This window comes from Pseudomonas sp. SDO5215_S409 (assembly GCF_054071325.1).
In genome coordinates this window covers 1-55978 of sequence record NZ_JBSVWN010000031.1, presented here as the reverse complement: position 1 = coordinate 55978, position 55978 = coordinate 1, and the positions used below count along the sequence as shown (strand labels likewise).

Genomic DNA, 55978 nt, shown 5'->3' with positions numbered 1-55978 from the left:
GTTTGAAGCCGGCGGTTTTATCCGCACCCGTGAAGAGTTCGATTGGCCGAACATCCAGTACCACTTCCTGCCGGTGGCAATTAACTACAACGGCAGCAACGGGGTGAAAGAGCACGGGTTCCAGGCGCACATGGGCTCCATGCGCTCGCCTAGCCGTGGCCGCGTGCAGTTGAAGTCCAAGAACCCACGGGACTACCCGAGCATCCTCTTCAACTACATGGCCACCGAGCAGGACTGGCAAGAGTTTCGCGATGGCATCCGCCTGACCCGCGAGATCATGGCCCAGCCTGCGCTGGACGCATACCGTGGCCGCGAAATCAGCCCGGGCATCGACGTGCAAACCGACGAGCAACTGGACAAGTTCATCCGCGAGCACGCCGAAACCGCGTTCCACCCTTCGTGCTCGTGCAAGATGGGCACCGACGACATGGCCGTGGTCGACAACGAAGGCCGCGTGCATGGCCTGCAAGGCCTGCGTGTGGTGGATGCCTCGATCATGCCGATCATCACCACCGGCAACCTCAACGCGCCGACGATCATGATCGCCGAGAAAATCGCCGACAAGATCCGTGGCCGCCAGCCACTGCCGCGCAGCACCGCCCAGTACTACGTGGCAGGCGATGCCCCGGTGCGCGGCAAGCCGCTGCGTGACGTGACGCAACCGGCCTGACCCGCCGCCAGCCCGCTCACGCTGGTGAGCGGGCTTACCCCAAAATCCCGTGCATGGCCCCAAGGCCGCCCGACACGGTCCTTGATCACCTCCCCGCCACACGCCTACTCTACGGGCCTGACCGCGACGCGCGGCCCATAAGGAAGGCCTCATGTTCGACCACCACGCCACATTGAAAAACCACTTCGCGCAGCTGCGCAGCAGCGCCGAGTTTTTCTCCCTGCGCTACGTGCGCGAATCCAGCCAGTACCTCAGCGTGCGTAAAAACGTGGCGGCCCCGCCGCACCTCAGTCACGACGAAGGCGCCATGCTCACCGTGCGGGTCAACGGGGTGGAAGCCTACGCCGCCACCCACGACATTTCCCTGCGCGGGCTGCAAGCGGCCCTTGAGCGCGCCGAGCAACAAGCGCGCCTGATCAAGCCCCACGCGTTGCTGGACCTGAGCGACCTGGCGTTGCCGACCGACGTCGCCGACTACCTGTCGCCCGATCTCGACCAACCCTTCCCGTCCTTGAGCGACTGCTACCAATTGCTCGGCGCCGAGTCCGCCGCCGTGCCAAAAGACGCGCGCCTGGTGAGCTGGGAAGTCAGCCTGGGCACCACCCAGGTCGAGCAGATCTACCTCAACAACGTCGGTGCCCAATTGCGTCAGGCCCAGCGTTTCGTGTACCCGGGCGTTGCCGTCACGGCCTACGACGGCAATGACAGCCAGACCCGCACCCTGGGTGGCAGCAACTTCGGCCAGCAAGGCGGCGTGGAGGTGATCAACCGCGCAGGCCTGGTGGGCGCCGCGCCCGGCATCGCCGACCAGGCCCTGCAATTGCTGCTGGCACCCAACACCCCGCAAGGCCCGCGCGACTTGCTGTTGATGCCCGACCAGATGATTTTGCAGATCCATGAATCCATCGGCCACCCGCTGGAACTGGACCGCATCCTGGGCGACGAGCGCAATTACGCCGGCACCAGCTTCGTCAAGCCCAGCGACTTCGGCCACCTGCAATACGGCTCGAAATTGCTCAACGTGACGTTCGACCCGGGCATTCCCGAACAGCTCGCCAGCTACGGGCATGACGACGACGGCACCGCCGCGAGCAAACAGTTCCTGATCCGCGAGGGCGTGTTGCTCAAGCCGTTGGGCGGGGCGCTGTCGCAATACCGCTCGGGCTTGAGCGGCGTCGCCAACAGCCGCGCCAGCAGCTGGAACCGCGCGCCCATCGACCGTATGGCCAACCTCAACATCGAGGCCGGGGACCAGTCGTTGCCGCAGATGATCGGCGCCATCGAGCACGGCATCCTGATGGCCACCAACCGCTCCTGGTCGATTGACGATGCACGCAACAAATTCCAGTTCGGTTGCGAATGGGGCCAGTTGATCGAAAACGGCGAACTCAAGGGCGTGGTGAAAAACCCCAACTACCGGGCGATCTCCGCGCAGTTCTGGCGCAACCTCAGCGCGGTGGGCGACGCCAGCACCTTTAAAGTGCTGGGCACGCCCAACTGCGGCAAAGGCGAGCCCAACCAGATCGTCCGCGTCGGCCACGCGTCACCGGCCTGCGTGTTCAGCCATGTCGATGTCTTTGGAGGAGCCGCCTGATGAATACGTTCAAGGCGCTGGTGGAGTGGCTCAAGCAGGCCATCACCGACACGGAACAGTTCCAACTGGGTTATGCCGCCGAAGCGTCGGAGTTTGTGCGCTTCAACCACGCCAAAGTGCGCCAGGCCGGGCACGTGAAGCAGGCCACCCTGCACCTCAAACTGATCCAGGCAGGGCGTCACGCCGACCTGGCCATCACCCTGGCGGGCGAACCGGCGCTGGATCGCGAACGCTTGGCCAGCGGCCTGCAACAGTTGCGCGACACCCTGCCCTTGCTGCCCCCCGATCCGTACCTGTTGCTCAACCACACCGCCTGGCAAAGCCAGAACCAGCAGGACGGCCCGCTGCCGGACCTGGCCCGCGTGCTCGGCGACATCCATGAGGCGGCAACGGGTGTCGATTGGGTCGGCATCTACGCCGCAGGCCCTATCAGCCGAGGGTTCGCCAGCTCCAACGGGGCGTTTGGCTGGCACCAGGCCAACAGCTTCAACGTTGATTTCAGCCTGTTCCACGCCAACGGTGAAGCGGTCAAGGGCAGCTACGCCGGGCACACCTGGGACAGCGCCGAGTTCGCCCGGCGCATCCAGCAGGCACGCGAGCAACTGGCATTCCTTGACCGCCCGCTGCATGCGCTGGCGCCGGGGCAGTACCGGGCGTACCTGGCGCCAGCGGCCATCGAAGAGATCCTCAGCATCATCACCTGGGGCGGGTTTTCCGCGCAGGCCATCGCCAGCAAAAGCAGCGCCCTGCAGCGGTTGTACGCGGGTGAGCAAGCGTTGAGCCCGCTGGTGACGCTGGACGAGCAGATCAGCGGCTCGCTGAGTTCGGCCTTTTCCGCCGAAGGCTACCCGCGCAGCGACGTCACGCTGATCAAGGCAGGCAAGGCCGAGGGCCAATTGGTGAACTCGCGCAGCGCCGCCGAATACGGCCTGAGCGCCAACGGCGGCAGCAGTGACGAGTCCCCCAGTGCGCTGCAATTGGCGCCGGGCACCCTGGCCCAGGCCGACATCCTCAAGCAGCTGGGCACCGGCCTGTACATCAGCAACCTGTGGTACTTGAACTACTCAGACCTGCCGGCTGCCCGCCTGACCGGCATGACGCGCTTCGCCACGTTCTGGGTGGAAGACGGCGAAATCAAGGCGCCGGTCAGCACCATGCGCTTTGATGACAGCGTCTACAGCCTGCTGGGCTCGCAGCTGGAAGCCCTGACCGCCGACCGGGAGTTGCTGCTGTCGGCGAGTACCTATGAACGGCGCAATACCGCGTCGAACTTGCTGCCCGGTGCGTTGGTCAAGCGTTTGACGCTCACGCTCTGAGGCCCCGTTTGCAGGAGCCGGTAAACGGCTCCTACAAACACCTTCCCGCCGCCCCCTAAGACCCTTCTCTTCCTGCGCTTCGCTCCCCCCATCCCCTGTTGTGACGGGCCTGAAACCTCGTTATAACGGTGATGGCATGTAGCCACCTCCGCGCAGTTGACACAACTCGAACAAATCTTCTGCGCGCCCCTCACCCACTTGAGCACAAGTGATGCATGACCTTGCCCAGGAACCGGCAAGTTGGAGCGTTTGACATGAACCATGGAAGTTTTGTCATTGAAAGGCTGTTCAAGCATTACAACGTTCACCTAGAGCAATTGGGTCACGACCCGCGACGCAAAACCGTGCTGATGGTCAACGGCGCGTTGTCGACCACCCGTTCATTTGCCCGGACCAGTCAATGCCTGGCCGAGCATTTCAATGTGCTGCTGTTCGACCTGCCCTTCTCGGGGTATTCACGCCCGCACAATACCGACCTGGGCCTGGTGACCAAGGACGATGAAGTGCAGATCCTGCGCGCGCTGGTGGAGCGCTTTGAAGTCAACCACCTGGTGTCTGCCTCATGGGGCGGCATTTCCACGCTGTTGACCCTGGCGCACAACCCGCCTTCCATCGAAAGCTCGGTGGTGATGGCCCTGGCGCCGCACCTCAACCCGGCGATGCTTGAATACGTGGAACGGGTGCGGGTGCTGATCGAGGCCGATGACAAGTCCGCCATTGGCCACCTGCTGAACGAAACCGTCGGCAAATACCTGTCGCCGGGCCTCAAGCGCAACAATTACCGGCACCTGTCGTGCATGGCCACCACCGAATATCACCAGGCGCGCTTTCACATCCATCAGGTGCTGGCCCTCGGGGACGGCAATTACCTGCCGCAACTGACCCAGATCAAAACCCCGGTGCACTTTCTCAATGGCGCTCTCGATGAATACACCCCGGCCGATGAGGCGCGGTTGTTCGGGCAGTACGTGAGCCAGAGCAGTTTCGCCACCGCCGCACACACCGGGCACCTGCTGGACCTGGAGTCACGCGAGGCCGCCCTGGCAGTGCACCGGGCGTTGATCGACTTCCTGGTGGGCGAGGACGTGATGCTGTCAGAAATTGGCGAACAGGCTGTGGGAAAGGGAGTCGCCTATAGCGCATAATCGCGAACACATAGCCTGCTAACAAAGGGATCCCATGCCCAATCGTGCCCCGCTCGACGCCAAGACCGCCCGCTGGCTACCCTGGGTGGTGGCGATTGCCTTCTTCATGCAGTCGCTGGACGGGACGATTCTGAACACGGCCTTGCCGGCCATGGCCCGGGACCTGGCGGAAAACCCGTTGCGCATGCAAGGCGTGGTCATTGCCTACATGCTCACCGTGGCCCTGCTGATCCCGGCGTCGGGCTGGATCGCCGACCGCTTCGGCACCAAGAAAATCTTTTTTGGCGCGATTCTGCTGTTCAGTATCGGCTCGCTCTTGTGCGCCCTGTCCAACAGTTTGAGCGTGCTGATCGGCGCCCGGGTCATCCAGGGCCTGGGCGGCGCATTGATGCTGCCCGTGGGCCGGTTGGTGGTGCTGCGCGCCTACCCCCGCTCGGAGCTGGTGCGCATCATGGGCTTTATCACCATTCCCGGCCTGCTCGGCCCGCTGCTCGGCCCGACCATGGGCGGCTGGATGGTGCAATACCTCACCTGGCACTGGATTTTCCTGATCAACCTGCCCGTGGGCCTCATCGGCTGTTATGCCGTGTGGAAATTCATCCCCGACCTGCGCGGCAGCGAACGCACCCGCTTTGACGGCACCGGTTTTGTGCTGTTCGGCGCGGCGATGGTGCTCATCACCATCGCCATGGAAGGCCTGGGCGAACTGCACCTGCCCCACCTGCGGGTGATGTTGCTGCTGTTTGGCGGCCTGGCGTGCCTGGCGGCCTACTGGCTGCGGGCCGGGCATATCGAAAACCCGCTGTTCTCGCCCGTGCTGTTCAAGACCCGCACCTTTGCCGTGGGCATCCTCGGCAACCTGTTTGCCCGCCTGGGCAGCGGCGCCCTGCCGTTTCTGGTGCCGCTGCTGTTGCAAGTGGCGCTGGGCTATTCACCGTCCGAAGCGGGCATGAGCATGTTGCCGCTGGCGGCGGCGGCGATGTTTGCCAAGTCCATCGCCCGCCCGCTCATCGAGCGCCTGGGCTACCGCGTGGTACTCACCGGCAACACCCTGGCGCTGGGCATCATGCTGGCCAGCATGGGCCTGGTCAGCGAACACACGCCCTACCCGCTGCTGTTGTGCCTGCTGGCGATCCTGGGCGGGATCAACTCGTTGCAGTTCACCGCGATGAACACGGTCACTTTGATCGACCTCGACGACACCCAGGCCAGCAGCGGCAACAGCCTGCTCTCGGTGGTGGCGCAGTTGTCGTTGAGCCTGGGCGTGGCCTGCGCCGGTGCGTTGCTGGGCGGGTTCACCGCCGAAGTGGGCAACGACGGCGTCAGCACCGTGCTGGGCGCCTTCCAGCTTACCTTTCTGACCGTGGGCATCATGGCGATGCTGGCGGCGGCGATCTTCCTGCAACTGTCGCCCAAGGACGGCAAACGCACCGTCAGCCGCGAGCACGATCTGGAACATTGAGCGGCAAGCCTGCCGCTCGGCGCCCCCTCATCTAAAGGTGCGATGAAAACCGGCGGGGGCCTGCTACACTGCGCGACATTTTGTTTTGCAGGCCCGCCCCGTGACCACCATCGCCACTGCTTTTAATACGTTGCCGCTGTCCGCCGCCATGCTGGCTAACCTTGACTCGCTGGGTTATGTCGAGATGACGCAGATCCAGGCGCAAAGCTTGCCGGTGATCCTCAAGGGGCTGGACCTCATCGCCCAGGCCAAGACCGGCAGCGGCAAGACCGCCGCCTTTGGCATCGGCCTGCTCAACCCGATCAACCCGCGCTACTTCGGCTGCCAGGCGCTGGTGATGTGCCCCACGCGCGAGCTGGCCGACCAGGTGGCCAAGGAAATCCGCCGCCTGGCCCGCGCCGAAGACAACATCAAGGTGCTGACCCTGTGTGGCGGCGTGTCCCTGGGCCCGCAGATTGCCTCGCTGGAGCACGGCGCGCACATCATCGTCGGCACCCCGGGCCGTATCCAGCAGCACCTGCGCAAGGGTTCGCTGGTACTCGACGGCTTGAACACCCTGGTGCTGGACGAAGCCGACCGCATGCTCGACATGGGCTTTTATGAAGCCATCGAAGACATCATCACCCAGACCCCTGCACGCCGGCAGACCCTGCTGTTTTCCGCCACCTACCCGGTGAGCATCAAGCAGATGGCCTCCAAGTTCATGCGCGCGCCGCAACAGGTGAAGGCCGAGGCGTTTCATTCCGACGAGCAGATCGAGCAGCGCTTCTACGAGATCTCGCCAGAAGAACGCATGGACGCGGTGTACAAAGTGCTCACCCACTTCCGCCCAGCCTCCTGCGTGGCGTTCTGCTTTACCAAGCAGCAGGTGCAGGAAACCGTCGACCACCTGACCGCCAAGGGCATCAGCGCCGTGGGCCTGCACGGCGACCTGGAACAGCGCGACCGCGACCAGGTACTGGCGATGTTCGCCAACCGCAGCACCTCGGTGCTGGTGGCCACCGACGTGGCGGCCCGTGGCCTGGACATTGATGCACTGGACATGGTGATCAACGTGGAACTGGCCCGCGACTCGGAAATCCACATCCACCGCGTGGGCCGTACCGGGCGCGCCGGTGAGACCGGCATTGCGATCAGCCTGGTGGCGCCGTCCGAAGCGCACCGCGCCCAGGCCATCGAACAACTGCAAAAGAGCGACCTGAACTGGGACCAGTTGAGCAACCTCAAGCCCCAGGCCGGTGGCCCGCTGCTGCCGGCCATGAGCACCCTGTGCATCGCCGCCGGGCGCAAAGACAAAGTGCGCCCGGGTGACATTCTCGGTGCGCTGACCGGCGACGCCGGGATTCCAGGGGCGCAGGTGGGCAAGATCGCCATTTTTGACTTCCAGGCCTACGTGGCCGTGGAACGCGGCATCGCCAAGCAGGCCTTGCAACGCCTCAACAGCGGCAAGATCAAGGGCCGCTCGTTGCGCGTGCGCATCCTGTAAAGGCATAGCTGGCCGTTTAGGCACAGGTTTGCAGAATCAAAGGCATTGCAACGCCGTTTTTGTGTGAGGACATGGTTGTGCGCTCTACCGAAGTCGTAATTATTGGCGCTGGCGCCGCAGGCTTGATGTGCGCACTGACCGCGGCCGGGCGCGGGCGCCAGGTCATGCTGCTGGACCACGCCAACAAGGCCGGCAAGAAAATCCTCATGTCCGGCGGCGGGCGCTGCAACTTCACCAACATGTACACGGAGCCGGGCAACTTCCTTTCGCACAACGCGCACTTCTGCAAGTCGGCCCTGGCGCGCTACACCCAGTGGGACTTCATCGCCCTGGTGGCCAAGCACGGCGTGCCGTACCACGAGAAAAAACTCGGCCAGCTGTTCTGCGACAACAAGTCCAGCGACATCCTCGGCATGCTGCTCGATGAGTGCGATCAGGCGGGCGTGCAGCTGCACCTGGACACCTCGATCGACACCATCGGCAAACTCGACAGCGGCTACCAGTTGCACACCACCCTGGGCGTGCTGCACTGCGAGTCGCTGGTGATCGCCACCGGCGGGCTGTCCATTCCCACGCTGGGCGCCACCGGCTTTGGCTACCAAGTGGCCAAGCAGTTCGGCCATCAACTGCTGCCCACCCGGGCGGGGCTGGTGCCGTTCACCATCACCGATCAGCTCAAGGCGCTGTGCGGCGAGTTGTCCGGCACGTCGGTGGACTGCCTGGTGAGCTGCAACGACCAGAGCTTTCGCGAAAACCTGCTGTTCACCCACCGTGGCCTGAGCGGCCCGGCGATTTTGCAGATTTCATCGTACTGGGAACCCGGCGACACCGTGGCGATCAACCTGCTGCCCGACCACGACGCCCACGCCTGGCTGCAACAGCAACAGGCCGAGCGCCCCAACAGCGAGCTGAAAACCCTGCTGGGCGAGATGTTCACCAAAAAAATGGCCACCTTGCTGGCAGAACAGTGGTTCGTGTCCAAACCCCTCAAGCAGTACACCCACGCCGAGGTGGCCGACATCGCCAACCAATTGGCGAACTGGCAATTGGTGCCTGCGGGCACCGAGGGCTACCGCACCGCCGAGGTCACGCTGGGCGGGGTAGACACGCGGGAAGTGTCCTCCAAGACCATGGAATCGCTGAAAAGCCCCGGGCTGTACTTTATCGGCGAAGTGCTGGATGTGACCGGCCACCTGGGCGGCTTCAACTTCCAGTGGGCCTGGGCCTCGGGCTACGCGGCGGCCCAATACGCCTAACCGTGCAGCGGCGCCGGAACAAAATTTGCTGTCAGATGTGATCGCCGCGCTTGCCGTGGCGTCATTACTGGCTCAATTTAGCGCCATCGTCCCGGAAAACCCCTGCCTTCATGTCATCGACCACGTTCAAGCAGTCCATGCGGCGCCTTTGGGCACTGGATAAGTTCAGTTACAGCGTACGGGTGTTCATCGCCCTTACCGGCAGCATGGCGCTGTGCTGGTATCAGGATGAAATGTCACTGCTGATCCCGCTGTTCCTGGGGATTGTCGCCAGTGCCCTGTCCGAAACCGATGACAACTGGCAAGGCCGCCTCAATGCGCTGGCCGTGACGCTGGTGTGTTTCAGCACCGCCGCGCTGTCGGTGGAGCTGCTGTTCCCTTACCCGTGGATCTTCGCCATCGCCCTGGCCCTGGCCAGTTTTTGCCTGACCATGCTCGGCGCCCTCGGCGAGCGCTACGGTGCGATTGCCTCGGCCACGTTGATTTTGTCGGTGTACACCATGATCGGCGTGGACCAGCGCGGCGGCGCGGTCACCGACTTCTGGCACGAACCCTTGCTGCTGGTGGCGGGCGCGGCGTGGTACGGCTCGCTGTCGGTGTTGTGGCAGGCGCTGTTTTCCAACCAGCCGGTGCAGCAGAGCCTGGCGCGGTTGTTTCGGGAGCTGGGGCGTTACCTCAAGCTCAAGTCGTCGCTGTTTGAACCCATTCGCCAGCTGGACGTGGAAGCCCGCCGCCTGGAACTGGCCCAGCAAAACGGCCGGGTGGTGGCGGCGCTGAATGCTGCGAAGGAAATCATCCTGCACCGCGTGGGCAATGGCCGACCGGGCTCGAAGGTCAGCCGCTACCTGAAGCTGTATTTCCTGGCCCAGGACATCCACGAACGCGCCAGTTCATCGCACTACCCCTACAACGCCCTGGCCGAAGCGTTCTTCCACAGTGACGTGCTGTTCCGCTGCCAGCGCCTGTTACGCCAGCAGGGCAAGGCCTGCCAGGGCCTGGCCGAGTCGATCCAGTTGCGCCAGCCGTTCGTGTACGACGCCAGCTTCGCCGAAGCCCTGGGCGACCTGAACGCCTCGCTGGAACACCTGCGCATCCAGAGCAACCCGGCCTGGCGCGGCCTGCTGCGCTCGTTGCGGGCGCTGGCCACCAACCTCTCGACCCTGGACCGCCTGCTCAGCGACGCCAGCAACCCCGACAGCCTGGCCGACGCCACCGACAGCAGCCTGCTCGACCGCTCGCCGCGCAATGCCCGGGAGATGTGGACACGCCTGCGCACCCAGCTCACGCCCACGTCGCTGCTGTTTCGCCACGCCCTGCGCCTGCCGCTGGCGCTGAGTGTCGGTTACGGCATGGTGCACTTGATCCACCCCTCGCAGGGTTACTGGATCATCCTCACCACATTGTTTGTGTGCCAGCCCAACTACGGCGCCACCCGCCGCAAACTGGGCCAGCGGATCGTCGGCACGGCCATCGGCCTCACCGTGGCCTGGGCGCTGTTCGACCTGTTCCCCAACCCCATCGTGCAGTCGTTGTTCGCCATCGCCGCAGGCCTGGTGTTCTTTATCAACCGCACCACCCGCTACACCCTGGCCACGGCCGCCATCACCTTGATGGTGCTGTTCTGCTTCAACCAGGTGGGCGACGGCTACGGGCTGTTCCTGCCGCGCCTGCTGGACACCCTGCTCGGCAGCCTGATCGCGGGCCTGGCGGTATTTTTGTTCCTGCCAGACTGGCAAGGCCGCCGCCTGAACAAGGTGTTGGCCAATACCCTGACCTGCAACAGCATCTACCTGCGCCAGATCATGCAGCAATACGCCCAGGGCAAAAGCGACGACCTGGCTTACCGCCTGGCCCGACGCAACGCCCACAACGCCGACGCAGCGCTGTCCACCACCCTGGCCAACATGCTGATGGAGCCCGGTCATTTCCGCAAAGAAGCCGACGTAGGCTTCCGCTTTCTGGTGCTGTCCCACACCCTGCTCAGCTATTTGTCGGGCCTGGGCGCCCACCGCGGCACCGAACTGCCCGCTGAAATGCGCGAACACCTGATCGACGGCGCCGGCCACACCCTGGCCAACAGCATCGATGAGATCGCCACGGCGCTGGCCAACAAACAGGCGATCGCGGTGCAGAGCGATGCCGAAGAAGCGCTGGCCGCAGACCTTGAGCAGATGCCGGACGAAATCGACGAGGGCCAGCGGTTGGTGCAAACGCAACTGGCGCTGATCTGTCGCCAACTGGGGCCGCTGCGCACGCTGGCGGCGCACCTGATAAGGGATGTATAGGGGCCTACATTCCGTGCTGCTTCAACAGGCGCCCATAGGTCCCATCGGCCTTCATCCGGGCAATCTCGCGGTCAAACCCGGCGACGATTTGTGCGTGTTGCGGGTTTTTCAGGCTCACCAGGATGTGCAGGCCGTTCTCGGCCAGCGGCTTGGGCAAGAACGCCAACGAACTGCGCACGCGGGGTGACTCGCGCGCCAGGTAGTAACGGGCCACGAATTCATCCTCTACGGTGAGCCGCACGCGCTTGGCCGCCACCATCCGCACCGCCATCGCGAAGTTGTGCACCGGGACTTTCTGTAGGTTTGCGTCATTGTCGAACGCAGGCGAATAGGCGTAACCGCGCACGATTGCGATGGAATCGTCGTACAGCTGCGTCAGATCCTGGTAGTCGATGGGGTCATCACGGTGCTTGAGAAACACCACCCGGTTGAGCAGGTACTCGGCGGAAAACTGTCCCAACCGGGTGCGCGGCTCGTCAAACCAGGCGTTGATCAACACGTCATAACGCCCGTCGCCCACGCCCATCAGCGCCCGGGCCCACGGCACTTGTTCAAATTCGCTGGCGTAACCGGCGCGGGCCAGGGCGGTGGTGACGAGGTCGGTGGCCAGGCCGCCATTGACCAGGGTCGCGTCGGTGAACGGCGGCCAGGCGTCCGCCACCAGGCGCAGGCGCTCGGCCGCCGCTGTCTGGGCCAGCAGGAGCAGAGCGAGCAAAGCAACGGCATGAGGCAAACGCGGCATGCGGGGGGTCCTTTCGCTGCAAGCAGATCCTTCCGAGCGATGGACCGGGTTCATCGCTCGCGCTGTATAGCAGAGTACACAAAGGAGGCGCGGTCGCCAGTGCGCAATGATGGCAAATTGACGCCACTCACAAAACCCACGACTTTTTATGCCATGGGCTTACTATCACCGGCACGTCTTTAGGGAGAAAACGCGATGACAATCGACTGGGTCTGCAAACACCACAATGATCTGGGCAAGGACCAGCTTTACGCCCTCCTGCGCCTGCGCGCCGAGGTGTTCGTGGTGGAGCAGAAATGCGTCTATCAGGACATCGACGGGCAGGACCTGGAAGGTGACACCCACCACCTGATGGCCTGGCACGATAACCAGTTGGTGGCCTACCTGCGCCTGCTGGACCCGGACACCCAAGGCGGTGACGTGGTGATTGGCCGCGTGATCGTGGCGCCCAGCGCGCGCGGGACAGGGCTGGGGCACGTAATGATGGAAGAAACCTTGCGCCAGATAGACAAGCTCTGGCCGCAAATGCCGATCTTTCTGTCGGCCCAGGCCCATTTGCAGGGGTACTACGGGCGATACGGGTTCGTGGTGGCGGGCGAGCAATACCTTGAGGACGACATTCCCCACATCGGCATGCGCCGCGACTGAAAACCCGGGCCTCGCGGTTCAAGGCCCCCTTGAGTCAGGGGTAGTCCAGCACCCGCTTGATCGAAGGCAGGTTCGCCTCGATCCAGCTGCGGTCGATGGCGCCCCACGCGTGGATCCGGTAGCAGCCCGCGTGATTGCGGGCGCCGGCTTGCTGCTCGAACACACAGACGATGTCCAGGTCGGCCAAGGCGGCAATGGTGTCCTGCGCCGTGCGCCGGGGCATGCCCGTCACCTCGGTCAGCGCCGGCACGCTGTTGGCCAGCCCGCTGTCGATCAGGTACGCCACGTACAGGCGGCGGTAGAAACTGCTTTTGGTCTTGCTGACATCCATGCTCGAGCGCCTTTGGAAGGTTAAGTCTTGCCCTGCAGATCCCGCCAGGTCAGGTACACCCGCAGGTCGAATTCCACCTGATGGTAGTCGGGCATCATGTATTGGCAGAGTTTGTAGAACGCCTTGTTGTGGTCCGATTCCTTGAAGTGCGCCAGCTCGTGCACCACGATCATGCGCAAAAACTCGGGCGCCGCGTCCTTGAACAACGCGGCGATGCGGATTTCTTTCTTGGCCTTGAGGTTGCCACCCTGCACCCGTGACACCGTGGTGTGCAGGCCGAGGGCACGGTGGGTCAGGTCCAGGCGGTTGTCGAACAGCACTTTGTCGATGGCCGGCGCGTTGCGCAGGTGTTCCTGCTTCAGGGCCTGGGCGTAGCCGTACAGCGCCTTGTCGCTCTGCACCCCGTGCCGCTCTGGGTAGCGCTGGGTCAGGTAGGCACCCAGTTGGTCTTTGGCGATCAACTGGCGCACTTGCTCCTGCAACGCAGCGGGATAGGCCTGGAGGTATTTCAACGCGGTCATGGCGGCCAACAACGGGATGTGAAGGCCGCCAGTGTAGCGAATTCAGCGCGGCGCTGCGCGCAGGTGCCAGTCCGTCACTTCCTGGGCGACCAGGGGCTGCGCCACCCAGGGCCCCTGTACAAAGTCGCAACCATTGGCCTTGAGCCAGTCGTATTGCTCGACCGTTTCGACACCTTCGGCGATCACCTGCAAGTCAAAATGCCGACACAGTTCGATCAGGCTGCGCACCACCGCCGCATCACGCGGCGAGTCGGGCAAGCGGGCGACCAGTTGCGGGTCGAGCTTGAGGGTGTCGAACACCAGGTCCCGCAGGTGGGCCAGGGAACAAAGCCCGGCGCCAAAGTCATCCAGGGCAATGCGCACCCCGGCCTGGCGCAGCAGCTTGAGCTGTTTGACCGACTCGTCCCGGTGGTGCATCAGGCTTTCTTCGCTGATTTCCACTTCCAGTTGCCGGCCCTGTAGCCCATGGCGCTCCAGCACTTGCTGCAACTGGTTGACCAGGTTGGGCATCTTGAACTGGCTGCTGCTCAAACTCATGCTCAGCACCAACTCGTCACCCAGCGCGGCCCAGGCCTGGCGCTGCTCGGCGGCCTGCTGGTAGATCCAGTTGCTCAGCTGGTTGATCAGCCGTGCTTCTTCCAGCAACGGCAAAAACAGCCCGGGCGGCACGTCCCCGACGCTGGGGTGCTGCCAGCGCAGCAGCGCCTCGACTCCGCGCAAATGCCCATCGTGCAGCGACACCTGCGGTTGGTACACCAGGGTGAAGTCCTTTTGTTCGATGGCGCTGCGCACGCTGTCTTCAAGCATCAGCCGCGAGCGGGCGCGGCCGTTCATTTCCTGGTCGTAATAGCGATATTGCTGACGGCCCGCACGCTTGGCTTCGTACATGGCCACGTCGGCTGCACGCAGCAGGCTGTTAATGTCCGAGCCGCAGTCGGGAAAGGTGGCGATGCCGATACTGACCCCGAGCAACACCTCAAGGCCCTCGACCTGTTGCGAGATCGACACCCGTTCGATCAGTTTTTCGGCAATTTTTGCGGCCTGCTCGGCGAACTCCAGTTCCAGCAACGCGGTGAATTCATCCCCGCCCATGCGCCCAAGCAAGTCATAGGAGCGCAGGCACGCCTTGAGCTGTTCCGACACCCAGCGCAACACCCGGTCACCCGCATCGTGGCCCAACGAATCGTTGACGCGCTTGAAGCCGTCCAGGTCCAGGTACAACAACACCAACGAGCGTCCGCTGCGCTCGTTGCGCCGCAGCACGTTTTCCACGGCCTGGTAAAAGCCGCGTCGGTTGAGCAGGCCGGTCAGCGGGTCGGTGACGGCCTGGAACTCCAACTGCTGATGCAGGTGGCGCACTTCAGACATATTCAACACCGTCACCACCATTGCCTGCTGCTCGGCGGGCAACGGCGCGCAAGACATGGCCACCGGTAATTGCTGGCCAACGGCCGTGCGCAGGATAGCGTCATGCAAGCGCCAGGTTTCGCGGCGTTTATAGCCTTCATACAACGCCGAACCGGACCAGTCGGGTACGTGAGGCTTTTGGAGAAAGTCCAGAAACTGGGCGCCGCACAACTCGGCCACCGGGGCGTTGAGCAACCGCGAAATCGCCGGGTTGGCGTAGCTGATCACGCCGTCTTCGCCCACCACCAGGATGCCTTCGGCGGCGTTGTCCAGCACCGAGGCATTAAACGCGCGGGCCGATTCCAGGTCGTGGCTCAGGCGCTGGAGCGCCCGGCGGTTGCGCTGGTGTTCCAGCAACGCCTGGACCTTGGGCTTGAGGATATTGGGGTCGAAGGGTTTGAGCAGGTAATCGATCGCGCCGCTGGCGTAGCCCTCCAGCACCGCCGCTGACGATTGGGCGTTGGCGCTCAGAAAGATGATCGGCGTCATCCGCGTCCGCTGGCTGCCGCGCATCAGCCGCGCCACTTCAAAACCGTCCATGCCGGGCATCATCACGTCCAGCAGGACCAGGTCGACTTCATGCCTGAGCAACAGCTCCAGGGCTTCGACACCGGAAGCGGCAGTGACCACCTGCCAGTCTTCGCGCTGCAAAAGCGCACGCATGCTGGTCAGGTTTTCGGGATAGTCATCGACCACCAAAAGAACTGAACCACCTTCACCAGCGGGGGTTGGAGCGCGTTCCATGCACAAATCTTCCTTTTCAAGCTAATCCGGTCATTTTTGCCACATAACCGGACGAATACTGAGGGATCACTCTAGCCGCGGATCCGGCAAAGCAGAAGCTATGACAATGCCATCATTGCGCCAAAGCGCAGGAAGCCGACTAACGGTCAATGCTCACAGCCCACGCCGTAAGGGAAACATGGCTTTTTGACAGTTACTTGGCGTCAATAAAGCATTAACAAGCGCGATATCGCGTTTTATAAAGGTGCCCATTTCTCCCGCCCAAAGGCCCTACCCATGATTGACCTGTCCACCTGGAACCTGACCATTCCCGTCGGCACGCCCCCCACCACCATCGACACGCCCAGGCTGGTGAGCGGTTTCAAGAACAGCTACTTCCATGCCGACTCCGGCACGCTGTTTTTCTGGGCCCCAGTCACCGGCAGCCGTACCGCCAACACCGAGTACCCGCGCAGCGAACTGCGCGAAACCTACGCCGACGGCCGCCTGCGCAACTGGACCTACGACCAGGCCGACAACTTCCTGCGCGCCACGCTTGCGATCAATCAGGTGCCGTCCTCGGGGCGCGTGGTCATTGGCCAGATCCACGCGTACCAGAGCACCAAGCCGCTGATAAAGCTGGAGTACCAGTACAAGGACAGCAAACAAACCGGCAGCGTCATCGCCAAAGTCCGCATGCGCCCGGACGACGGCGAGGGACGTACGGTTGTCGTCGCCGAAAACGTGCCGCTCAACCGCAACTTCACGTACGTCATCCACCTCAACAAGGCCGGCCTGCTGAGCATCAACGCGGCCAACGGGCAGTGGAACGAACGCATCGGTGCCGCCTGGGGCACCAAGCCGCTGTATTTCAAGGCCGGGGTGTATGTGCAGGACAACAGCGGCAACAGCCAGGAAGGCGGCAAGGTGACGTTTGCCAAGCTGGATATTGATCATCAGTAAACCCTGGCCGACCCGCATGGCGCCCACAAAAAAACCCGCATCGCTGCGGGTTTTTTCAGTAGCGCCTGAGGCTTAGTTCACCTTGGCGTTCAGCTCACCCTTGAGGTAACGCTGGTACATCGCTTCCAGCGAGATCGGCTTGATCTTCGACGCATTGCCGGCCGTACCGAACGCTTCATAACGTGCGATACACACGTCACGCATGGCGGTCACGGTGGCGCCGAAGAATTTACGCGGGTCGAACTCGCTCGGGTTGGTCGCCATCAGGCGGCGCATGGCGCCGGTGGACGCCAGGCGCAGGTCGGTGTCGATGTTGACCTTGCGCACGCCGTACTTGATGCCTTCGACGATTTCTTCAACCGGCACGCCGTAGGTTTCCTTGATGTCGCCGCCGTACTGGTTGATGATCGCCAGCCACTCTTGCGGCACCGAGGACGAACCGTGCATCACCAGGTGGGTGTTGGGGATGCGCTTGTGGATTTCCTTGATGCGGTCGATGGCCAGCACGTCGCCGGTAGGCGGCTTGGTGAACTTGTACGCGCCGTGGCTGGTGCCGATGGCGATGGCCAGGGCATCGACCTGGGTCTTTTTCACGAAATCGGCAGCTTCTTCCGGGTCGGTCAGCATCTGGCTGTGGTCCAGCACGCCTTCGGCGCCGATGCCGTCTTCTTCACCGGCCATGCCGGTTTCCAGCGAACCCAGGCAGCCCAGCTCGCCTTCTACCGAAACGCCGCAGGCGTGGGCCATGGCCACGGTCTGTTGGGTCACGCGCACGTTGTATTCGTAGTCGGTCGGGGTCTTGCCGTCTTCGCCGAGCGAGCCGTCCATCATCACCGAGCTGAAGCCCAGTTGGATGGAGCGCTGGCACACGTCAGGGCTGGTGCCGTGGTCCTGGTGCATGCACACCGGGATGTGCGGGAATTCTTCGATGGCGGCCAGGATCAGGTGACGCAGGAAGGGGGCACCGGCGTATTTGCGGGCACCGGCCGAAGCCTGGACGATCACGGGGGAGTCAGTCTTGTCAGCGGCTTCCATGATGGCGCGCATCTGCTCGAGGTTGTTGACGTTAAAGGCTGGGACGCCGTAGCCGAACTCGGCTGCGTGGTCCAGCATTTGACGCATGCTGATAAGTGCCATGGTGTATCTCTCCCGGTCGAGGGTCGTTAATCGTGCAAGCCTGCCGTAGCGGCGGCTGCTATTCAAGTTATTGCAGGTCAGGCTTTACGCATCCAACCTGCTGAATCGTTATTGCTGTCAGGCTTATTGGGCTTTGCAGCCACGCCCGATCAAATCATCGGTGGCGACCCAGTAAACCAGGCCTTCCTCACCTTTTGTGTGAAACGCCAACTGGCCATCGGTGTACAACACCCCCGAGGCAGCCACGTCTTGTTTAAGGCGGTACACCTGGGCAGAACCGCCCAGGCGCACGTCCACCTGGCTGCGGGCCGCGTCGGCAAAACGCCAGTTGACTTGCGCCTGGCTGTCGCACGTCCAGGTGGTCCACGTGTCCGAAGGCTGGGCCTTGTCGAACAGGTTCAAGCTGCTGCAACCACTCAACACAGCCAATGCGGCCAGGGCGATGACGCCTTTCATTATCATTCCTCGGTGCAGTCGGTTAATGGATCAGACCCGTCAAGGGCAACCCTGTTCCGACCCTTCGGACGGGGTGTCGTACTTTTCCAACCGCTGCGGCCCGATGCGCTTGCTGATCACCGGCAGGGTTTCAGCCTGCCAGTCCGCCTGGTAGCAGCGCTTGTGCGGCGGCCCGCCCGTGTCTGCTTCAGGCGCGGGCTTGGGCGCACTGCTGCAGCCGGCCAGCAGGCCGACTGCCACAACGAGCGCGATCGATTTGATCATGGGAAGGCTCCTTTTCCTGATCACCGGCCTCAGTCTTTGGCGCGGCTTTCCAGCACTTCAACGGCGGGCAGCACTTTGCCTTCGACGAACTCGAGGAATGCACCGCCACCGGTAGAAATGTAGGAGATTTGTTCAGCAACGCCATATTTGTCGATGGCCGCCAGGGTGTCACCGCCACCGGCGATGGAGAACGCAGCGCTGTCGGCGATGGCCTTGGCCAGCACTTGGGTGCCATGGCCGAACTGGTCGAACTCGAACACGCCCACCGGGCCGTTCCACAGGATGGTCTTGGACGACTTCAGCAGTTCGGCGAAGTGGGCTGCGGTTTGCGGGCCAATGTCCAGAATCATGTCGTCGGCCGCCACGTCAGCGATGGCCTTGACGGTGGCTTCGGCGCTCTGGGCGAACTCCTTGGCCACCACCACGTCCACCGGCAACGGCACGCTGACCTTGGCCGCGATGGCACGGGCGGTGTCCAGCAGGTCCGGCTCGTACAACGACTTGCCCACCGGGTGACCGGCAGCGGCCAGGAAGGTGTTGGCAATGCCGCCGCCGACGATCAACTGGTTGCAGATCTGGCTCAGGCTGTTGAGCACGTCCAGCTTGGTGGACACTTTGGAGCCAGCCACGATGGCGGCCATTGGCTGGGCCGGTGCGCCCAGCGCCTTGCCCAGTGCGTCCAGCTCAGCGGCCAGCAGCGGGCCCGCCGCGGCGACCTTGGCGAACTTGGCCACGCCATGGGTCGAACCTTCGGCGCGGTGCGCGGTGCCAAAGGCGTCCATCACGAACACGTCGCACAGGGCCGCGTATTGCTGGGCCAGTTCGTCGCTGTTCTTTTTCTCGCCTTTGTTGAAGCGCACGTTTTCGAACAACACGATGTCGCCCGCCTTGACGTCAACACCGCCCAGGTAATCGGCCACCAACGGCACTTCACGGCCCAGGGCCTTGCTCAGGTAATCGGCGACCGGCTTGAGGCTGTTTTCGGCCGAAAACTCACCCTCGGTCGGGCGTCCCAGGTGAGAACACACCATTACGGCCGCGCCTTTTTCCAGGGCCAGCTTAATGGTCGGCAGCGAGGCCAGGATTCGCGCATCGCTGGTGACAACACCGTCCTTGACCGGGACGTTGAGGTCTTCGCGGATCAATACGCGCTTACCTTGCAGATCGAGGTCGGTCATCTTCAACACGGTCATGGGTCGCAGTTCCTGAATTACTGTTGAGGTTGTGGTGAGGCGATGTGCAGGTAATGGCCTGCAACGTCGAGCATTCGGTTGGCAAAGCCCCATTCGTTGTCGAACCAGGCCAGGATGTTCACCAGCCGTGGGCCCGAAACGCGGGTCTGGCTGGCATCGACAATGGCCGAATGCGGGTCATGGTTGAAATCACAGCTGGCGTGCGGCAACTCGGTGTAGGCCAGCAGGCCTTTGAGCGGGCCACTCGTCGCGGCGTCGCGCAATATCCGGTTGATCTCGCCCGCGTCGGTGTCGCTGACGGTCTGCATGGTGATGTCCAGGCACGACACATTCACCGTCGGCACCCGTACGGCTTTGGCCTGGATTCGCCCGGCAAGTTCCGGCAACAGTCGCTCGATGCCGCGCGCAAGGCCGGTGGACACCGGAATCACCGACTGGAACGCCGAGCGTGTACGGCGCAGGTCTTCATGGTGGTAGGCATCGATGACCGGCTGGTCGTTCATTGCCGAGTGAATCGTGGTGATGGACACGTAGTCCAGGCCCACCGCCTGGTCCAGCAGGTGCAACAGCGGCACGCTGCAGTTGGTGGTGCAGGAGGCGTTGGACACCAGCAGTTCATCGCCGGTCAGGCAGTTCTGGTTGATGCCATAGACGATGGTGGCGTCCACATCCGCCTCGCTGGCCATCGGCTGGGAAAACAGCACACGCGGCGCGCCGGCATCCAGAAAGCGCTGGCCGTCGGCGCGGGTGTGATACACACCGGAACACTCCAGCACCAGGTCCACGCCCAGTGCGTGCCAGTCGATGCCTTCGGGGGTGGCACTGCGCAACACTTTCACGCAGTTGCCATTAATGTGCAGACAATCGTCCTCGACCCGCACTTCGCCGGGGAAGCGGCCGTGGGTGGAGTCAAAGCGTGTCAGGTATTCGATGCTGGCCATGTCGGCCAGGTCATTGATCGCCACAATTTCAAACCCGGCCGCCGCCCCTCGCTCGAACAGAGCACGCAAGACGCAACGACCAATGCGGCCGTAGCCGTTGAGTGCAACTTTGTAGCGACGCGGTGCAGGCATGGGGTTCTCGATCAATGTTCGTACGGTGTTGAATGTTCTGACGCCATTGCGGCGATGCGGCGACCCGACACACCCGCCGCCACATCAGACCGCAGTCCAAAGGTGGGAGCAAGCGTGTCGGGGCGCCGCATCGCCGCGATAGCGTCAGCACAGACAACGCAGACTGACTTAGTCTTCCAGCAGTTCTTGCGCCTGGCCCAGGATGTTTTCCAGGGTGAAACCAAACTCTTCAAACAACGCTGGCGCCGGCGCCGACTCACCGTAGGTGGTCATGCCGATCACGCGGCCTTCCAGGCCCACGTACTTGTACCAAAAGTCTGCATGAGCCGCTTCGATGGCAATGCGCGCGCCCACTTGCACCGGCAGTACCGACTGCTTGTAGCCTGCGTCCTGGGCATCGAACACGCTGGTGCACGGGATGGAAACCACGCGCACGTTCACGCCTTGCTCGGTCAGCTTGTCGTACGCCTGAACGGTCAGGCCCACTTCGGAACCGGTGGAGATCAGGATCAGTTGCGGCTCGCCCACGCAGTCCTTGAGCACGTAGCCACCGCGGCTGATGTCGGCGATCTGCGCGTCGGTGCGTACCTGGTGCTGCAGGTTCTGACGGGAGAAGATCAGCGCCGACGGGCCGTCCTTACGCTCGATGGCGTGTTTCCAGGCCACGGCCGATTCCACGGCGTCCGAAGGGCGCCAGGTGTCCAGGTTCGGCGTGGTGCGCAGGCTGGTCAGTTGCTCGACCGGCTGGTGCGTCGGGCCGTCTTCGCCCAGGCCGATGGAGTCGTGGGTGTAGACGTGAATCACGCGCTTCTTCATCAGCGCAGCCATACGCACGGCGTTGCGGGCGTATTCCATGAACATCAGGAAGGTCGCGCCGTAAGGCACCAGGCCACCGTGCAGCGACACGCCGTTCATGATGGCGCTCATGCCGAACTCGCGCACGCCGTAGTACATGTAGTTGCCGCTGGCGTCTTCAGCCGAGACACCTTTGCAGCCTTTCCACAGGGTCAGGTTGGAACCGGCCAGGTCCGCCGAACCGCCGAGGATCTCGGGCAGCAGCGGGCCAAAGGCGTTCAGGGTGTTCTGGCTGGCTTTGCGGCTGGCGATGGTTTCGCCCTTGGCCGCGACTTCGGCGATGTAGGCCGAGGCTTTTTCCGAGAAGTCGGCAGGCAAGTCACCGGCCAGGCGGCGGACCAGCTCGTTGGCCAGTTCCGGGAACTCGGCGGAGTAGGCCGCGAAACGCTGGTCCCACTCGGCTTCGGCGGCAAGACCGGCTTCCTTGGCGTCCCACTCGGCATAAATGTCGGCCGGGATTTCGAACGGACCGTGGGTCCACTTCAGCGCTTCACGGGTCAGGGCGATTTCCGCGTCACCCAGCGGGGCGCCGTGGCAGTCTTCTTTGCCTTGCTTGTTTGGCGAGCCGAAGCCAATGGTGGTCTTGCAGCAGATCAGGGTCGGCTGCTCGCTCTTGCGGGCGGTGTCGATGGCGGTCTTGATCTCTTCCGGATCGTGGCCGTCGACGTTGCGGATCACCTGCCAGTTGTAGGCTTCGAAACGCTTTGGCGTGTCGTCGGTGAACCAGCCTTCGACTTCGCCGTCGATGGAGATGCCGTTGTCATCGTAGAACGCGATCAGCTTGCCCAGGCCCAGGGTGCCGGCCAGGGAGGCCACTTCGTGGGAAATGCCTTCCATCATGCAACCATCACCCAGGAACACGTAGGTGTGGTGGTCGACGATGTTGTGGCCAGGACGGTTAAACTGCGCGCCCAGCACTTTTTCGGCCAGGGCAAAACCCACGGCGTTGGCCAGGCCTTGGCCCAGGGGGCCGGTGGTGGTTTCGACACCCGGGGTGTAGCCGAATTCCGGGTGGCCCGGGGTGCGGCTGTGCAGCTGGCGGAAGCTCTTGAGGTCATCGATGGTGACGTCGTAGCCGGTCAGGTGCAGCAGCGAGTAGATCAGCATCGAGCCGTGGCCGTTGGACAGGATGAACCGGTCACGGTCGGCGAACGACGGGTTGCTCGGGTTGTGTTTCAGATAATCGCGCCAAAGCACCTCGGCGATATCCGCCATGCCCATCGGGGCACCGGGATGGCCGCTGTTGGCTTTTTGCACGGCATCCATGCTGAGGGCACGAATAGCGTTGGCACGCTCACGACGGCTGGGCATCGCAGATCTCCTGGAGTTGAATAAAAGAAACGGAAAAAAGGATCGGCATTTTCCCAGAGCCACCGCCTGCGGGCAATGACAGATAGTCAGTTGAGGGATTTTTTCCTGTGCTTTGCCCGGCAAACCCCTGCAGAAGTGTTTCAACGCTTCGTCTATTGCTTATAGCCACGGCTTATAACCGCCGATTATCGACCAATATCAAAACTTTTTGATATTGGTCTTGCAGCGACCGCACCCCGTCTCTAGACTGCTGGACCTATGAACGCATCCGCCCCCTCCATTCGCCCCGACGATTGCGACGAGCTGGCCGCCCTGTGCAAGGCCGCTGGCGAGCCGTTGCGCCTGAATGTGCTGCGGGCGCTGACCAACGATTCCTTTGGGGTGCTGGAGCTGGCGCAGATCTTCGCCATCGGCCAGTCCGGCATGAGCCACCACTTGAAGGTGCTGGCCCAGGCCGACCTGGTCGCCACCCGCCGCGAAGGCAATGCGATTTTTTACCGCCGTGCCCTGCCCCACGCCGAACAGTTGGGCGGCAAGCTGCACGCGGCCTTGCTTGATGAAGTGGACAACCTGCCGCTGCCCGCCGATGTGCAGACGCGGATCAACCAGGTGCACGCCCAACGCGCCGCCGCCAGCCAGGACTTTTTCTCGCGGGTAGCGGAGAAGTTTCGCGCCCAGCAGGACTTGATCGCCGGGCTGTCGCAGTACCGCGAAAGCGTGTTGGCGCTGCTGGACAAGCTGAGTTTCAGTGACACCGCCACGGCGGTGGAAGTCGGGCCCGGCGACGGTGGTTTTCTGCCCGAGCTGGCGCGGCGTTTTCATCAGGTCACGGCGCTGGACAACAGCCCGGCCATGCTCGAACTGGCGCGCCAGCTGTGCGAACGCGAAGCGCTGGGCAATGTTCGCCTGCAGTTGGCGGACGCGCTGAACCCCACCAGCCTGCACGCCGATTGCGTGGTGCTGAACATGGTGCTGCACCATTTCGCCGCCCCCGCCGATGCCCTCAAGCAGATGGCGAACCTGCTGCAAGCGGGCGGCAGCTTGTTGGTCACCGATTTATGCAGCCACAACCAGAGTTGGGCCAAGGAGGCCTGCGGTGATCTCTGGTTGGGGTTTGAACAGGACGATCTGGCCCGTTGGGCCACCGCTGCGGGACTTGTGCCCGGGGAAAGTCTGTATGTAGGCCTACGTAACGGTTTCCAGATTCAGGTCCGCCACTTTCAGCGACCGGCTGGCGACACCCAACTTCGGTAAATATCAGGAAAACATCGATATGAGCGAGTACTCCCTTTTCACCTCCGAATCCGTGTCTGAAGGCCATCCGGACAAAATCGCCGACCAGATTTCGGACGCCGTGCTGGACGCCATCATTGCTGAAGACAAGTTCGCCCGCGTGGCGTGCGAAACGCTGGTAAAGACCGGCGTGGCGATCATCGCTGGCGAAGTCACCACCTCCGCCTGGGTGGACCTGGAACAGATCGTTCGTGACGTGATCACCGACATCGGCTACACCAGCTCCGACGTAGGCTTTGACGGCGCGACCTGCGGCGTGATGAACATCATCGGCAAGCAGTCGCCCGACATCAACCAGGGTGTGGACCGCGCCAAGCCTGAAGACCAGGGCGCCGGTGACCAGGGCCTGATGTTCGGCTACGCCAGCAACGAAACCGACGTGCTGATGCCCGCACCGATCACCTTCTCCCACCAGCTGGTGCAGCGCCAGGCCGAGGCCCGCAAGTCCGGCCAACTGCCGTGGCTGCGTCCGGACGCCAAGTCCCAGGTGACCTGCCGTTATGAAGGCGGCAAAGTCGTCGCCATCGACGCCGTCGTGCTGTCGACCCAGCACAACCCGGACGTGTCCTACAACGACCTGCGTGAAGGCGTGATGGAGCTGATCGTCAAGCACGTGCTGCCTGCCGACCTGCTGACCCGCGACACCCAGTTCCACATCAACCCGACCGGCCAGTTCATCATCGGCGGCCCGGTGGGCGACTGCGGCCTGACCGGTCGCAAGATCATTGTCGACAGCTACGGCGGCATGGCCCGTCACGGCGGTGGCGCGTTCTCCGGCAAGGACCCGTCCAAGGTTGACCGTTCGGCAGCCTACGCCGGTCGTTACGTGGCCAAGAACATCGTTGCCGCCGGCCTGGCCGAGCGCTGCGAGATCCAGGTGTCCTACGCCATCGGCGTGGCCCAACCTACGTCGATCTCGCTGAACACCTTTGGCACCGGCAAGATCAGCGACGACAAGATCGTCAAGCTGGTGCGTGAAGTGTTCGACCTACGCCCTTACGCCATCACCACCATGCTCGACCTGCTGCACCCGATGTACCAGGAAACCGCGGCCTACGGTCACTTCGGCCGTACCCCGGCGCAGAAGACCGTGGGTGACGACACCTTTACCACGTTCACCTGGGAAAAGACTGACCGCGCCAACGACCTGCGTACTGCTGCGGGCCTGTAATCGTCTGACGCTGCCAGCAAGACCCCGTGCGGCCTGCCCCCGCAGGCCGACACATCGGGTAAAAAGCCTCGCCTTCGCGGGGCTTTTTTGTGCCTGCGCGGGTGGCGTAGGCTGGGCGTCCTTTCGGAGCAAGGATGCTCATGATGAAACTGTTGAGGCGCTTACTCGCGGCCCTTTTATGCGCGGCCCCCACCCCCACGGCCCTGGCTCAAACCTGCCCCGGCTGGACGGCCGAGCAGGCACACACGCAGATCGGCACGCTGCAACAACAGGTGCGCACCTGGGATGACAGCTACCACCGGCTGGGCCAGTCGTTGATCAGCGACGAACTCTACGACCAGGCCCGCCAGCGCCTGAACCTGTGGCGCGCATGCTTCCCCTCGCCCACCCCGGCCAGCGACCACCCACTAGCCACCTCACGCGGCACCCTGCGCCATCCCGTGCCGCACACCGGCCTGGAAAAGTTGCTGGATGAACCCGCCGTTGGCCAGTGGTTGAGCACACGCCACGACGTGTGGGTGCAACCCAAAGTCGATGGCGTGGCCGTGACGCTGGTGTATCGCAAGGGCCGCTTGCACCAGGTCATCAGCCGTGGCGACGGGGTGTTGGGGCAGGACTGGTCAGTGTCCGCCCGCCAGATCCCGGGCATCGTCCAGCAATTGCCCACGCCGGTGGATGCGCTGCTGCAAGGTGAGCTCTACTGGCGCCTGGACGGGCACGTCCAAGCCGCGAAAGGCGGCCTCAATGCCCGCAGCAAAGTGGCCGGGCTGATGAACCGTTTGCAGTTGAGCGCCACCGAGGCGGTCGGCATCGGCCTGTTTGTGTGGGCTTGGCCCGAGGGCCCGGCAGACATGGCCCAACGGCTCGACCAACTGACGCAGTGGGGGTTTACCGACAGCCAGCGTTTCAGCCAACCCGTCGCACACCTCGGCGACGCCGCCCGCTGGCGCGATTATTGGTACACACATCCCCTGCCCTTCGCCAGCGATGGCGTGGTGCTGCATCAAAGCCAGCGCCCCGCCGCCGATCGCTGGAAAGTCAGCGCGCCGTATTGGGCGGTGGCCTGGAAATACCCGTTGTCGAGTGCGCTGGCCCAGGTGCAGGCGGTGCATTTCAAGATCGGCCGCACGGGGCGCATCACCCCGATCCTGGTGCTGGACCCGGTGTGGCTCGACGACCGGCAAATCCGCCGGGTCAGCGCAGGCTCGCTGGCACAGTGGCAAAGCCTGGACATCCGCCCCGGCGATCAGGTGTCCATCAGCCTCGCCGGGCAGGTGATCCCGCGCCTGGAGCAGGTCATCTTGCGCAGCCAGCCACGGGTCGACCTCAAGGTGCCGCACGCCAAAGACTTCCATTCGCGAAGTTGCTGGCAGCTGTCGCCGGGCTGTGAGGAGCAACTGCTCGCCCGCCTCACCTGGCTGGGCGGCCATCAGGGCCTGGCGTTGCCACAGATGGGTCGCCAGACATGGAACACTTTGATCCAGGCCGGTCTAATCAACGGTTTGCTGGATTGGTTGAGCCTGGATGCGGCAGAGCTTGCTACCATTGACGGCTTGGGCGAGCGCAGCCGTACCCGCTTGCTCGACAGCCTGCGCAGCGCCCGACAGAAACCGTTCGCTCAATGGCTCAAGGCCCTCGGCGTACCGCCCACCGCCCGTAACCACTTGCACGGTGGCTGGGCGGCGCTGGTGGCCAGAGACACCCAGGCCTGGCTGGCCGAAGACGGCATCGGCCCGGGGCGCGCGGCGCAGTTGAGCGCTTTTTTCCGCGACCCGCAGGTGGTGGCGCTGGGGGAAACCTTACGGGCCGCTGGCATTGACGGGTTTTAGCGCTCGGCGCGGCGGTTTTGACCCAAACCGGCAGAATTCATCCTGCTAGCCTGATTTCGACTTTTTTACCTTGGAGCCTTTATGAAATTTCTTGCCCCTTTGGCCGTGTTGACCCTCGCCAGCGTCATGTCCACGGCATCGATGGCGGCCGACGCCACCCCGCCTCTTACTGGTTGCGCGGCCAAGCGCCAGGCCATCAGCACCCAAATCGAACAAGCCAAGGCCCACGGCAACACCGAGCAACAAGCGGGCCTGGAAAAAGCCCTGAGTGAAACCACCGCCAACTGCACCGACGCGTCCCTGCGCAAAGAGCGCGAAAACAAGGTGCTCGACGCTCGCCACGAGGTCAGTCGCCGTCAGGCCGACCTGGACAAGGCGGTCAAAAAGGGGGACGCCGACAAGATCAACAAGCGCAAAGACAAACTCGCCGAGTCCCGCAAAGAGCTGCAAGGCGCCCTCGACGAACTCGACAAATAAACACCGCCCGGCAGGGGCTCAATGATTGCGAAACTGTTTATGGCACGCGGTGCAGGCGTCTTCGACTTTCTGCACCGCGGGCCGCAGATTGTCGGCGTTGTAAGGCTGCGCCCGGCTGGCGACGACCAACTCATCGGTCGCCGTTTCGAGCGTTCGCGCCATGTCCTGGAACAGTGCCTGTTTTTGCCACACCGCATCGGTGGCGCTGGTGTGCTCGTCTTCACGCACGCTGGGGAAGTGTTTCCAGGGCTCGTGGGACAAGGCATCAAGCTTGACCGCGCCTTCGGCAAAGGTTGCACCGTCGAACGGGAGGCGCCCGCGCAACATGCCGCCCAGGTCTTCGCCGGTCTTGAGCATTTGCTTGAAGATGGCCTTGCGCTGGCCCAGCGGCGAATTCGGGTCAACGCCGCCGCAGGCAGACAGCGCCAGGCAGGCGAGCAGGACAACGGTCAAGGGTTTAAACGTCATGATGGCTCAAGGTCACGGGAAACGGCGGCCAGTATCCTCGCCCCGCCCGCAAAGGCCAATAGCCCTATTAATAACAAGGGTTGCCCCACACGCCGTGCGCGGCGGGCAACCCCCTCGGGAATGTTTGCATGAATGCCACACTGAAACCCTGGAGCCGCCGCTTGGCGTGGGCCCTGCCGATGTTCGCGCTGCTGGCCGGCTGCGACACGGGCAAGGATGACAAAAAAACTGAACCGCACGCGGTGGCCACGTATGTCGGCGCCCCTTGGGAGGCGTTGCCAGCGGTGTCCGACGGCGACTTGCAGGCCGGTTTCCAATCCTGGCGCAGCGCTTGCCAGCGCCTCAAGAGCGACGCGGTGTGGGGCCCCACCTGCAGCGCCGCCGCCACGGTGCCTGCCACGGCCACGGCAATTCGTGGGTTTCTCAAGGAACGCCTGGATGTCTACGGCCTGCGCTCGGCCGACAACACCCCCAACGGCCTGATCACCGGCTACTACGAGCCGGTCTACCCCGGCAGCCTCACCCAAACCGCCACCGCCCATGTGCCGGTGTACGGCGTGCCGGACGACCTGATCGTGGTCAACCTGGACAGCATCTACCCCGAACTCAAGGGCAAACGCCTGCGCGGTCGCCTGGAAGGTCGCGTGCTCAAGCCCTATGACGACGCCAGCACCATCAACGGCCAGGGTTCCACCGCCAAACCCATCGCCTGGCTGACCAACCCGATGGACCTGCAGTTTCTGCAAATCCAGGGCTCGGGCCGCATCCAACTGGCGGGCGGGCGCCAGTTGCGCGTCGGGTATGGCGACCAGAACGGCTACCCTTACCGGCCAATCGGCCGCTGGCTGGTGGAACAAGGCGAGCTGAAAAAAGAAGACGTGACCATGGGCGCCATCAGCGCCTGGGCCAAGGCCCATCCGCAGCGGATCCCCGAATTACTGGCGAGCAACCCCAGCTACGTGTTTTTCAGCGCCCGCCCCGACAGCAACGAAGGCCCACGCGGCTCGCTGAACGTGCCGCTGACGGCGGGCTACAGCGTGGCGGTGGACCGCAAGGTCATTCCGCTGGGCAGCCTGTTGTGGCTGTCCACCACCACCCCCGACGGCGCGGCACTGGCCAGGCCGGTCGCCGCACAAGACACCGGCGGCGCCATCACCGGCGAAGTCCGCGCCGACCTGTTCTGGGGCACTGGCGACGCAGCGGGAGAGCTGGCGGGCAACATGAAGCAGCAAGGGCAGATCTGGCTGCTGTGGCCTAAAGGCGCCGCACTGCCCCAGGTGCCGGACGCACCGGCTGGCACCTGACACCCCCTCGACCACCTGCGGGAGCGGCACGCCGTCTCCCGCACAGGTTCAGCCCACCACCTCAGATCGACACAAAAAAGAACGCCGCAATCAACGCCATCCCCACCGCCCACACCACCGAGCGCAACGCTGCCCAGTCGGCCAGGTAGCAGATGATGTAGAGCAAGCGGCTGGTGACAAACAGCACCGCCAGCACATTGATAGTAACCAAGGACGCATGCCCCGCCACGTGGGCGATGATGACTGCCGCCGCAAACGCCGGGGTCACTTCAAAGCTGTTGAGCTGAGCGCTGTGCGCACGCTTGGCGGCCCCCTCGAGCGTGTCGAGGAAAGCACGCGGGTCGTGGTTCTGCCGGGGCCCGAACTTGCCGCCGCTGAACTTGGCCACCCCCGTGCACAGGTAAGGCAGGAAAAAAGCGATCAACACACACCAGAAAGCAACGGTCATACCCTATTCCTTTTTTGTCTTGATGACGGATCGGGCCGAGCCTGAGCCCACAGGCCTGAACGTCATGTTTATACTAAAACCCGCTTTGCCGCACCCCGCTGCAACCTCGCGGCCACGTTGCGGTCAATGCTTGCTCTGACACGCCCCCCACGGATTTGATTCAATCCCACCCTCCAAGGACCCCGGATGCTTGAACTTGTTGCCGCCTTCATTTGCCTCACCACCCTGCTCACGTATGTGAACTTCCGTTTCATCGGCCTGCCGCCCACCATCGGTGTGATGGTCACCGCGCTGATGTTTTCCCTGTTGCTGCAAGGCCTGAGCCTGCTGGGTTACCCAGGCCTGGAAGAGCGTATCCACCAGTTGATCGGCCAGATCGATTTTGGCGACCTGCTGATGAACTGGATGCTGTCGTTCCTGCTGTTTGCCGGTGCCTTGCACGTCAACCTGAATGACTTGCGCAGTTATCGCTGGCCCATCGGCCTGCTCGCCACCTTTGGCGTGTTGATCGCCACCGTAGTGATCGGCAGCCTGGCCTACTCCATCTTTGCCCTGTTCGGCTGGCACGTGAGCTTTTTGTACTGCCTGCTGTTTGGCGCGCTGATTTCTCCCACCGACCCAATCGCGGTGCTCGGCGTGTTGCGTACCGCCAATGCGTCCAAACCGCTGAAGACCACCATCGTCGGCGAGTCGCTGTTCAACGATGGTACGGCGGTGGTGGTGTTCACGGTATTGCTGGGCATCGCGCAACTGGGCGAAGCGCCCACGGTGGGTGCCACGGCCATGCTGTTTGCCCATGAGGCCATCGGCGGCGTGGTGTTTGGCGGGGTCATCGGCTACGGGGTGTACCTGATGATCAAGAGCATCGAACAGCACCAGATCGAAGTGATGCTGACCCTCGCACTGGTCATTGGCGGCTCGGCACTGGCGTCGGAGCTGCATGTGTCGGCACCGATTGCCATGGTGGTGGCCGGCCTGATCATCGGCAACCTGGGCCGCAAACTGGCGATGAACGACATGACGCGCCGCTACCTGGACGGTTTCTGGGAACTGCTCGACGACATGCTCAACGCCCTGCTCTTCGCGCTGATCGGCATGGAACTGTTGCTGCTGCCGTTCAACTGGCTGCACGTGGCGGCGGCAGGCCTGCTGGCGGTGGCGATTCTGTTGTCGCGCCTGCTGACGGTTGCCCCGGCCATTTTGCTACTACGCCAATGGCGCACCGTGCCACGCGGCACCATTCGCATCCTGACCTGGGGCGGCTTGCGCGGCGGGGTGTCGGTGGCGCTGGCCCTGGCGTTGCCGCTGGGCCCGGAGCGCGATTTGTTGCTGAGCATTACGTACATCGTGGTGCTGTCGTCGATCCTGTTGCAGGGGTTGAGCATCGGCAAGCTGGTCAAGCAAGTGACCAAAGACGATCCACTGCCCGAGCAGGCGCACTGACGTTCAACGCTCCCGCTGGCGCCAGGCCTTCGCCATCTCGACGGTGGTCGAGCTGAACGGCTTGCCCCAGGGCTTATTGCGCGCACCGTAGTGGGCAATGATGCCGTCGAGCACGCGGTTGAACTCGGCCACGGTGGTCACCTGGGCCAGCTCGCGCTCCGACCGGCGCAGCAGCTCGACATTGGCATCCGGCTGGCCCGGGTGAAACAGTGACGGGTAGATCACCTGGCGGGTGAAGTTTTCGGCGATCACCGCAATGTCACGCTGCTTCATCTCGGCCACCGCGCCTTTCACCACAGGCGAGCGGGCTGCCGTCTCACCGGCAGGTTGCTTGGCCACTACCTGCAACAGTTGCTGGAAGTTGCGCTGGCCAGGTGCATTCAGTTGGCGCCCCAGCCAAGCCACTTGCCCAGGGCTGCGGGCGAGCGCGTCCAGGTTGCGCAGGGCCGACAGCAGCGCCGGGGTCAGCGTGAGGCGCTCATCGAGCCGATTGGCATCGGCGATCGCCCTGTCCAGCACCTGCAAGGCCTGTTTCGCTTCGCGCCTGAACAGCAACACCGCGCGGGCCGCCGGGTCTTTTGCCAAGGCAGGTTCTGCGCTCTTGAGCATTGCCTCGTCCATCGCCAGCACCGCGTCCTCCAACGAGTCGAATCGAACGTGCTCGCGCGTGGCGGCGCGGTGGTCCAGGTGCGTGGTCACGGCCTGCCGCGCCAGGTGTTGCAGGTGCTTTTTCTCGTCGGCACTCATGGTGAAGTTGACGGTGCCGTTGAGCAGCCCGCGAAAATCACCTTTGGCGGTGTTCAAGGGCAAGGTCACGGTCTGATCGGCGTAGGGCTGCAACCGGCTGCCCTGAAACGCCTGCGCCGCCGAGTGCGGGGTGCCGGTGACGCGGTCGATGAGGCTGCTGACAAAGCCACCGCGGGACGCAGGCTGTGCGCCTTCATCGGGCTCGAACCTGATGATCAGCGACTCGGGCTGGCTCAGCGGGCTTTGGGTAAACGAGCGGTCGAGCACGCCCGGTGCCGGGGTGTTGGCGAGCAGGCCGCCGTCCTGGAACACCTGGCCTTGCTCGGTCGGGCTTTTGAACAGCACCGGCAATGAGCCCGAGATGTGCGCGGCGCGGGCGATGTCCATGTCTGGGGTGAGGCTGGCATTAAACACCACCAATTGCGGGCGCCCGTCAAACATGCCGGTGCCGGTGATGCTGAGTTGCTTGATGGCGGGGATGTAGCGGCTCAACACCTCAAGGTCGCCAAAGGTCGGCCCCGCTCCGGCGCTGAGCTTGCCGGCGATCTTCATGACCTCGGCAGGACGCGTCTGGCGAGGCGTGTTGGCAATCTGCGCCAACAGCGCTTTACGGGATTCGTTGCGCACCAACGTTTCAAGCGGCAGCGCCTCGGATTGCAGGCGCGGCATCAGGTCCAACAACCGTTGCGACAGGCTGCCGGCAGGGCCCGGCAAACGGCCGGCCAGGTGGCCAAGGGTGGAGCTGGCGTTTTGCAGCCAGGCCACCAGCGGGTCTTGGCTGTTGAGCAACTGGGGCAGGTTGAGGCCGTTGGAAAGGGCTTCAAAGGTCTTGGCGTCCATGCCGCACGCCAGCAATGCCGCAGAAATGGCACCGGCGGACGAGCCGGAAATCACCCGGACGCCGGGCAGCACCTGGCGCTCTTCAAGCGCCTGCACCATCCCGGGAAACGCGATGCCCTTGGCGCCGCCGCCACTGAGTACCAGGTGACTGACCGGCGGCGGTGACAGCGTCACGTCCACCCGCCCGTCGTGGCTGCGCGTGAGGGTCAATTGGCGTTCGCCCACGCCCGCCACTAAAGGGGCTGGACGCGTAGACGGCGCGGCGCCCGGCGGCGTCAGAGGCGGGGCGGCGGCAGGGGTTGAATGGAGCAATTTCATACGCGGGCTCTCTCTACAGGGGGTAGGCCTGAGTGACGAGAGAGCCAGGAAACGATCCGCGCAGACCGTTCTTGTAAAACTATTCGGTGAGCGCGTCGCCCTGGAACTGGTCCTTCACGTACTTGATCTCGGTGCGGCCATGGGGCGCTGGCAGGCCGTCTTCACCCAGGTTGACGAACACCATCTTCTCAACGGTCAGGATGCTTTTGCGGGTGATCTTGTTGCGCACCTCACACGTCAAGGTGATGGACGTGCGCCCGAACTCGGTGGCGGTGATGCCCAGTTCGATGATGTCACCCTGGCGCGAGGCGCTGACAAAGTTGATTTCGGAGATGTACTTGGTCACCACGCGCTGGTTACCCAGCTGGACAATCGCGTAAATGGCGGCTTCTTCGTCGATCCAGCGCAAAAGGCTACCGCCGAACAGGGTGCCGTTGGGGTTGAGGTCTTCAGGTTTTACCCACTTGCGGGTATGGAAGTTCATGGGGCGGGCTCCAAGGGAAAGAAGGGCTGCGACAAACGACACGTTTCAAGCCTACACCGTCTGACGTGCCGCTTGCAGCTTGCCACTTACCGCTCAAAGAAAGCTATAATCCCCCCCGCTTCAAACTCCCGCCACCTGTCCGAGGGGCGCTGCAGCAGGGTCATCCTGTCAGGCTCGGATGGGGCGTTGTCCGGCCTGGTTGTCCTGGCCTGATACTAAACGCACAACGGCGCCCATTCGCACCCTACGAATGGAGGCTCTTGATGAGCGCTGTAATCACGCCCGCAGATTTTACCGACTACAAAGTCGCCGACATGTCCCTGGCTGCCTGGGGCCGTCGCGAAACCTTTATCGCCGAATCCGAAATGCCTGCCCTGATGGGCCTGCGTCGCAAGTACCTGACCGAGCAACCGCTCAAGGGTGCGAAGATCCTCGGCTGCATCCACATGACCATCCAGACCGCCGTGCTGATCGAAACCCTGGTTGCCCTGGGCGCCGAAGTGCGTTGGTCGTCCTGCAACATTTTCTCCACCCAGGACCAGGCCGCTGCCGCTATCGCCGCTGCCGGTATTCCAGTGTTCGCCTGGAAAGGCGAAACCGAAGAAGAATACGAGTGGTGCCTTGAGCAGACCATCCTCAAGGATGGCCAGCCATGGGACGCCAACATGATCCTGGACGACGGCGGCGACCTGACCGAACTGCTGCACAAAAAGTACCCACAAGTACTGAACCGCGTGCACGGCGTGACCGAAGAAACCACCACCGGCGTTCACCGCCTGCTGGACATGCTGGCCAAGGGCGAGCTGAAGATCCCGGCCATCAACGTCAACGACTCGGTGACCAAGAGCAAGAACGACAACAAGTACGGCTGCCGTCACAGCTTGAACGATGCGATCAAGCGCGGCACCGACCACCTGCTGTCCGGCAAGCAAGCGCTGGTGATCGGCTACGGTGACGTGGGCAAGGGTTCGTCCCAGTCCCTGCGTCAGGAAGGCATGATCGTGAAGGTGTCCGAAGTGGACCCGATCTGCGCCATGCAGGCCTGCATGGACGGTTTCGAAGTGGTTTCGCCGTTCATCGACGGCCAGAACGACGGCACCGAAGCCTCCATCGACAAAGCGCTGCTGGGCAAGATCGACCTGATCGTGACCACCACCGGTAACGTCAACGTGTGCGATGCCAACATGCTCAAGGCCCTGAAAAAGCGCGCCGTGGTGTGCAACATCGGCCACTTCGACAACGAAATCGACACCGCTTTCATGCGTAAAAACTGGGCGTGGGAAGAAGTGAAGCCACAGGTGCACAAGATCCACCGCACCGGCCATGGCGATTTCGACCCACAGAACGACGACTACCTGATCCTGCTGGCCGAAGGCCGCTTGGTGAACCTGGGCAACGCCACCGGTCACCCAAGCCGCATCATGGACGGCTCGTTCGCCAACCAGGTGCTGGCCCAGATCTTCCTGTTCGGCCAGAAATACGCCGACCTGTCGCCTGCCCAACAGGCCGAGCGCCTGACCGTGGAAGTACTGCCCAAGAAACTCGACGAAGAGGTGGCCCTGGAAATGGTCCGCGGCTTCGGCGGCGTGGTCACTCAACTGACCAAGACCCAGGCCGACTACATCGGTGTGGGCGTTGAAGGTCCGTTCAAGCCACACGCTTATCGTTACTAAGGCGCTGCAAGCCTCAGGCGATGAGCAACAAGTAGGCGCGGTTGGTTTACTTGGGGCTCATGGTGTGGGGCTTGTGACTTTCATTGTTCTTTAACAGCCATGGGCTGTGGGTTTGAGCGGCAGGCATCGGTGAATCGCCGTCTTGCCGCCTGCGACTTGCAGCGCATCGCTGGAGACTCTTCCATGTCCCAAGAGCGTCGCTACAGCTTCGAGTTCTTCCCGACCAAGACCGATGCTGGGCATGAAAAACTGATGACCACGGCCAAACAGTTGGCCAGCTACAACCCCGATTTTTTCTCCTGCACCTACGGTGCCGGGGGCTCGACCCGCGATCGCACGATCAACACCGTGCTGCAGCTGGAAAGCGAAGTCAAAGTCCCGTCGGCCCCGCACCTGTCGTGCGTCGGTGACAGCAAGGACGACCTGCGCGGCCTGCTGACCCAATACAAACAGGCCGGCATCAAGCGCATCGTCGCGTTGCGCGGCGACCTGCCGTCCGGCATGGGCATGGCCAGCGGCGAGCTGCGCTACGCCAACGACCTGGTGAGCTTCATCCGTGAAGAAACCGGCGACCACTTCCACCTCGAAGTCGCGGCTTACCCGGAGATGCACCCCCAGGCCCGCAATTTTGAAGACGATCTGCAAAATTTCGTGCGCAAGGCCAAGGCCGGCGCCAACAGTGCGATCACCCAGTATTTTTTCAACGCCGAAAGTTACTTCTATTTCGTCGACCGCGTGCAGGCCATGGGCGTGGACATCCCTGTCGTGCCGGGCATCATGCCTATCACCAACTACAGCAAACTGGCGCGCTTTTCCGACGCCTGCGGCGCAGAAATCCCGCGCTGGATCCGCAAACAGCTGGAAGCCTACGGGGACGACGTCACGAGCATCCAGCAGTTTGGCGAAGAGGTGATCAGCCAGATGTGTGAGCAATTGCTCGACGGTGGCGCACCTGGATTGCACTTTTATACGCTGAATCAGGCAGAACCGAGCTTGGCCATCTGGAATAATATCAAACTGCCACGTTAGAATTCGCACGGCCTACGAAAGCCCCCGTTTACGGGGCTTTTGCCGTCTCTAACGAATATGGAAGTTTGCCTCGATGACCACCGTGCCCCCTGCCCGGCCGCAGCTGATTTATCTCGTATTTGGCGCTGACACCTACCACCAGGAAGCCGTGTTCAGCATTGCCAGTGCGCTGGCCTTCCTGCAGGACACGCCGCAGATGCCGCTGGACATCCAGGTGTTCAGCGACAACCCCGAACCCTATCGTTTGCTGCCCGTGCGCGTACGCCCGCTGGACGAAGCCACGCGCAAGCGCTGGAGCGAGCCCCACGGCTACCACTTCCGCACCAAACACGTGGTCTTGCAGCAGGTGCTGCAAGAGTCCGAGCTGGCCATACTGATCGACACCGACACGTTCTTTCACCGCTCGCCCATGGAGCTGTTTGATCGCGTAGAGCCCGGCACCCTGCTGTGCAACGCCAGCTACAACAGATACGACGATGTGCCCGACAGCATTCTGTACACCTCACTGCACCAGCGCCTGCTCGACAGCGGGGCGGCCGACGATGACTTGATGCTGCTCAACTCCGGCGTCATGGGCCTGCACCAGCGCGATCTGCCATTGCTCGATCGCTCGATCGCTCGATCGCGTTGATGGACGAGCTGTTCCCCCATGCCCAGGGCGCCTACACCCTCGAAGAGTTCTGCTTGTCCGTCGCGGCCTACCGCACGGTGAAAGTGCGCGACTGCCCGGACCTGATTCACCACTACTGGAGCCGCAAGCAGTTGTTCCGGGCCAAGGTCAACGCCTGGATCGCCAAGCACCACGCCCACCCCACCAGCGCCCACCCCACCAGCGCCCAAGCCATGAGCGACACCGGCCGGATCTCGGCCAACCTGCCGCGCCCGCCCCGCCCGCTGCGCTTGCTCTACAAGCTGATAACCCTGGCATTACCCGCGCACCAGCAACAATTTATGCGCGAAATCCTCTACGGCTGCTACACGCACAGCAATGAGTTCGACAAGGCCTGTGGGCCGGTGTGGTGGGACAAGGCCCGGCAAAACCAGGAAGAACGCCAGAAACGCCCGCTGGATGCGCACCAGTTGCAACGCTGGTTTGCCAACCCCGTGGTGCGGTTGCTGCTGAGCCAGCGCCGGTCCGCCATTTATAAACACCTGATGCATTCCCCGGACGCTTCTCTTTAACCAAAGACAGTCGTAACCTCTGGGCATGTCCGCCCTCGCCCGATTGTTGACTGCTGCGCTTTTCACTTGCCTGAGCCTGAACGCCCAGGGCGAGACATTGCGCATTGTCACCGAGCCCTGGGCGCCCTATGTGTATGACGACAACGGCACCCTGCGCGGGCTGGACTTCGACACCACGGTAATCGTGTTCCAGCGCCTGGGCATTGAGGTGCAGTGGCAGTTCCTGCCGTGGAAACGCTGCCTGGCAATGCTGGAACAGGGTCAGGCCGACGGCGTGCTGGATATTTTCCACAGCCACGAGCGTGACAGCCTGTTGCTGTACCCGGGCGAGCCGCTGTCACAGGTCGAGTTCATGCTGTTTTATGCCAACGCGCGCCCCCATCCGTTCCAGACCCTGGATGACCTGAGCGGCCTGACCATCGGCACCTCGCCGGGTTATCTCTATGGCCCCGCGTTCAGCGAGTCCACCCGTTTCACCCAGGAACCGGCGCCCAGCCATGAGGCCAATTTCGGCAAATTGCAGCGCGGGCGTATCGACTTGCTGATCACCGACCGGCGCGTCGGGCGGTATTTGCTCAATCAATTGGGCCTCTCCGGGCAGATCACCGAGGCCCCGCAGGTCATCAGCCGCCAGGCGCAATTTCTTGCGGTGCGCCGGGGTGCGGGCATGGACCTGTTGGTGCAACGCTTTGCCGCCGAGCTCAAACGCTTCAAGCAAGAGCCCGCCTACGCGGCGTTGAGCGCCAAATATGCCGGGACCGGGGACAGCGTCACTGCCGTTGAGCAGCAGGAAAGCAGCACACCGTGATTGCTCTGTTATACTGCGGCCTTTGCGTCAGGCTTACGCCCGGACGCTTCGGCCTGAACACGTCACCCGACCCCGCGACGCAGCCGCTTTTTAGCGCCCGCGCGAGCCGTCGAGGTGCCCGCAGGCCCCAGCAGGACCGGACGGGACCACGTTCCTCTAAACGTGATTCGCGCCTGGCAAGACTTTTCCTTTGGGCCAAGCCCTAACCAACAACAGGATTACTCATGTCCTTTGCTTCCCTCGGTCTCTCCGAGGCTTTGGTCGGTGCCATCGAGGCAGCCGGCTACACCGAGCCTACTCCGGTGCAACAGCGGGCCATTCCCGCCGTGTTGCAAGGTCGCGACCTGATGGTTGCGGCGCAGACAGGTACGGGTAAAACCGGCGGCTTCGCCCTTCCGATCCTGGAGCGGTTGTTTCCCAACGGTCACCCGGACAAATCCCAGCGTCATGGCCCGCGCCAACCGCGCGTGCTGGTCCTGACCCCCACCCGCGAACTCGCCGCCCAGGTGCACGACAGCTTCAAGCTGTATGCCCGCGACCTGAAGTTCGTCAGCGCCTGCATCTTTGGCGGTGTCGGCATGAACCCGCAGGTCCAGGCCATGGCCCGGGGCGTGGACGTGCTGGTGGCCTGCCCCGGTCGACTGCTCGACCTGTGTGGCCAGGGCAGCGTCGATCTGTCCCACGTGGAAATCCTCGTGCTGGACGAAGCCGACCGCATGCTCGACATGGGCTTTGTCCATGACGTGAAGAAAGTCCTGGCCCGCCTGCCCGCCAAGCGTCAGAACCTGCTGTTTTCGGCAACGTTCTCCGCTGACATCACCGCGTTGGCCGGCAAGTTGCTGCACAACCCGGAGCGCATCGAAGTCACGCCGCCGAACACCACGGTGGAGCGCATCGAGCAACGGGTGTTCCGCCTGGCCGCCAGCCACAAGCGTTCGCTGCTGGCTCACCTGATCACCGCAGGCGCGTGGGAGCAGGTGCTGGTGTTCACCCGCACCAAGCACGGCGCCAATCGCCTGGCCGAGTACCTGGACAAGCACGGCCTCAGCGCCGTCGCCATCCACGGCAACAAGAGCCAGAACGCGCGCACTAAAGCCCTGGCCGACTTCAAGGCCAACACCGTGCGCATCCTGGTGGCCACCGACATCGCCGCCCGCGGCTTGGACATCGACCAGTTGCCCCACGTGGTCAACTTCGAGCTGCCCAATGTCGACGAAGACTACGTGCACCGTATTGGCCGTACCGGCCGTGCTGGCCGCACCGGCGAGGCCATCTCGCTGGTCGCGCCGGACGAAGAGAAACTGCTGAAAAGCATCGAACGCATGACCAAGCAGAAAATCGCCGACGGCGACCTGATGGGCTTCGATGCCAGCGCCGTGGAAGCCGAAAAACCGGAAGTGCGCGAGCGTCCGGACGTGCGTAACCCACGCAACCCACGTGGTCCGAAGGGCGATGGCCCGAACGGCGGCGGGGGTGGCGGTGGTCGTCGCGACAAGGGCAAGGACAAGGGCGGCAAGGAAAAATCCGCCAGCAACGGCCGTGGCGAACGCCCTGCCCGTGAGCAAAAGCCCCGCGAAGGCACCCCGGCCCGCGAACAGCGCCAGCCGAGCCAACCGCCCCGCGCCGCCGCTGACCGTGCGCCGGACGAGTTCCTCGACGATGACATCGACAACTTCGGTAACCGCGCCGACTACGTGCCGCAGCAAAAACCGGCCCAGGGCCGTGGCCGTCGTCCAGGCGGCGCCCCCGCACAAGGCGCCGGCGCAGGCCGCACCGGCCAGCCACAAGGCCGCCAGAACGGCCCGCGCAACAGCAGCGGCGGCACCACCGGTACGCCACCTGCCAAACGCAACGGCCCGCGTAATGGCGCCCCGCGTGACGGTCAGGCCCGCCGCGAAGAGTCGCGCAACCGCCGTCCGGCCCGTGACGACCAGCGTTCGTCGTCGGAACCTGCCGTACAAAACCCACGCAGCGGCACGGCTCCGAAGATTATCCACAAGGAGTCCAAAAGCGATCGCTTCCCGACACCTGAGCAACTGGATCAATTGCCAAGCCGTCCACGTGGCGAGAAACCCGCCTTGCTGACCCGCAACCGCTGAGTTTCACCGCCCAATAAAAATGCCCCGACTCGCAAGAGCCGGGGCATTTTTGTGTACGGGCGAAAATTACTTCGCTTTCGTACCTTCAAACGTGATGTACAGCTGAACGGCGTCGGACTGCGGACCTACGTCCATGCCGTCCTTGTAGAACTCTTTGCGGCTGATGGTGGTGGTGCCTTCAAAACCGGCGCGGTAGCCGCCCCATGGATCCTTGCCTTCACCCAGGAAGGTGGCCTTGACCACGATCGACTTGGTCACGCCGTGGAACGTCAGGTCGCCCGTCACGTCAGCCGTTTGCTTGCCGTCGGCGTTCTTGCCGGTTGGCTTGACGCTGGTGGACACAAACTTGGCATCCGGAAACTTGTCGGCTTCCAGGAACTCTTTGCTGGTCACGTGCTTGTCACGTTCGGCGTGGTTGGAGAACACGCTGGCGGTGCGCACGTTCACTTCGACCTTGGCATCTTCAGGTTTGGCCGCATCAAAGCTGAACTTGCCGTCCAGGTCTTTGAACGTACCGGTGATGTAGCTGTAGCCCAGGTGGCTGATCTTGAAGTCGACGAAGGCGTGTTGGCCTTCCTTGTCGATCACGTAGTCAGCAGCCATGACATGGCCAGCCGACAGCAGGGCGGAGCCGATGGCCAGAGCGGCGAGTGTCTTTTTCAACATGCTTTCTATTCCTTGTGAGTCGAGGTTGAACATCAGGCTTTGCGCCCCAGCATACGCACCAGGGTCGCGTCACGATCGATAAAGTGGTGCTTGAGTGCGGCAACGCCATGCAGGCCGGCGAATACCACCAACACCCAGGCCAGGTACAAATGCACCGCGCCGGCGACATCTGCCTGGTCCGGTAGTCCGGAAAGCAGGGCAGGGATTTCAAACAGGCCAAACACCGGGATCCCAACACCTTCTGCGGTGGAAATCAGGTAACCGGCGATCATCACGGCAAACAGCCCGAGATAAAGAAATGCATGGCCAAACGCTGCCCCGATGCGGGTCAAACGGCTGTAGCTGGCAAGCGGTGGCGGCGGCGGGCTGAGCAGGCGCCACACGATGCGCACCAGCATGAAAGCGAACAGCGTGATGCCGATGCTTTTATGCAGGTCCGGACCCGCCTTGCGCCAGGCGTCGTAATAACCCAGGCCAACCATCCACAAGCCCAGGGCAAACAGGCCCACCACCGTCAGGGCCACGCCCCAGTGCAAAACAATGCTGACCCAGCCGTAGCGGGCCGCGGAGTTACGTAGCTGCATGTCCTATTTCCCGTAAGAGCTGCCCAAGACTAGCGTGTTAACTATCGAATTAAAGCGGAAAATTTTGCTTTGAAATATCGAGAAATACGATCAAGAGCGTATGAACAATAAATTAACCAAGGATTAAGGACTATCCCAAAGAAACGCGACAGACCGTTCTGCGTTTACGGCCAATTGGCCTACATGGGTTGTGACACAGCCTGGCATTGCATAGGCTTGCGCGATTGTTTCGCCCGCGCCCGTCGCGAGCCGCTTCGAGGAGACTGAACATGGGCTTGAATAACCAGTGGATGCAACGCGACCTCGCGGTGCTGTGGCATCCCTGCACCCAGATGAAAGACCACCAGCAACTGCCGCTGGTGCCGATCAAGCGCGGTGAAGGCGTGTGGCTGGAAGACTTCGAAGGCAAGCGCTACCTGGACGCCGTGAGTTCCTGGTGGGTCAACGTGTTTGGCCACGCCAACCCGCGCATCAACCAGCGCATCAAGGACCAGGTCGACCAGCTGGAGCACGTGATCCTGGCAGGCTTCAGCCACCAGCCGGTCATCGAGCTGTCAGAGCGCCTGGTCAAGATCACCCCCGAAGGCCTGACCCGCTGCTTTTATGCTGATAACGGCTCGTCGTGCATCGAAGTCGCGCTGAAGATGAGCTTTCATTACTGGCTCAACCGCGGCCAACCGGCCAAGAAACGCTTCGTTACCCTGACCAACAGCTACCACGGCGAAACCATCGCCGCGATGTCGGTGGGCGATGTGCCGCTCTTTACCGAAACCTACAAGGCCCTGCTGCTGGACACCCTCAAGGTGCCAAGCCCCGACTGCTACCTGCGCCCCGACGGCGTGAGCTGGGAGGCGCATTCGCGCACGATGTTCCAGGCCATGGAACAGACGCTGGCCGAGCACCACGACAGCGTCGCCGCGGTGATCATTGAGCCGCTGATCCAGGGCGCGGGCGGCATGCGCATGTATCACCCGGTGTACCTCAAGTTGCTGCGCGAGGCCTGCGACCGCTACGGCGTGCACCTGATCCACGATGAAATCGCTGTGGGCTTTGGCCGCACCGGCAGCCTGTTCGCGTGCGAGCAGGCAGGCATCCGCCCGGACTTCCTGTGCCTGTCCAAGGCCCTGACCGGCGGCTACCTGCCGCTGGCGGCCGTGGTCACCACCGAGGATGTGTACGCCGCGTTCTACGACGACTACCCCACCCTGCGCGCCTTCCTGCACTCCCACAGCTACACCGGCAACCCGCTGGCGTGCGCGGCGGCCCTGGCAACGCTGGATATCTTCGAGCAAGACAACGTCATCGAAAACAACAAGGCGCTGGCCCAACGCATGGCCAGCGCCACCGCGCACCTGGTGGACCACCCGCACGTGTCCGAGGTGCGCCAGACCGGCATGGTGCTGGCCATCGAAATGGTGCAAGACAAAGCCACCAAAACCCCCTACCCGTGGCAGGAACGCCGTGGCCTGAAGGTCTTCGAGCACGCCCTGCAACGCGGCGCCCTGCTGCGCCCGCTGGGCAGCGTGGTGTACTTTTTGCCGCCGTATGTGATCACCCCCGAGCAGATCGACTTCCTCGCCGAGGTGGCCAGCGAAGGCATCGACATCGCCACCCAGAGCAAAACCAGCGTGGCCGTACCGCACGATTTCCACCCCGGTTTCCGAGACCCGGGTTGATCCCGCTATTTTCCAGAGAACCCACATGAGACTGTCCCGCTTTTTCACCGACACCCCGCTGAGCCTTGGCGACATCGAGCTGCCCGAAGCCCAGGCGCACTACATCAGCCGCGTGCTGCGCATGGTCGAGGGCGATGCCCTGCAACTGTTCGACGGCACAGGCGGTGAGTTTCGCGCCAGCCTGCTGGAGGTCGGCAAAAAGCGCGTGGTGGTGCGGGTGACCGAGCGCTTCGACGGCCAGATCGAATCGCCGCTGCACATCCACCTCGGCCAGGGCTTGTCCCGCGGCGAGCGCATGGACTGGGCGATCCAGAAAGCCACGGAACTGGGCGTGAACCAGATCACCCCTATCTTCAGCGAGCGCTGCGAAGTGCGCCTCAAGGACGAGCGCGCCGACAAACGCCTGCTGCACTGGCGCCAGGTGGCCATCAGCGCCTGCGAACAATGCGGGCGTTCAACGGTGCCGGTGATTCACCCGCCGGTACTGCTGGCCGACTGGCTGAAACAGACTCAAGCCGACTTGAAACTGGTGCTGCACCCGGTAGCCGAACCGCTGCTGAGCCACGCCAAACCTGCAAGCCTGGCGTTTTTGATCGGCCCGGAAGGCGGCCTGACCGACAGCGAAGTTAGCACCGCGCAAAGCGCAGGTTTCCACCCCGCCCGCCTGGGCCCACGGGTGCTGCGCACCGAAACCGCGCCGGTGGTGGCGCTGTCTGTTGCGCAACAGCTTTGGGGCGATTTCTGAGGTCAAACCCAGGACTCACTCAACAGGCAATGTGAACAGCCTGGCACCGAGACAGAAAAAGTCGGCCTTTGTACCGGGAACCTCGGCACCGAACGGCCCACTCACTCTCTAACTCTTTGCCGGTGCTGACTCATCATGTTCCCTCCCAATAACGTTCCCTCCCGCTACAATCCCGCCCCCTCACACCCTGCGACGGTGGGCGGTGCCAGGCCTGCCGCCCACGCCCCGACGGTCAACTGCCCGCAGTGGCTCTATGCATCCTCGATCAATAAACAGTCGCTGCAGACCCTGGCCAACATTGGCCATAGCGGCTCGGCGGATGAACGCGCGCTGTCGGAACTCTTCCAGCGTCACTTGAGCAACGGGCCTATCAGCCTCAAGACACCACCCGACGCAAACAACCCGCGTGCCATTTACAGCGCCAACACAAAACTGAACGGCGCCAATGTCGAGGTCCGCGCCACTTTCGGCCTGGATGCCAACCAGCAGTTTGAATTGAAAGAGCTCGCCATGCGCGAGCAGAAAACAGGAAAGCAAGTCAACATCAAGATGCAACAAGCCCAAGGCGCGCCCGCGCCAGCCAACGCGCAAGCCTCAGGCTCCACCACGCGCAACCAGGCGACCGGGCTTAACCAGCGGCTGATTGAACAGACCCCACCAGGGCAACTGGACCGTCGCGGCAACGATGTAGGCGCAACGCGGCGCGAGTCCAGCTGGGCGGTCCACACCCTGCAGAACATCAGCCCCGCCCAAGCAAAAATGTTTCTGCCGCATATCTTTGACTTGATCAACACCACCAATAATTACAAGCAGGCTTACAACACGTATCTGCAGCAAACGCCCGGCATGACTCAACAGACGTTTAACAGTGAAATGGCCCGGTTTGGCCACGTCGATGCGTTGAAAAAGTCCCTGGGTGAAGGGGTCAAGAACAGAGAGCCCGCCACCCAATTGATGCAACGCTTGGTGGATACCCTGGACTTCAAGAAAATGCTGGACCTCACCGGGGCCCTCTTGGAGCTGACCAACAAAGACATCCACGACACCATCCGCGATCAGCCGTTCTTCACGGACCGCGGGCGCACGCTATTGCGCGAAGATCAGGTGCGCGACAGCAGCCTCTTTAACCGCCATGCCGGTATCACCGAGGAACCGCACCGCAGCCCTTCAACCGAAAACTTTTTCAAGCAAGGGATCGTTCACGCCAAAGCTGATTATGTAAGAGAGCCAAACTCCCTGACCTCCAAGCAATTCAGCAGAAGCGGCGTGCCGTTTATCAGCGGCGCTTCGGGTAGCATGCAGTTCATTCTCCAGGCCCTGGAAATGCAAAAGCCCCAGGCGCAGCGCTCGCCACAAGAACGGGCTGCAGTGGAAACGCTGGTGATCTCCCACGCCGCGTTGCTGGTGGCCGGCGGGCATCACAGCCTTGCCGAAACCCTGTTGCCGGGCCGTAAGCTTGGGTATTTCAGCGACCTGCCTGACCCGCTCAATGGCAGAAACGGCTACCGGGACTTCACGCGGGCGCTCGACACACGCCTTGCGGCCCTGGGCATGAACGGCGGAGTGCGGCTAAGCGCGAGCTGACAGGGCACGGCCCGCAACGGACGCGGGCTCCCTCCCCGGCGCGCAGGATCAGAGCACATACCCCATGATCGCCACAAAATGCAGCAAACTCCCGGCAATCACGAACAAGTGCCAGATCCCGTGGGAATGCCGCAGCCGGTGTTCCAGCGCGAAAAAAATGATGCCCACGGTGTACAGCACCCCGCCCGTCGCCAGCCAGGTGAACCCCGCCGTGCCCAGCGCTGCCAGCAGCGGCTTGACCGCCAGCAGGACGATCCAGCCCATCACCGCGTAGATCACGATGGACAGCACCCGCGCCTCGGAGCGGGGCTTGATCTCCTGCAAGATACCGATCAGCGCCAGCCCCCACACGATGCCGAACAACGTCCAGCCCCACGGCCCGCGCAGGGTCACCAGGCAAAACGGGGTGTAGCTGCCGGCAATCAGCAGGTAGATCGAAAAGTGATCGACCTTTTGCATGATCTCTTTTTTGCGCCCGCGCACGCTGTGGTACACGGTCGAGGCGCTGTAGAGCACCAGTAGGGTAAAACCATAGATCGCCACGCTGACGATCTTCCAGGGGCTGCCGTCCAGGCTGGCCACCACCAACATCCACACCGCACCGATAAAGGCGGCCACCGCCCCGAGCAAATGGCTCCAGGCGTTGAAGCGTTCCCCGTGATACATGTTTGGCTTACCCCGAATAACCGTACCTAAAACCATCTGACGCCACTTGCCCGCGTTCAGGCAACAGCCTTTTTCTTCATTTGCCCAAAGGCCACCCCTGGGCCGATCATGGCCCGCATGACCGCCGCCCCCGGAATACGCCCCATGCACGAGCTTGATCCCGCTGAGCCTCACCCCACTCTGTGGCAATTGTTTTACAACTTCGCCATGGTCGGCCTGTTCGGCTTTGGCGGTGTCATGCCTTGGGCGCGACAGATGATGGTCGACCGCAGGCGGTGGGTCAGCGAGCAGGGCTTCAGCGAACTGTTGAGCACTGGGCAGTTCTTTCCCGGGCCGAACATCGCCAACGTCGGCATTATTTATGGCCGCCGCCTGCACGGCATGCCCGGTGCGGTTGTGACCGTGTGCGGGCTGTACCTGTTCCCTTCGGTGATCACCGTGCTGGCTGGTTTTGCCTACGCCAAATGGTGGGGCCATGACGTGGTGCAGCAAGTGTTCGGCGCCGTGATGCCCATCGCCACCGGGCTGATCCTGGGCGCCACGCTGCGCTTGCTCAAGGCCATGCCGAAAAACCTCGCCAACTATGTCGCGTTCGCCCTCACGTTTGTATTGATGGCGGTGCTGGTGTTGCCGCTGTGGATGGTCTTGCTGATCTGCATCCCCAGCTCGCTGGCGCTGGGGTTTATCGGTGAACAAAAGGTGCGCAACTGATGCAAGGCGCCCTCTACCCCCTGATGATCCAGTGCGCGCTGTGGTCGCTGATGTCGATTGGCGGCAACATGGTTGCCATCGGCGACATTCACCGCTACTCGGTGACCGACATGCACTGGCTCACCGACGCCCAGTTCGTCGCGTTCTTTGCCCTGTCCCAGGCCTTGCCCGGCCCCAACGGCATGCTGCTGGTGTTTATCGGCCAGCAAGCCGCCGGCCTACCCGGTGCCCTGGTGGCGCTGCTGGCCAAGCTGGTGCCGTGTTCGGTGCTCACCTACGTGGGCGCCGGCTGGCTGGAGAAACACACGCGCACGCCCTGGGTGCAACGGGTCAAGCGCAGCCTGCTGCCGATCTCCATCGGCCTTATCCTCGCCGCCACGTACATCCTGATGAACAGCCTGGAAAGCAACGCCACCAGCGTGGTGCTGACGCTGGCCAGCGCCGCCGTGGTGTATTACACGCGGCTCAATGCGATCTGGCTGATCGTGCTGGGCGTGGTGTTGGGGCTGGCCAGTTCATGGCTGGGAGTGCACGCGTTTTAGGGGCACAATCGACGGCAATCGAACACGAGCCCTGCCCATGCTGATCGACGAAGAATTCACCCTCAAAAAGCTGGAAGTGTTCCTGGCCTTCATGCGCACCGGCAACCTGGCCCGCGCTGCTGCCGAGTTGCAAACCAGCAACGTCAGCGTGCACCGCGCCATCCATTCGCTGGAAAACGCCCTGCGCTGCCCGCTGTTCAAGCACGAAGGCCGCAACCTCACCCCGCTCGAAAGCGCCTACGTGCTGGAGGAACGCGCCCAGAAACTGGTGGCCGACGTGGTCGACAGCGTGCGCCTCACCCGTGAAGCCGCGGGTTTTTCCGCCGAACGCTTCAAGCTGGGCTCGCTGTACTCGTTGACCGTCAAGACCGTGCCGCAGCTGATCATGGGGCTCAAGATCCGCCGCAGCGAGCTCAACATCGACCTGATCCTGGGCTCCAATTTCGACCTGCTCTACAAGCTCAAGAACATGGAAGTCGACGCCATCCTGATCTCCCTCGACGACCGCGCCAGCGACCCGGACTGCGAACAGATCCCGCTGTTTTCCGACGACATCTTCCTGGCCACCCCGGCCGACTCGCCGCTGGACCGCGACCGGGAGATTGACCTGGCCGACATGCGCGACGCGACCTTCATCACCCTCACCCAGGGGTTTGCCACGCACCAGGACGGCAACCGGGTGTTCAAACAGGCGGGGTTCGAGCCAAAGGTGGCAATGCAGGTCAATGACATCTTCACCTTGCTGAGCATGGTCAGCTCGGGGGTGGGTTATGCGCTGTTGCCAGGGCGCATTGCAGCGGTGTACGAAAACCGCGTAAAGCTGATCCCGCTGCAAGCGCGGTATCGCCTGCAACAGCACATTGGCGTGGTGTTCCTCAAGGCCAAGGAGCGCGACCCGAACTTGCTCGCGCTCCTGGCCGAATGCCGCATGTACGCCAGGCACTGATCACACAGGGGCGTCAGCCCACCAGGCCGCGCACGATGAAGTACAGCAGCGATGGCCCCAACAGGCAGCCCAGGCCGGTGTGAAAGGTGGCCGTCAGCGCGCCGTACGGCACCAGCCGCCGGTCTGTCGCCGCCAGCCCCGCCGTCACGCCGCTCACGGTGCCCGCCAACCCGCCAAACACCATCGCCGAGCGCGGGTTGTCCAGGCCCATCCAGCGGGCGGCCACGGGGGTGCCCACCATCACCAGGATCGCCTTGATCAAGCCGGTGGCAATCGACAACGCCACCACCTCCGACGTCGCCCCAATCGCCGCGCCGGTCACCGGCCCAACGATGTACGTCACCGCGCCCGCGCCAATGGTGGTGATGCTCACCGCATCGCGGTAACCAAACGCCCACGCCATGCACGCGCCCACGATGAACGGCAGCACCGTGCCCAGCAGCAACGCCACCGCGCCAATCAACCCGGCCTTGCGGGCTTCGGTGGCCTGCACCTCAAATGCGGTGGCCACAATGGCGAAGTCGCGCAACATCGCTCCGCCCATCAAGCCGATGCCGGAAAACAGCGCCATGTCCGCCAGGCCCTTCTGCCCACCGGTGACGGTGCCACCGACCCAGGCCAGCACCAGGCCGATCACGATGGCGATCGCCGAGCCGTGGATGCGCCCGAACGTCAGGCGCTTGGACAGCACCACCGACATCCACATCACAATGCCCACGACGGCAAACGCGGTGACGAGGCTGTTTTGCGTCAGGCCTTTCTCGATGAGCGCCCACATATCAGTGGCCTCCCGCAACGGCGTTCAGCGGCGTTTCGGCGGGTAAGGGCTCACCCTTGTGCGTGCGACTGATCAACGCAATGGTGCACCCGCACACCACCACCGAACCGATGGCCGCCAATACCGCCACCGGCCCGCCGTGCAGGGCGGTGACCACGTTTTGTTGCGCGGCCATGGCCACTACCACCGGGATGTACATGGCGCCCCAAAAGCCCACGCCCCTCTCGCAGTCCTTGGTCATGCCGCCGTGTTTGTTCATCCAAAGCCGGGCGCAGATCAGCAGGATCATCGCGATGCCCACCCCGCCCACGTTGGATTTGACCCCCAGTAAAACGCCGAGCAGATCGCCCAGAATCACCCCTGCCAGCGTGCAGATCGCCAGCAATGCCACACCGTAAATAATCATGGTTGTCGTCCTCAACGTGTTCGATCGAAATTGTTGTTTTTGTGCGTCGAAAGCCTGGGTCGCTGCTTTATCGGTGGCGGGCGTCCTCCTCTTGCAGCAGGGCCTGCAAGGTGTCCAGGCGGGCGCCGTCAAAGGCAATGACGGTGCCTTGCTCGAAGACCCGGCGCGCAAGGCCGGTGAGCACGGCGCCGGGGGGCAGTTCGATGTGCAGGCGCACGCCGCGTTCATAGGCGCTTTGCACGGTGGCGCGCCAGTCGACGACGCGGCACATGTTGTAGGCCAGGTCGTCGCGCAAGGGCTCGATGTCCCGCACGGGCCGGGCGCGGGTGCTGCTCAGGTAGCGCAGGGTCGGCGGCTTGAGCGTCACCCGGGCAAAGGCCTCGGCCAGGGCGGCAGCGGGCGCGTCCAACAGCGGGCAGTGGGACGGCACGCTCACCGCCAATCGCTTGGCCACACCTGTGCCTTTGACGCGGCGGGCAACGGCAAGCATGGCCGCGTCGCTGCCCGCGATGACGGTCTGGTTGTCGGCATTGATATTGGCCAGGTACACCGGGGTTTGCGGGGTGTGGGCTTGGGCGACCAGAGCCTCGACGGTGGATAAGTCCGGGCCGATCAGCGCCGTCATGCCGTAGCCCTGTGGATAAGCCTGCTGCATCAACTCGCCCCGCAGGCTGACCAGTTGCAGCGCGTCGGCAAAACTCAAGGCCCCGGCGATGACGGCGGCCGGGTACGCGCCAATGGACAGCCCGGCGACGTAATCGGGCGTGTGTTCCAGCAAGCGCGCACTCGCCACCCCGGCAATCAACAAGCACAGCTGCACGGCGCGGGTGCTTGCCAATGCTTGCGCAGAATCCAGGACCAAGACGTCTTCATTCAGCACGTCGCGAGCCTCGTCCACCACCGCCCGAGGCAGGTCTTGCAACATGCCGACGCGCTGGGCGCCCTGCCCCGGAAACACCAGCAGGCTACTCATGCCAAGGGTCCTCCACCAAGCGCGCACCGCCGGCACTTTTAAGCAGCACGCGCGGCGCAGTCCCCGCCCATTCGCGCAAGGCGACGCCGCCCAGGGGTGTTTGCAGTTGCAGGTCTACGGGGCAGACGGTGGCGTCCAACAGCGCCAGCAACGCACGGGCCTCATCACGACTCACCGGCGCAGGCGTGCGCAGAATCAGGTCCAGGTCGCTGCGCGCATTGAGTGCTTCGATACCGCTCGCCAACTCAAAGCCTGCGCTGCCGCTGATGCCCCACGCCCGCCCGTTGAGCAACGGGCGCAACTGGTTCAGAGCCTTCAACGCGGGCACATCACGCGGCGATATCGTCTCGCGCAATGCCTCCGGACTCACGCAGCGCTGCACCGCCGAAACCGGCATCACCGCCGCGTAACGCTGCTCACGCGTTGCGCCGCGCACACCGACCGGCACCTGCCCGGCCAGGCACAACGCACGCCGCACCACCACCGGGTGACCGGCGTCCAGAGCACTCGCCGCCCACGCAGGCGCATCCGCCGGCAAGTGCGACGGGCGCATGCCCCAGAGCAGGTCGTGGGCGTTCACCATTGTTCCCGCAGCAGTTGGCGCACATGGCTGGAGACCGCACGGTTCGCGGCGCCCAGGCGGCTGCTCAAGTCGCGGCCGCCGATACGCACATCGTCAATCGCCTTGGTCAGGCAGTCGCTGACGCGGGCGATATCGTCTGCGTTCGGCTGTTCGATCTGGCTGACCGACAACGTCTCCCAGAGCAACCCGAGGCTGGCGTAACTGTCGATGTCGTACGCCATCGGCGGCACGCTGGCGGCCAGGCTTTCCAGTTCTTCAACGCTGCGTAACGTCACCCGCGCCGCCGAGGCCTTGCCCATGGCGTGCACCATCACGCCCGGGTCGCGCAGGGCGATCAGGCGGTTGGCCTGGTAACCGTGGGCCAAAAACGCGCCCGACATGGCCTTGCCCACCAACAGCGCAACCACCGGGTGCCCGGCCAGGCGGGCGCGGGCGTAACTGTCGGCGGCGCCCGCCAGGGCCTGGTGAATGCCCAACGCTTCTTCGCGGCGCCCGTAGGCCTGGCTGGGCACGTCGACAATCGCGATGATGGGGCGCTTGTCGGCCGGGGTTTCATCCACCGCCCGGGCCAGGCTCCAGCCTTCCAGCAGGCCGACTTCACCGTTGCGCGCACGCGCGAAGCGATTTGCGGGGTCGGTGACCACGGCGATAACCCGCACGGCCTGGCCGTTGAGCACCGCGTCCGCCACCTTCACCGAAGCGGGAAAACCGGCGACCGGCGCGACGCCCGCGCTCAATGCGTTGAACCACGTAAGCCCTCTCATGAGCGTTCTCCCTGGTACAGATCGCGAACCGTCGCCGGGTCGATTTGCGGTGTGGCGTCCAGCGCGGCCAGGCGTTGCAGGTAATGGGCGGCCTGTTGGCTGCGTTGCGTTGTCGGTAAGCCTTGGTGCAGCAGGTCGGTGACGGTGTGCTGGATCTGCGCCACGTCGTCGGCCACGTAACGGTCGGCCAGGCCGATGGCGAAACGTTGCTCGCCGCCGGTCAGGCTCCAGATAAAAGGCCGGTCGCGGGCGTCGTATTCCTCAAGCCCGGCTTCCTGCTCGATCACTTGCGGGCCGTTCAGGCCCACACGGGCCTCACGGGTGACCACCAGATAACTGCACAACCCCGCCGCAATCGACATGCCGCCAAAGCAGCCGACGCTGCCCGCCACCACGCCGATCACCGGCTGGTACTGGCGCAGATCGACAATCGCCGCATGGATGTCGGCAATCGCCGCCAGCCCCAGGTTGGCTTCCTGCAACCGCACGCCGCCGGTTTCCAGCAGCAGCACGGCGCGGGTGGGCGTGCCGTTGCGGTTGTCTTCGGCCGCAAGCTCCAGTGCCCCGGCGATTTTTGCACCGCCGACTTCACCCAGGCTGCCGCCCTGGAAATTGCCTTCGATGGCCGCGATCACCACCGGCAAACCGGCGATGTTGCCTTTGACGATGACCACGCCGTCGTCCGCCTGCGGCACCACGCCCTGGCGGCTGAGCCAGGGCGACATGACGCGCTGGAACGGATCGATCAATTCGCGAAAGGTGCCGGTGTCGAGCAAGGCCTTGGCGCGTGCGCGGGCGCCGAGTTCGACGAAGCTGCGGTTAGTCATGGCCGATCTCCTCGAAGCCTTGTTCCAGGCGCAGGCGCACCACGCCGGGGGTGGCGCCAAAATCGTGGATGTCGATGTTCAAGGCCGGTGGCGTGTACGCCTGAAAGATCCGCTCGAACAGGTGGCGCCAGCGTTGCTCGGCGCCGTTCACCGAGGTTTGCACCTGGATCGTCAGCGTGCCTGCGGTGCCCGGCTCCAGCAGCACTTCCAGGTCGCCGGAGCCGACACACCCCACCAGCGCACGGCCTTTGGGCGGCTGCCCAGCGGGGAATTCAAAGGATAGGGTTTCCATTACAACGCTCCGTCGAGGCGGTCGATAAACAGGCAGGCGGCCAACAGGTCGGCGGCGCCGCCCGGGGAGGCGTTCAGGGCCAGCAGTTGCTGGTCCAGCTCATGCAACAGACGGCGCCCGGCGAGGGTTGCGCTGCCACCCGCCGCCAGCACCGCCTGGGCACCGCGCTGCAGGGTGTGCAGGCCCTCTGCGCCAGCGCGGTAGAGCACGCAGGTGTCGGCCAGGTCGGTCATGATCGCCAGCAGTGCGTCGAGCCGGGCGTTCTGTTCGCCGTGTTGGGCCAGGCGGCTTTTTTGCAGTTGCGGCAGGCCACGTTGCAGCACCGAAGGGAAGCCCAGTTGCGCCTCTTCACGGGCACCGCGTGCGCCGTAGCGCTGGGCCACCAGCGCCCCGTGGCTTTGCAACTGCGGGGCATGGCGGTCGTTGAGCAAGGCCAGCCGCGCGGCGCGCACCGTCAGGGCATGGGCACTGCAGGACTCGGGCTGCAGCGCCGCGCCCGCCACCAGCAGGCCCAGCGCCCAGATCGCGCCGCGGTGGGTGTTCACCCCGCCCGTGGTGGTGAGCATCGCTTGCTCGCCCTCACGGCCGATGCGCCCCAGGGCCTCGCGCAGGTCGAGGTTGACCTGGCCGCAGTCAATCGCCGCGTCGGCCATTTGCTTGAACGCGGGCCACAGCGCCAGCGCCGAAGCGTGCATGAGGCCCAGGTGCAGATCGGTGTGGGCGCCGTTGCCGCGACGGTCCACCAGCGCGGGTTTGGGCGACAGGTCGGCCTCGTCGATCAAGGCGTCCACGGCCATGTCGGCCAGCCGTTCGGCCAGGCTCAGTTCGTGCAGTTTGTGTGCGTGCATTTACCAGCTCCTGAACTTGGCGGGCGGGTTGTAGAGGCCACCGGACCAGTCCACCAGGTCGGCCACGCTTTTGGCCGAGAGCCACTCGCGGGTGGCGTCGGTGCGGCGGATGCCGAGGTCTTCGGGCAGCGCCACCAGGCCTTCGCGGCGCAGGCGAGCGGTGTCCTTGGGGTTGTGGCGCAAGCCGATGGCGGTCACGCCTGCGACGGCCGCGATCATCGCCCGACGCTCCTCCAGCGAGCGGGCCTTGTAGAGGTAGGCGATGCCCTCTTCGGTGAGCAGGTGGGTGACGTCGTCGCCGTAGATCATGATCGGCGCGAGCGGCATGCCGCTTTTGCGCGCCACCTCGACCGCGTCCAGGGTATCGACGAAGGTCGGTTTGCCGCCTTCCTGGAAGGTTTCGACCATTTGCACCACCAGTTTTTTGCCGCGTTCCAGCAAGGCTTCGGGCGCGTCGCTGTGGCGCATGTCGAGCCACGCCGGGGTGCTGTGGCGCCGACCGCGCGGGTCGTGGCCCATGTTGGGCGCCCCACCGAAACCGGCCAGGCGGCCCCGGGTCACGGTAGAGGAATGGCCGTCGCCGTCCACTTGCAAGGTGGCGCCGATGAAGAGGTCCACGGCGTACTGGCCAGCGAGCTGGCAGACCATCCGGTTGGAGCGCATCGAGCCGTCGCGGCCGGTGAAGAACACATCCGGACGCGCGGCGATGTAGTGCTCCATGCCCAGCTCCGTGCCGAAGCAATGCACGCTGTCTACCCAGCCGCTTTCGATGGCGGGGATCAGCGTGGGGTGGGGGTTGAGGGTCCAGTTGCGGCAGATCTTGCCCTTGAGGCCCAAGGACTCGCCGTAGGTGGGCAGGATGAGTTCGATGGCGGCGGTGTTGAACCCGATGCCGTGGTTCAGCGACTGGACGTTGTGTTTTTCGTAGATCCCGCGAATGGCCATCATCGCCATCAACACGTGCACCGGCTTGATGTGGCGCGGGTCGCGGGTGAACAGCGGTTCGATGTAGAAGGGTTTGTCGGCCACCACCACAAAATCCACCCAGCTGGCGGGGATGTCCACGCGCGGCAGGTCGCTGACGTCGTCCACCAACTGGTTGACCTGCACAATCACGATACCGTCGCTGAAGGCCGCTGGTTCAATCAGCGCAGGCGTGTCTTCGGTGCTCGGGCCGGTGTAGATATTGCCCGCGCGGTCGGCCATGAAACCGGCGGACAGCACGACGTTGGGGATCAGGTCCACCACCAGGCGGGCATAGAGCTCGATGTAGGTGTGAATCGCACCGATTTCCAGCAGGCCGTCTTCCAGCAACTGGCTGATGCGCAGGGACTGGGTGCCGGCAAACGAGAAGTCCAGCTTGCGCGCGATGCCTTTTTCAAACAGGTCCAGGTGCTCGGCGCGGCCGACGCTGGGCATGATCATGTGCAAGTCGTGAAGCTTGGCCGGGTTGGCCTTGGCCAGGGAACGGGAGAGAAAGTCGGCTTGCTTCTGGTTGTTGCCTTCCAGCACCACACGGTCGCCGGGAAGAATCAGCGCTTCCAGGGCTTCGACGATACGCTCGCCGGGCAAAACAGCACCCTCGGCAAAAGACGCCACCTGCGCCAGGCGCCGCTGTTTCTCATCACGCCGCCGCGTCCAGCGCGCGTCGGGGGAAGGTGTTGTTGTCATGGTCGCTCCACGGGGTGTGCTGTCGTGGGGCTACCTTAGGAGTGATGGGGCGGGGGGATCAATCAAGCTGGGGGGTGGATTGTTACGGTGGGCGTAATGGAATAGCCGTGAATATTGAGGATGAGCGATTGATCGTTCCCACGCTCTGCGTGGGAATGCAGCCTGGGACGCTCTGCGTCCCGATGCGGGTGCACGGTTCAGGTCCTGCGCACGGGTGACGCGGAGCGTCACCGGAGGCATTCCCACGCGGAGCGTGGGAACGAGT

The 55978-nt window shown here is 63.4% G+C and carries 52 protein-coding genes, 1 pseudogene and 1 riboswitch (1 of these 54 cut by a window edge); of the genes and pseudogenes, 27 read left to right on the top strand and 26 right to left on the bottom strand.

Going from position 1 to position 55978, the window contains the following annotated elements:
- From betA to yccS, 8 genes are all read left to right on the top strand, one after another.
- Positions 1-670: the final stretch of a choline dehydrogenase gene (gene betA / locus ACW9H9_RS17010; RefSeq protein WP_457341967.1), read on the top strand. 1031 nt of this gene lie to the left of the window's left edge; 670 of the gene's 1701 nt are visible here — the last part of the coding sequence; its start codon lies beyond the left edge, outside the window; its stop codon occupies positions 668-670.
- 151 nt (positions 671-821) lie between these two features.
- Entirely contained in the window at positions 822-2264 is a 1443-nt protein-coding gene (locus ACW9H9_RS17005; RefSeq protein WP_457341968.1) for a TldD/PmbA family protein, read from the top strand.
- A complete protein-coding gene (locus ACW9H9_RS17000; RefSeq protein ID WP_457341969.1) occupies positions 2264-3580 on the top strand; it encodes a TldD/PmbA family protein in 1317 nt (438 codons plus the stop codon). Before ACW9H9_RS17005 ends, ACW9H9_RS17000 begins: the two co-directional genes overlap by 1 nt.
- 254 nt (positions 3581-3834) lie before the next feature.
- The gene (locus ACW9H9_RS16995; RefSeq protein WP_457341970.1) at positions 3835-4725 is read left to right on the top strand and encodes an alpha/beta fold hydrolase; all 891 of its coding nucleotides are present in this window, start codon (positions 3835-3837) and stop codon (positions 4723-4725) included.
- 34 nt (positions 4726-4759) lie between these two features.
- Positions 4760-6187: a multidrug transporter subunit MdtD gene (gene mdtD, locus ACW9H9_RS16990; protein ID WP_457341971.1), complete on the top strand. Its 1428-nt coding sequence runs from the start codon at positions 4760-4762 to the stop codon at positions 6185-6187.
- Positions 6188-6335: 148 nt separating this feature from the next.
- Entirely contained in the window at positions 6336-7673 is a 1338-nt protein-coding gene (dbpA, locus tag ACW9H9_RS16985; protein ID WP_457342020.1) for an ATP-dependent RNA helicase DbpA, read from the top strand.
- 77 nt (positions 7674-7750) lie between these two features.
- Positions 7751-8929: an NAD(P)/FAD-dependent oxidoreductase gene (locus ACW9H9_RS16980; protein ID WP_457341972.1), complete on the top strand. Its 1179-nt coding sequence runs from the start codon at positions 7751-7753 to the stop codon at positions 8927-8929.
- A 110-nt stretch (positions 8930-9039) separates the two neighbouring features.
- Positions 9040-11214: a YccS family putative transporter gene (yccS, locus tag ACW9H9_RS16975; protein WP_457341973.1), complete on the top strand. Its 2175-nt coding sequence runs from the start codon at positions 9040-9042 to the stop codon at positions 11212-11214.
- 4 nt (positions 11215-11218) lie between these two features.
- On the opposite strand, the gene ACW9H9_RS16970 is transcribed toward yccS, so the two are convergent.
- On the bottom strand, positions 11219-11956 hold the full coding sequence (locus tag ACW9H9_RS16970; RefSeq protein ID WP_457341974.1) for a substrate-binding periplasmic protein: 738 nt from the start codon (positions 11954-11956) through the stop codon (positions 11219-11221).
- 195 nt (positions 11957-12151) lie between these two features.
- Between ACW9H9_RS16970 and ACW9H9_RS16965 the strand changes: the two genes are divergently transcribed.
- Positions 12152-12604, top strand: a complete 453-nt coding sequence (locus ACW9H9_RS16965; protein WP_457341975.1) for a GNAT family N-acetyltransferase — start codon at positions 12152-12154, stop codon at positions 12602-12604.
- A gap of 34 nt (positions 12605-12638) precedes the next feature.
- Here ACW9H9_RS16965 and ACW9H9_RS16960 read toward each other — a convergent pair whose 3' ends face one another.
- From ACW9H9_RS16960 to ACW9H9_RS16950, 3 genes are read right to left on the bottom strand one after another with little or no spacing between them, the layout of a single operon-like run.
- Positions 12639-12935, bottom strand: coding sequence for a winged helix-turn-helix domain-containing protein (locus tag ACW9H9_RS16960; protein WP_457341976.1), 297 nt, complete (start codon positions 12933-12935; stop codon positions 12639-12641).
- A 20-nt stretch (positions 12936-12955) separates the two neighbouring features.
- Complete coding sequence (locus tag ACW9H9_RS16955; protein WP_457341977.1) at positions 12956-13456, bottom strand: M48 metallopeptidase family protein; 501 nt, start codon at positions 13454-13456, stop codon at positions 12956-12958.
- 42 nt (positions 13457-13498) lie between these two features.
- Positions 13499-15607: a putative bifunctional diguanylate cyclase/phosphodiesterase gene (locus ACW9H9_RS16950; RefSeq protein ID WP_457341978.1), complete on the bottom strand. Its 2109-nt coding sequence runs from the start codon at positions 15605-15607 to the stop codon at positions 13499-13501.
- Positions 15608-15883: 276 nt separating this feature from the next.
- Between ACW9H9_RS16950 and ACW9H9_RS16945 the strand changes: the two genes are divergently transcribed.
- Entirely contained in the window at positions 15884-16549 is a 666-nt protein-coding gene (locus tag ACW9H9_RS16945; RefSeq protein ID WP_457341979.1) for a polysaccharide lyase family 7 protein, read from the top strand.
- Positions 16550-16621: 72 nt separating this feature from the next.
- On the opposite strand, the gene fba is transcribed toward ACW9H9_RS16945, so the two are convergent.
- From fba to tkt, 6 genes are all read right to left on the bottom strand, one after another.
- On the bottom strand, positions 16622-17686 hold the full coding sequence (fba, locus tag ACW9H9_RS16940) for a class II fructose-bisphosphate aldolase (protein ID WP_003177554.1): 1065 nt from the start codon (positions 17684-17686) through the stop codon (positions 16622-16624).
- A gap of 123 nt (positions 17687-17809) precedes the next feature.
- A complete protein-coding gene (locus ACW9H9_RS16935; RefSeq protein ID WP_457341980.1) occupies positions 17810-18142 on the bottom strand; it encodes an MliC family protein in 333 nt (110 codons plus the stop codon).
- 39 nt (positions 18143-18181) lie between these two features.
- Positions 18182-18406 (bottom strand): hypothetical protein, encoded by a 225-nt coding sequence (locus ACW9H9_RS16930; protein WP_457341981.1) that lies wholly within the window; start codon positions 18404-18406, stop codon positions 18182-18184.
- 29 nt (positions 18407-18435) lie between these two features.
- On the bottom strand, positions 18436-19599 hold the full coding sequence (locus ACW9H9_RS16925) for a phosphoglycerate kinase (RefSeq protein WP_457341982.1): 1164 nt from the start codon (positions 19597-19599) through the stop codon (positions 18436-18438).
- 17 nt (positions 19600-19616) lie between these two features.
- Positions 19617-20672 carry an erythrose-4-phosphate dehydrogenase gene (gene epd, locus ACW9H9_RS16920; protein WP_457341983.1) on the bottom strand — a complete coding sequence of 352 codons (1056 nt, stop codon included), beginning with the start codon at positions 20670-20672 and terminating at the stop codon, positions 19617-19619.
- Positions 20673-20840: 168 nt separating this feature from the next.
- Complete coding sequence (gene tkt / locus ACW9H9_RS16915) at positions 20841-22838, bottom strand: transketolase (protein WP_457341984.1); 1998 nt, start codon at positions 22836-22838, stop codon at positions 20841-20843.
- Between the two features lie 258 nt (positions 22839-23096).
- Between tkt and ACW9H9_RS16910 the strand changes: the two genes are divergently transcribed.
- The 4 genes from ACW9H9_RS16910 to ACW9H9_RS16895 all read left to right on the top strand — a co-directional run bounded on the left by ACW9H9_RS16910 (position 23097) and on the right by ACW9H9_RS16895 (position 27608).
- Entirely contained in the window at positions 23097-24092 is a 996-nt protein-coding gene (locus tag ACW9H9_RS16910; RefSeq protein WP_457341985.1) for an ArsR/SmtB family transcription factor, read from the top strand.
- A gap of 19 nt (positions 24093-24111) precedes the next feature.
- Entirely contained in the window at positions 24112-25302 is a 1191-nt protein-coding gene (gene metK / locus ACW9H9_RS16905) for a methionine adenosyltransferase (RefSeq protein WP_457341986.1), read from the top strand.
- A 143-nt stretch (positions 25303-25445) separates the two neighbouring features.
- A complete protein-coding gene (gene ligB / locus ACW9H9_RS16900; RefSeq protein ID WP_457341987.1) occupies positions 25446-27131 on the top strand; it encodes an NAD-dependent DNA ligase LigB in 1686 nt (561 codons plus the stop codon).
- An 81-nt stretch (positions 27132-27212) separates the two neighbouring features.
- Positions 27213-27608 carry a DUF1090 domain-containing protein gene (locus ACW9H9_RS16895; RefSeq protein WP_457341988.1) on the top strand — a complete coding sequence of 132 codons (396 nt, stop codon included), beginning with the start codon at positions 27213-27215 and terminating at the stop codon, positions 27606-27608.
- Between the two features lie 18 nt (positions 27609-27626).
- Here the strand turns inward: ACW9H9_RS16895 and ACW9H9_RS16890 are convergent, their stop codons facing one another.
- Positions 27627-28076, bottom strand: coding sequence for a c-type cytochrome (locus ACW9H9_RS16890; RefSeq protein ID WP_457341989.1), 450 nt, complete (start codon positions 28074-28076; stop codon positions 27627-27629).
- 128 nt (positions 28077-28204) lie between these two features.
- Between ACW9H9_RS16890 and mltA the strand changes: the two genes are divergently transcribed.
- Positions 28205-29380, top strand: coding sequence for a murein transglycosylase A (gene mltA, locus ACW9H9_RS16885; protein ID WP_457341990.1), 1176 nt, complete (start codon positions 28205-28207; stop codon positions 29378-29380).
- Between the two features lie 61 nt (positions 29381-29441).
- Here mltA and ACW9H9_RS16880 read toward each other — a convergent pair whose 3' ends face one another.
- Entirely contained in the window at positions 29442-29828 is a 387-nt protein-coding gene (locus ACW9H9_RS16880) for an MAPEG family protein (protein WP_457341991.1), read from the bottom strand.
- Between the two features lie 186 nt (positions 29829-30014).
- On the opposite strand from ACW9H9_RS16880, the gene ACW9H9_RS16875 reads away from it, so the two are divergent.
- Positions 30015-31271, top strand: coding sequence for a cation:proton antiporter (locus tag ACW9H9_RS16875; protein ID WP_457341992.1), 1257 nt, complete (start codon positions 30015-30017; stop codon positions 31269-31271).
- 3 nt (positions 31272-31274) lie between these two features.
- Here ACW9H9_RS16875 and ACW9H9_RS16870 read toward each other — a convergent pair whose 3' ends face one another.
- Both ACW9H9_RS16870 and ACW9H9_RS16865 read right to left on the bottom strand, forming a co-directional pair.
- Positions 31275-33176 (bottom strand): patatin-like phospholipase family protein, encoded by a 1902-nt coding sequence (locus tag ACW9H9_RS16870; RefSeq protein WP_457341993.1) that lies wholly within the window; start codon positions 33174-33176, stop codon positions 31275-31277.
- A gap of 79 nt (positions 33177-33255) precedes the next feature.
- Positions 33256-33660 (bottom strand): acyl-CoA thioesterase, encoded by a 405-nt coding sequence (locus tag ACW9H9_RS16865; RefSeq protein WP_457341994.1) that lies wholly within the window; start codon positions 33658-33660, stop codon positions 33256-33258.
- A 135-nt stretch (positions 33661-33795) separates the two neighbouring features.
- A riboswitch (S-adenosyl-L-homocysteine riboswitch) is annotated at positions 33796-33902 on the top strand.
- A gap of 21 nt (positions 33903-33923) precedes the next feature.
- Between ACW9H9_RS16865 and ahcY the strand changes: the two genes are divergently transcribed.
- From ahcY to ACW9H9_RS16840, 5 genes and pseudogenes are all read left to right on the top strand, one after another.
- Entirely contained in the window at positions 33924-35333 is a 1410-nt protein-coding gene (gene ahcY, locus ACW9H9_RS16860; protein WP_457341995.1) for an adenosylhomocysteinase, read from the top strand.
- A 183-nt stretch (positions 35334-35516) separates the two neighbouring features.
- Positions 35517-36362: a methylenetetrahydrofolate reductase [NAD(P)H] gene (gene metF / locus ACW9H9_RS16855; RefSeq protein ID WP_457341996.1), complete on the top strand. Its 846-nt coding sequence runs from the start codon at positions 35517-35519 to the stop codon at positions 36360-36362.
- A 73-nt stretch (positions 36363-36435) separates the two neighbouring features.
- Positions 36436-37544: pseudogene (locus tag ACW9H9_RS16850) on the top strand (hypothetical protein).
- 25 nt (positions 37545-37569) lie between these two features.
- Positions 37570-38352: a substrate-binding periplasmic protein gene (locus tag ACW9H9_RS16845; RefSeq protein ID WP_457341997.1), complete on the top strand. Its 783-nt coding sequence runs from the start codon at positions 37570-37572 to the stop codon at positions 38350-38352.
- Between the two features lie 224 nt (positions 38353-38576).
- A complete protein-coding gene (locus ACW9H9_RS16840) occupies positions 38577-40451 on the top strand; it encodes a DEAD/DEAH box helicase (RefSeq protein ID WP_457341998.1) in 1875 nt (624 codons plus the stop codon).
- A gap of 66 nt (positions 40452-40517) precedes the next feature.
- Here the strand turns inward: ACW9H9_RS16840 and ACW9H9_RS16835 are convergent, their stop codons facing one another.
- Together ACW9H9_RS16835 and ACW9H9_RS16830 are read right to left on the bottom strand one after the other, a co-directional pair.
- Positions 40518-41117: a YceI family protein gene (locus ACW9H9_RS16835; RefSeq protein ID WP_457341999.1), complete on the bottom strand. Its 600-nt coding sequence runs from the start codon at positions 41115-41117 to the stop codon at positions 40518-40520.
- A gap of 32 nt (positions 41118-41149) precedes the next feature.
- Positions 41150-41701 carry a cytochrome b gene (locus tag ACW9H9_RS16830; RefSeq protein WP_457342000.1) on the bottom strand — a complete coding sequence of 184 codons (552 nt, stop codon included), beginning with the start codon at positions 41699-41701 and terminating at the stop codon, positions 41150-41152.
- 269 nt (positions 41702-41970) lie between these two features.
- Between ACW9H9_RS16830 and ACW9H9_RS16825 the strand changes: the two genes are divergently transcribed.
- From ACW9H9_RS16825 to ACW9H9_RS16815, 3 genes are all read left to right on the top strand, one after another.
- Complete coding sequence (locus tag ACW9H9_RS16825; protein ID WP_457342001.1) at positions 41971-43377, top strand: adenosylmethionine--8-amino-7-oxononanoate transaminase; 1407 nt, start codon at positions 41971-41973, stop codon at positions 43375-43377.
- A gap of 25 nt (positions 43378-43402) precedes the next feature.
- On the top strand, positions 43403-44122 hold the full coding sequence (locus ACW9H9_RS16820) for a 16S rRNA (uracil(1498)-N(3))-methyltransferase (protein ID WP_457342002.1): 720 nt from the start codon (positions 43403-43405) through the stop codon (positions 44120-44122).
- A gap of 135 nt (positions 44123-44257) precedes the next feature.
- Positions 44258-45706, top strand: a complete 1449-nt coding sequence (locus ACW9H9_RS16815) for a hypothetical protein (protein WP_457342003.1) — start codon at positions 44258-44260, stop codon at positions 45704-45706.
- A gap of 48 nt (positions 45707-45754) precedes the next feature.
- On the opposite strand, the gene trhA is transcribed toward ACW9H9_RS16815, so the two are convergent.
- Positions 45755-46372, bottom strand: coding sequence for a PAQR family membrane homeostasis protein TrhA (trhA, locus tag ACW9H9_RS16810; RefSeq protein ID WP_457342004.1), 618 nt, complete (start codon positions 46370-46372; stop codon positions 45755-45757).
- A gap of 144 nt (positions 46373-46516) precedes the next feature.
- On the opposite strand from trhA, the gene ACW9H9_RS16805 reads away from it, so the two are divergent.
- The 3 genes from ACW9H9_RS16805 to ACW9H9_RS16795 are packed head-to-tail and all read left to right on the top strand — an operon-like array spanning position 46517 to position 48571.
- Complete coding sequence (locus ACW9H9_RS16805) at positions 46517-47083, top strand: chromate transporter (RefSeq protein ID WP_457342005.1); 567 nt, start codon at positions 46517-46519, stop codon at positions 47081-47083.
- Positions 47083-47625, top strand: a complete 543-nt coding sequence (locus ACW9H9_RS16800; RefSeq protein WP_457342006.1) for a chromate transporter — start codon at positions 47083-47085, stop codon at positions 47623-47625. Before ACW9H9_RS16805 ends, ACW9H9_RS16800 begins: the two co-directional genes overlap by 1 nt.
- A 37-nt stretch (positions 47626-47662) precedes the next feature.
- Positions 47663-48571: a LysR family transcriptional regulator gene (locus ACW9H9_RS16795; protein WP_457342007.1), complete on the top strand. Its 909-nt coding sequence runs from the start codon at positions 47663-47665 to the stop codon at positions 48569-48571.
- Positions 48572-48584: 13 nt separating this feature from the next.
- Here ACW9H9_RS16795 and madM read toward each other — a convergent pair whose 3' ends face one another.
- The 9 genes from madM to mdcA form a co-directional block, all read right to left on the bottom strand.
- On the bottom strand, positions 48585-49349 hold the full coding sequence (gene madM, locus ACW9H9_RS16790) for a malonate transporter subunit MadM (RefSeq protein ID WP_457342008.1): 765 nt from the start codon (positions 49347-49349) through the stop codon (positions 48585-48587).
- 1 nt (position 49350) lies between these two features.
- A complete protein-coding gene (gene madL / locus ACW9H9_RS16785; RefSeq protein WP_457342009.1) occupies positions 49351-49755 on the bottom strand; it encodes a malonate transporter subunit MadL in 405 nt (134 codons plus the stop codon).
- A 67-nt stretch (positions 49756-49822) separates the two neighbouring features.
- Positions 49823-50728, bottom strand: coding sequence for a malonate decarboxylase subunit epsilon (mdcH, locus tag ACW9H9_RS16780; protein WP_457342010.1), 906 nt, complete (start codon positions 50726-50728; stop codon positions 49823-49825).
- Positions 50721-51311 (bottom strand): malonate decarboxylase holo-ACP synthase, encoded by a 591-nt coding sequence (locus ACW9H9_RS16775; RefSeq protein WP_457342011.1) that lies wholly within the window; start codon positions 51309-51311, stop codon positions 50721-50723. Before ACW9H9_RS16775 ends, mdcH begins: the two co-directional genes overlap by 8 nt.
- Positions 51305-52075, bottom strand: a complete 771-nt coding sequence (mdcE, locus tag ACW9H9_RS16770) for a biotin-independent malonate decarboxylase subunit gamma (RefSeq protein WP_457342012.1) — start codon at positions 52073-52075, stop codon at positions 51305-51307. The genes ACW9H9_RS16775 and mdcE overlap by 7 nt, the downstream gene beginning before the upstream one ends.
- Entirely contained in the window at positions 52072-52902 is an 831-nt protein-coding gene (locus ACW9H9_RS16765) for a biotin-independent malonate decarboxylase subunit beta (protein ID WP_457342013.1), read from the bottom strand. The genes mdcE and ACW9H9_RS16765 overlap by 4 nt, the downstream gene beginning before the upstream one ends.
- Entirely contained in the window at positions 52895-53194 is a 300-nt protein-coding gene (locus ACW9H9_RS16760; RefSeq protein ID WP_457342014.1) for a malonate decarboxylase subunit delta, read from the bottom strand. The genes ACW9H9_RS16765 and ACW9H9_RS16760 overlap by 8 nt, the downstream gene beginning before the upstream one ends.
- Positions 53194-54042, bottom strand: a complete 849-nt coding sequence (locus ACW9H9_RS16755; RefSeq protein ID WP_457342015.1) for a triphosphoribosyl-dephospho-CoA synthase — start codon at positions 54040-54042, stop codon at positions 53194-53196. Before ACW9H9_RS16755 ends, ACW9H9_RS16760 begins: the two co-directional genes overlap by 1 nt.
- Positions 54043-55713: a malonate decarboxylase subunit alpha gene (gene mdcA, locus ACW9H9_RS16750; protein WP_457342016.1), complete on the bottom strand. Its 1671-nt coding sequence runs from the start codon at positions 55711-55713 to the stop codon at positions 54043-54045.
- Positions 55714-55978 lie beyond the last annotated feature (265 nt).

Bases quoted from the DNA above. Each gene is read 5' to 3' on its own strand.
- ACW9H9_RS17005 (WP_457341968.1), top strand. From the start codon at position 822: ATGTTCGACCACCACGCCACATTGAAAAACCACTTCGCGCAGCTGCGC.
- ACW9H9_RS17000 (WP_457341969.1), top strand. From the start codon at position 2,264: ATGAATACGTTCAAGGCGCTGGTGGAGTGGCTCAAGCAGGCCATCACC.
- ACW9H9_RS16995 (WP_457341970.1), top strand. From the start codon at position 3,835: ATGAACCATGGAAGTTTTGTCATTGAAAGGCTGTTCAAGCATTACAAC.
- mdtD (WP_457341971.1), top strand. From the start codon at position 4,760: ATGCCCAATCGTGCCCCGCTCGACGCCAAGACCGCCCGCTGGCTACCC.
- dbpA (WP_457342020.1), top strand. From the start codon at position 6,336: ATGCTGGCTAACCTTGACTCGCTGGGTTATGTCGAGATGACGCAGATC.
- yccS (WP_457341973.1), top strand. From the start codon at position 9,040: ATGTCATCGACCACGTTCAAGCAGTCCATGCGGCGCCTTTGGGCACTG.
- ACW9H9_RS16970 (WP_457341974.1), bottom strand. From the start codon at position 11,956: ATGCCGCGTTTGCCTCATGCCGTTGCTTTGCTCGCTCTGCTCCTGCTG.
- ACW9H9_RS16965 (WP_457341975.1), top strand. From the start codon at position 12,152: ATGACAATCGACTGGGTCTGCAAACACCACAATGATCTGGGCAAGGAC.
- ACW9H9_RS16960 (WP_457341976.1), bottom strand. From the start codon at position 12,935: ATGGATGTCAGCAAGACCAAAAGCAGTTTCTACCGCCGCCTGTACGTG.
- ACW9H9_RS16955 (WP_457341977.1), bottom strand. From the start codon at position 13,456: ATGACCGCGTTGAAATACCTCCAGGCCTATCCCGCTGCGTTGCAGGAG.
- ACW9H9_RS16950 (WP_457341978.1), bottom strand. From the start codon at position 15,607: ATGGAACGCGCTCCAACCCCCGCTGGTGAAGGTGGTTCAGTTCTTTTG.
- ACW9H9_RS16945 (WP_457341979.1), top strand. From the start codon at position 15,884: ATGATTGACCTGTCCACCTGGAACCTGACCATTCCCGTCGGCACGCCC.
- fba (WP_003177554.1), bottom strand. From the start codon at position 17,686: ATGGCACTTATCAGCATGCGTCAAATGCTGGACCACGCAGCCGAGTTC.
- ACW9H9_RS16935 (WP_457341980.1), bottom strand. From the start codon at position 18,142: ATGAAAGGCGTCATCGCCCTGGCCGCATTGGCTGTGTTGAGTGGTTGC.
- ACW9H9_RS16930 (WP_457341981.1), bottom strand. From the start codon at position 18,406: ATGATCAAATCGATCGCGCTCGTTGTGGCAGTCGGCCTGCTGGCCGGC.
- ACW9H9_RS16925 (WP_457341982.1), bottom strand. From the start codon at position 19,599: ATGACCGTGTTGAAGATGACCGACCTCGATCTGCAAGGTAAGCGCGTA.
- epd (WP_457341983.1), bottom strand. From the start codon at position 20,672: ATGCCTGCACCGCGTCGCTACAAAGTTGCACTCAACGGCTACGGCCGC.
- tkt (WP_457341984.1), bottom strand. From the start codon at position 22,838: ATGCCCAGCCGTCGTGAGCGTGCCAACGCTATTCGTGCCCTCAGCATG.
- ACW9H9_RS16910 (WP_457341985.1), top strand. From the start codon at position 23,097: ATGAACGCATCCGCCCCCTCCATTCGCCCCGACGATTGCGACGAGCTG.
- metK (WP_457341986.1), top strand. From the start codon at position 24,112: ATGAGCGAGTACTCCCTTTTCACCTCCGAATCCGTGTCTGAAGGCCAT.
- ligB (WP_457341987.1), top strand. From the start codon at position 25,446: ATGAAACTGTTGAGGCGCTTACTCGCGGCCCTTTTATGCGCGGCCCCC.
- ACW9H9_RS16895 (WP_457341988.1), top strand. From the start codon at position 27,213: ATGAAATTTCTTGCCCCTTTGGCCGTGTTGACCCTCGCCAGCGTCATG.
- ACW9H9_RS16890 (WP_457341989.1), bottom strand. From the start codon at position 28,076: ATGACGTTTAAACCCTTGACCGTTGTCCTGCTCGCCTGCCTGGCGCTG.
- mltA (WP_457341990.1), top strand. From the start codon at position 28,205: ATGAATGCCACACTGAAACCCTGGAGCCGCCGCTTGGCGTGGGCCCTG.
- ACW9H9_RS16880 (WP_457341991.1), bottom strand. From the start codon at position 29,828: ATGACCGTTGCTTTCTGGTGTGTGTTGATCGCTTTTTTCCTGCCTTAC.
- ACW9H9_RS16875 (WP_457341992.1), top strand. From the start codon at position 30,015: ATGCTTGAACTTGTTGCCGCCTTCATTTGCCTCACCACCCTGCTCACG.
- ACW9H9_RS16870 (WP_457341993.1), bottom strand. From the start codon at position 33,176: ATGAAATTGCTCCATTCAACCCCTGCCGCCGCCCCGCCTCTGACGCCG.
- ACW9H9_RS16865 (WP_457341994.1), bottom strand. From the start codon at position 33,660: ATGAACTTCCATACCCGCAAGTGGGTAAAACCTGAAGACCTCAACCCC.
- ahcY (WP_457341995.1), top strand. From the start codon at position 33,924: ATGAGCGCTGTAATCACGCCCGCAGATTTTACCGACTACAAAGTCGCC.
- metF (WP_457341996.1), top strand. From the start codon at position 35,517: ATGTCCCAAGAGCGTCGCTACAGCTTCGAGTTCTTCCCGACCAAGACC.
- ACW9H9_RS16845 (WP_457341997.1), top strand. From the start codon at position 37,570: ATGTCCGCCCTCGCCCGATTGTTGACTGCTGCGCTTTTCACTTGCCTG.
- ACW9H9_RS16840 (WP_457341998.1), top strand. From the start codon at position 38,577: ATGTCCTTTGCTTCCCTCGGTCTCTCCGAGGCTTTGGTCGGTGCCATC.
- ACW9H9_RS16835 (WP_457341999.1), bottom strand. From the start codon at position 41,117: ATGTTGAAAAAGACACTCGCCGCTCTGGCCATCGGCTCCGCCCTGCTG.
- ACW9H9_RS16830 (WP_457342000.1), bottom strand. From the start codon at position 41,701: ATGCAGCTACGTAACTCCGCGGCCCGCTACGGCTGGGTCAGCATTGTT.
- ACW9H9_RS16825 (WP_457342001.1), top strand. From the start codon at position 41,971: ATGGGCTTGAATAACCAGTGGATGCAACGCGACCTCGCGGTGCTGTGG.
- ACW9H9_RS16820 (WP_457342002.1), top strand. From the start codon at position 43,403: ATGAGACTGTCCCGCTTTTTCACCGACACCCCGCTGAGCCTTGGCGAC.
- ACW9H9_RS16815 (WP_457342003.1), top strand. From the start codon at position 44,258: ATGTTCCCTCCCAATAACGTTCCCTCCCGCTACAATCCCGCCCCCTCA.
- trhA (WP_457342004.1), bottom strand. From the start codon at position 46,372: ATGTATCACGGGGAACGCTTCAACGCCTGGAGCCATTTGCTCGGGGCG.
- ACW9H9_RS16805 (WP_457342005.1), top strand. From the start codon at position 46,517: ATGCACGAGCTTGATCCCGCTGAGCCTCACCCCACTCTGTGGCAATTG.
- ACW9H9_RS16800 (WP_457342006.1), top strand. From the start codon at position 47,083: ATGCAAGGCGCCCTCTACCCCCTGATGATCCAGTGCGCGCTGTGGTCG.
- ACW9H9_RS16795 (WP_457342007.1), top strand. From the start codon at position 47,663: ATGCTGATCGACGAAGAATTCACCCTCAAAAAGCTGGAAGTGTTCCTG.
- madM (WP_457342008.1), bottom strand. From the start codon at position 49,349: ATGTGGGCGCTCATCGAGAAAGGCCTGACGCAAAACAGCCTCGTCACC.
- madL (WP_457342009.1), bottom strand. From the start codon at position 49,755: ATGATTATTTACGGTGTGGCATTGCTGGCGATCTGCACGCTGGCAGGG.
- mdcH (WP_457342010.1), bottom strand. From the start codon at position 50,728: ATGAGTAGCCTGCTGGTGTTTCCGGGGCAGGGCGCCCAGCGCGTCGGC.
- ACW9H9_RS16775 (WP_457342011.1), bottom strand. From the start codon at position 51,311: ATGGTGAACGCCCACGACCTGCTCTGGGGCATGCGCCCGTCGCACTTG.
- mdcE (WP_457342012.1), bottom strand. From the start codon at position 52,075: ATGAGAGGGCTTACGTGGTTCAACGCATTGAGCGCGGGCGTCGCGCCG.
- ACW9H9_RS16765 (WP_457342013.1), bottom strand. From the start codon at position 52,902: ATGACTAACCGCAGCTTCGTCGAACTCGGCGCCCGCGCACGCGCCAAG.
- ACW9H9_RS16760 (WP_457342014.1), bottom strand. From the start codon at position 53,194: ATGGAAACCCTATCCTTTGAATTCCCCGCTGGGCAGCCGCCCAAAGGC.
- ACW9H9_RS16755 (WP_457342015.1), bottom strand. From the start codon at position 54,042: ATGCACGCACACAAACTGCACGAACTGAGCCTGGCCGAACGGCTGGCC.
- mdcA (WP_457342016.1), bottom strand. From the start codon at position 55,713: ATGACAACAACACCTTCCCCCGACGCGCGCTGGACGCGGCGGCGTGAT.